52 protein-coding genes and 1 pseudogene (2 of these 53 cut by a window edge) are annotated in these 57,174 nt (G+C 63.4%); 19 read left to right on the forward strand and 34 right to left on the reverse strand.

What is annotated here, in order from left to right:
* On the forward strand, positions 1–502 hold the 3' portion of the coding sequence (locus VDQ28_RS19005) for a metal ABC transporter solute-binding protein, Zn/Mn family (RefSeq protein ID WP_323037419.1). It extends 140 nt beyond the left edge of the window; 502 of the gene's 642 nt are visible here — the last part of the coding sequence; its start codon lies beyond the left edge, outside the window; the stop codon is at positions 500–502.
* Positions 447–770, forward strand: coding sequence for a metal ABC transporter solute-binding protein, Zn/Mn family (locus VDQ28_RS19010; RefSeq protein WP_323037420.1), 324 nt, complete (start codon positions 447–449; stop codon positions 768–770). Before VDQ28_RS19005 ends, VDQ28_RS19010 begins: the two co-directional genes overlap by 56 nt.
* An 81-nt stretch (positions 771–851) precedes the next feature.
* On the opposite strand, the pseudogene ade reads toward VDQ28_RS19010, so the two are convergent.
* Positions 852–2,548 (reverse strand): annotated as a pseudogene (gene ade / locus VDQ28_RS19015) (adenine deaminase).
* On the reverse strand, positions 2,535–3,416 hold the full coding sequence (locus tag VDQ28_RS19020; protein WP_323037421.1) for an NAD(P)-dependent oxidoreductase: 882 nt from the start codon (positions 3,414–3,416) through the stop codon (positions 2,535–2,537). The pseudogene ade and the gene VDQ28_RS19020 overlap by 14 nt, the downstream one beginning before the upstream one ends.
* A gap of 101 nt (positions 3,417–3,517) precedes the next feature.
* Here VDQ28_RS19020 and VDQ28_RS19025 point away from each other — a divergent pair, with 101 nt between their 5' ends.
* From VDQ28_RS19025 to metA, 3 genes are read left to right on the forward strand one after another with little or no spacing between them, the layout of a single operon-like run.
* On the forward strand, positions 3,518–6,007 hold the full coding sequence (locus VDQ28_RS19025) for a penicillin acylase family protein (protein WP_323037422.1): 2,490 nt from the start codon (positions 3,518–3,520) through the stop codon (positions 6,005–6,007).
* A gap of 43 nt (positions 6,008–6,050) precedes the next feature.
* The gene (locus VDQ28_RS19030) at positions 6,051–6,923 is read left to right on the forward strand and encodes an ATPase (protein ID WP_323037423.1); all 873 of its coding nucleotides are present in this window, start codon (positions 6,051–6,053) and stop codon (positions 6,921–6,923) included.
* Positions 6,924–6,964: 41 nt separating this feature from the next.
* A complete protein-coding gene (gene metA, locus VDQ28_RS19035) occupies positions 6,965–7,894 on the forward strand; it encodes a homoserine O-acetyltransferase MetA (RefSeq protein ID WP_323037424.1) in 930 nt (309 codons plus the stop codon).
* 9 nt (positions 7,895–7,903) lie between these two features.
* On the opposite strand, the gene VDQ28_RS19040 is transcribed toward metA, so the two are convergent.
* On the reverse strand, positions 7,904–10,693 hold the full coding sequence (locus VDQ28_RS19040; RefSeq protein ID WP_323037425.1) for a glutamine-synthetase adenylyltransferase: 2,790 nt from the start codon (positions 10,691–10,693) through the stop codon (positions 7,904–7,906).
* Positions 10,694–10,831: 138 nt separating this feature from the next.
* On the opposite strand from VDQ28_RS19040, the gene VDQ28_RS19045 reads away from it, so the two are divergent.
* The 4 genes from VDQ28_RS19045 (at position 10,832) to VDQ28_RS19060 (ending at position 13,142) form a co-directional block, all read left to right on the forward strand.
* Positions 10,832–12,052, forward strand: coding sequence for a serine hydrolase (locus tag VDQ28_RS19045; RefSeq protein ID WP_323037426.1), 1,221 nt, complete (start codon positions 10,832–10,834; stop codon positions 12,050–12,052).
* Positions 12,049–12,291, forward strand: coding sequence for a CDGSH iron-sulfur domain-containing protein (locus tag VDQ28_RS19050; protein WP_323037427.1), 243 nt, complete (start codon positions 12,049–12,051; stop codon positions 12,289–12,291). The genes VDQ28_RS19045 and VDQ28_RS19050 overlap by 4 nt, the downstream gene beginning before the upstream one ends.
* A 9-nt stretch (positions 12,292–12,300) precedes the next feature.
* Positions 12,301–12,684, forward strand: a complete 384-nt coding sequence (locus tag VDQ28_RS19055; RefSeq protein WP_323037428.1) for a DUF2237 domain-containing protein — start codon at positions 12,301–12,303, stop codon at positions 12,682–12,684.
* 62 nt (positions 12,685–12,746) lie between these two features.
* Positions 12,747–13,142: a group III truncated hemoglobin gene (locus VDQ28_RS19060; RefSeq protein WP_323037429.1), complete on the forward strand. Its 396-nt coding sequence runs from the start codon at positions 12,747–12,749 to the stop codon at positions 13,140–13,142.
* 177 nt (positions 13,143–13,319) lie between these two features.
* Here VDQ28_RS19060 and VDQ28_RS19065 read toward each other — a convergent pair whose 3' ends face one another.
* The 7 genes from VDQ28_RS19065 to rpsA all read right to left on the reverse strand — a co-directional run bounded on the left by VDQ28_RS19065 (position 13,320) and on the right by rpsA (position 19,044).
* Positions 13,320–13,640 (reverse strand): hypothetical protein, encoded by a 321-nt coding sequence (locus VDQ28_RS19065; RefSeq protein WP_323037430.1) that lies wholly within the window; start codon positions 13,638–13,640, stop codon positions 13,320–13,322.
* 373 nt (positions 13,641–14,013) lie between these two features.
* Entirely contained in the window at positions 14,014–15,246 is a 1,233-nt protein-coding gene (gene trpB, locus VDQ28_RS19070) for a tryptophan synthase subunit beta (protein ID WP_323037431.1), read from the reverse strand.
* A 13-nt stretch (positions 15,247–15,259) separates the two neighbouring features.
* Positions 15,260–15,709 carry a GNAT family N-acetyltransferase gene (locus tag VDQ28_RS19075; RefSeq protein ID WP_323037432.1) on the reverse strand — a complete coding sequence of 150 codons (450 nt, stop codon included), beginning with the start codon at positions 15,707–15,709 and terminating at the stop codon, positions 15,260–15,262.
* Entirely contained in the window at positions 15,706–16,353 is a 648-nt protein-coding gene (locus tag VDQ28_RS19080; protein ID WP_323037433.1) for a phosphoribosylanthranilate isomerase, read from the reverse strand. Before VDQ28_RS19080 ends, VDQ28_RS19075 begins: the two co-directional genes overlap by 4 nt.
* A complete protein-coding gene (locus VDQ28_RS19085) occupies positions 16,350–16,721 on the reverse strand; it encodes a LapA family protein (RefSeq protein ID WP_323037434.1) in 372 nt (123 codons plus the stop codon). Before VDQ28_RS19085 ends, VDQ28_RS19080 begins: the two co-directional genes overlap by 4 nt.
* A 9-nt stretch (positions 16,722–16,730) precedes the next feature.
* Positions 16,731–17,018: an integration host factor subunit beta gene (gene ihfB / locus VDQ28_RS19090; RefSeq protein WP_323037435.1), complete on the reverse strand. Its 288-nt coding sequence runs from the start codon at positions 17,016–17,018 to the stop codon at positions 16,731–16,733.
* Positions 17,019–17,295: 277 nt separating this feature from the next.
* On the reverse strand, positions 17,296–19,044 hold the full coding sequence (gene rpsA, locus VDQ28_RS19095) for a 30S ribosomal protein S1 (RefSeq protein WP_323037436.1): 1,749 nt from the start codon (positions 19,042–19,044) through the stop codon (positions 17,296–17,298).
* 221 nt (positions 19,045–19,265) lie between these two features.
* Between rpsA and VDQ28_RS19100 the strand changes: the two genes are divergently transcribed.
* The gene (locus VDQ28_RS19100) at positions 19,266–20,816 is read left to right on the forward strand and encodes an AMP-binding protein (protein ID WP_323037437.1); all 1,551 of its coding nucleotides are present in this window, start codon (positions 19,266–19,268) and stop codon (positions 20,814–20,816) included.
* A gap of 2 nt (positions 20,817–20,818) precedes the next feature.
* Here the strand turns inward: VDQ28_RS19100 and VDQ28_RS19105 are convergent, their stop codons facing one another.
* The 7 genes from VDQ28_RS19105 to VDQ28_RS19135 all read right to left on the reverse strand — a co-directional run bounded on the left by VDQ28_RS19105 (position 20,819) and on the right by VDQ28_RS19135 (position 28,128).
* Positions 20,819–21,817 (reverse strand): aldo/keto reductase, encoded by a 999-nt coding sequence (locus VDQ28_RS19105; RefSeq protein ID WP_323037438.1) that lies wholly within the window; start codon positions 21,815–21,817, stop codon positions 20,819–20,821.
* A 198-nt stretch (positions 21,818–22,015) separates the two neighbouring features.
* Entirely contained in the window at positions 22,016–22,756 is a 741-nt protein-coding gene (locus tag VDQ28_RS19110; protein ID WP_323037439.1) for a YebC/PmpR family DNA-binding transcriptional regulator, read from the reverse strand.
* Positions 22,757–22,948: 192 nt separating this feature from the next.
* Positions 22,949–23,458 (reverse strand): CarD family transcriptional regulator, encoded by a 510-nt coding sequence (locus VDQ28_RS19115; protein ID WP_323037440.1) that lies wholly within the window; start codon positions 23,456–23,458, stop codon positions 22,949–22,951.
* Between the two features lie 258 nt (positions 23,459–23,716).
* Positions 23,717–24,055 (reverse strand): ferredoxin FdxA, encoded by a 339-nt coding sequence (gene fdxA, locus VDQ28_RS19120; protein WP_323037441.1) that lies wholly within the window; start codon positions 24,053–24,055, stop codon positions 23,717–23,719.
* A gap of 56 nt (positions 24,056–24,111) precedes the next feature.
* Positions 24,112–24,504 carry an RNA-binding S4 domain-containing protein gene (locus VDQ28_RS19125; RefSeq protein ID WP_323037442.1) on the reverse strand — a complete coding sequence of 131 codons (393 nt, stop codon included), beginning with the start codon at positions 24,502–24,504 and terminating at the stop codon, positions 24,112–24,114.
* A gap of 79 nt (positions 24,505–24,583) precedes the next feature.
* Complete coding sequence (locus VDQ28_RS19130; protein WP_323037443.1) at positions 24,584–27,577, reverse strand: helicase-related protein; 2,994 nt, start codon at positions 27,575–27,577, stop codon at positions 24,584–24,586.
* Positions 27,578–27,624: 47 nt separating this feature from the next.
* Complete coding sequence (locus VDQ28_RS19135) at positions 27,625–28,128, reverse strand: tetratricopeptide repeat protein (RefSeq protein ID WP_323037444.1); 504 nt, start codon at positions 28,126–28,128, stop codon at positions 27,625–27,627.
* A gap of 165 nt (positions 28,129–28,293) precedes the next feature.
* Here VDQ28_RS19135 and VDQ28_RS19140 point away from each other — a divergent pair, with 165 nt between their 5' ends.
* Positions 28,294–28,581: an SCP2 sterol-binding domain-containing protein gene (locus VDQ28_RS19140; protein ID WP_323037445.1), complete on the forward strand. Its 288-nt coding sequence runs from the start codon at positions 28,294–28,296 to the stop codon at positions 28,579–28,581.
* A gap of 1 nt (position 28,582) precedes the next feature.
* Positions 28,583–29,509, forward strand: a complete 927-nt coding sequence (locus VDQ28_RS19145) for an alpha/beta hydrolase (protein WP_323037446.1) — start codon at positions 28,583–28,585, stop codon at positions 29,507–29,509.
* 138 nt (positions 29,510–29,647) lie between these two features.
* Here the strand turns inward: VDQ28_RS19145 and serS are convergent, their stop codons facing one another.
* The 4 genes from serS to VDQ28_RS19165 all read right to left on the reverse strand — a co-directional run bounded on the left by serS (position 29,648) and on the right by VDQ28_RS19165 (position 36,256).
* Positions 29,648–30,940, reverse strand: a complete 1,293-nt coding sequence (serS, locus tag VDQ28_RS19150; RefSeq protein ID WP_323037447.1) for a serine--tRNA ligase — start codon at positions 30,938–30,940, stop codon at positions 29,648–29,650.
* A gap of 172 nt (positions 30,941–31,112) precedes the next feature.
* On the reverse strand, positions 31,113–31,616 hold the full coding sequence (locus VDQ28_RS19155; RefSeq protein ID WP_323037448.1) for a hypothetical protein: 504 nt from the start codon (positions 31,614–31,616) through the stop codon (positions 31,113–31,115).
* Between the two features lie 252 nt (positions 31,617–31,868).
* Positions 31,869–34,961 carry an efflux RND transporter permease subunit gene (locus VDQ28_RS19160; RefSeq protein WP_323037449.1) on the reverse strand — a complete coding sequence of 1,031 codons (3,093 nt, stop codon included), beginning with the start codon at positions 34,959–34,961 and terminating at the stop codon, positions 31,869–31,871.
* Positions 34,958–36,256 (reverse strand): hypothetical protein, encoded by a 1,299-nt coding sequence (locus VDQ28_RS19165; protein WP_323037450.1) that lies wholly within the window; start codon positions 36,254–36,256, stop codon positions 34,958–34,960. Before VDQ28_RS19165 ends, VDQ28_RS19160 begins: the two co-directional genes overlap by 4 nt.
* 136 nt (positions 36,257–36,392) lie before the next feature.
* Between VDQ28_RS19165 and gatC the strand changes: the two genes are divergently transcribed.
* From gatC to VDQ28_RS19185, 4 genes are read left to right on the forward strand one after another with little or no spacing between them, the layout of a single operon-like run.
* Entirely contained in the window at positions 36,393–36,683 is a 291-nt protein-coding gene (gatC, locus tag VDQ28_RS19170) for an Asp-tRNA(Asn)/Glu-tRNA(Gln) amidotransferase subunit GatC (protein WP_323037451.1), read from the forward strand.
* Entirely contained in the window at positions 36,680–38,158 is a 1,479-nt protein-coding gene (gene gatA, locus VDQ28_RS19175) for an Asp-tRNA(Asn)/Glu-tRNA(Gln) amidotransferase subunit GatA (RefSeq protein WP_323037452.1), read from the forward strand. Before gatC ends, gatA begins: the two co-directional genes overlap by 4 nt.
* Positions 38,159–38,194: 36 nt before the next feature.
* The gene (locus VDQ28_RS19180; RefSeq protein WP_323037453.1) at positions 38,195–39,106 is read left to right on the forward strand and encodes a hypothetical protein; all 912 of its coding nucleotides are present in this window, start codon (positions 38,195–38,197) and stop codon (positions 39,104–39,106) included.
* Between the two features lie 3 nt (positions 39,107–39,109).
* Positions 39,110–39,769, forward strand: coding sequence for an N-acetylmuramoyl-L-alanine amidase (locus VDQ28_RS19185; RefSeq protein WP_323037454.1), 660 nt, complete (start codon positions 39,110–39,112; stop codon positions 39,767–39,769).
* A gap of 198 nt (positions 39,770–39,967) precedes the next feature.
* Here the strand turns inward: VDQ28_RS19185 and VDQ28_RS19190 are convergent, their stop codons facing one another.
* The 3 genes from VDQ28_RS19190 to VDQ28_RS19200 form a co-directional block, all read right to left on the reverse strand.
* A complete protein-coding gene (locus VDQ28_RS19190) occupies positions 39,968–41,266 on the reverse strand; it encodes a DUF3422 domain-containing protein (protein ID WP_323037455.1) in 1,299 nt (432 codons plus the stop codon).
* Between the two features lie 140 nt (positions 41,267–41,406).
* The gene (locus VDQ28_RS19195; protein ID WP_323037456.1) at positions 41,407–42,375 is read right to left on the reverse strand and encodes a TIGR01620 family protein; all 969 of its coding nucleotides are present in this window, start codon (positions 42,373–42,375) and stop codon (positions 41,407–41,409) included.
* Positions 42,372–43,781: a YcjX family protein gene (locus VDQ28_RS19200; RefSeq protein WP_323037457.1), complete on the reverse strand. Its 1,410-nt coding sequence runs from the start codon at positions 43,779–43,781 to the stop codon at positions 42,372–42,374. The genes VDQ28_RS19195 and VDQ28_RS19200 overlap by 4 nt, the downstream gene beginning before the upstream one ends.
* A gap of 101 nt (positions 43,782–43,882) precedes the next feature.
* On the opposite strand from VDQ28_RS19200, the gene VDQ28_RS19205 reads away from it, so the two are divergent.
* Both VDQ28_RS19205 and truA read left to right on the forward strand, forming a co-directional pair.
* A complete protein-coding gene (locus tag VDQ28_RS19205; protein WP_416349405.1) occupies positions 43,883–44,701 on the forward strand; it encodes an SDR family NAD(P)-dependent oxidoreductase in 819 nt (272 codons plus the stop codon).
* A gap of 60 nt (positions 44,702–44,761) precedes the next feature.
* A complete protein-coding gene (gene truA, locus VDQ28_RS19210) occupies positions 44,762–45,535 on the forward strand; it encodes a tRNA pseudouridine(38-40) synthase TruA (protein ID WP_323037458.1) in 774 nt (257 codons plus the stop codon).
* Here the strand turns inward: truA and VDQ28_RS19215 are convergent.
* Positions 45,532–46,065, reverse strand: coding sequence for a dihydrofolate reductase family protein (locus VDQ28_RS19215; RefSeq protein ID WP_323037459.1), 534 nt, complete (start codon positions 46,063–46,065; stop codon positions 45,532–45,534). The genes truA and VDQ28_RS19215 overlap by 4 nt on opposite strands.
* Positions 46,066–46,256: 191 nt before the next feature.
* Entirely contained in the window at positions 46,257–46,961 is a 705-nt protein-coding gene (locus VDQ28_RS19220) for a B12-binding domain-containing protein (protein WP_323037460.1), read from the reverse strand.
* A gap of 156 nt (positions 46,962–47,117) precedes the next feature.
* Between VDQ28_RS19220 and VDQ28_RS19225 the strand changes: the two genes are divergently transcribed.
* On the forward strand, positions 47,118–48,215 hold the full coding sequence (locus tag VDQ28_RS19225; protein ID WP_323037461.1) for a PA0069 family radical SAM protein: 1,098 nt from the start codon (positions 47,118–47,120) through the stop codon (positions 48,213–48,215).
* A gap of 105 nt (positions 48,216–48,320) precedes the next feature.
* Here VDQ28_RS19225 and VDQ28_RS19230 read toward each other — a convergent pair whose 3' ends face one another.
* From VDQ28_RS19230 to VDQ28_RS19265, 8 genes are all read right to left on the reverse strand, one after another.
* Positions 48,321–48,590 (reverse strand): glycine zipper 2TM domain-containing protein, encoded by a 270-nt coding sequence (locus tag VDQ28_RS19230; protein ID WP_323037462.1) that lies wholly within the window; start codon positions 48,588–48,590, stop codon positions 48,321–48,323.
* Positions 48,591–48,722: 132 nt separating this feature from the next.
* On the reverse strand, positions 48,723–49,388 hold the full coding sequence (scpB, locus tag VDQ28_RS19235) for an SMC-Scp complex subunit ScpB (protein ID WP_323037463.1): 666 nt from the start codon (positions 49,386–49,388) through the stop codon (positions 48,723–48,725).
* Entirely contained in the window at positions 49,385–50,194 is an 810-nt protein-coding gene (locus VDQ28_RS19240; protein WP_323037464.1) for a ScpA family protein, read from the reverse strand. The genes scpB and VDQ28_RS19240 overlap by 4 nt, the downstream gene beginning before the upstream one ends.
* A 6-nt stretch (positions 50,195–50,200) precedes the next feature.
* Positions 50,201–51,184 carry a glycoside hydrolase family 3 N-terminal domain-containing protein gene (locus VDQ28_RS19245; RefSeq protein ID WP_323037465.1) on the reverse strand — a complete coding sequence of 328 codons (984 nt, stop codon included), beginning with the start codon at positions 51,182–51,184 and terminating at the stop codon, positions 50,201–50,203.
* Between the two features lie 7 nt (positions 51,185–51,191).
* A complete protein-coding gene (locus VDQ28_RS19250; RefSeq protein ID WP_323037466.1) occupies positions 51,192–52,217 on the reverse strand; it encodes an SPOR domain-containing protein in 1,026 nt (341 codons plus the stop codon).
* Positions 52,218–52,318: 101 nt separating this feature from the next.
* The gene (gene argS / locus VDQ28_RS19255; RefSeq protein WP_323037467.1) at positions 52,319–54,061 is read right to left on the reverse strand and encodes an arginine--tRNA ligase; all 1,743 of its coding nucleotides are present in this window, start codon (positions 54,059–54,061) and stop codon (positions 52,319–52,321) included.
* 75 nt (positions 54,062–54,136) lie between these two features.
* Positions 54,137–56,089, reverse strand: coding sequence for a sodium:proton antiporter (locus VDQ28_RS19260; protein WP_323037468.1), 1,953 nt, complete (start codon positions 56,087–56,089; stop codon positions 54,137–54,139).
* Positions 56,062–57,174, reverse strand: partial view of a deoxyguanosinetriphosphate triphosphohydrolase gene (locus VDQ28_RS19265; protein WP_323037469.1) — the 3' portion only. The gene runs 90 nt beyond the window's last position; 1,113 of the gene's 1,203 nt are visible here — the last part of the coding sequence; its start codon lies beyond the right edge, outside the window; its stop codon occupies positions 56,062–56,064. Before VDQ28_RS19265 ends, VDQ28_RS19260 begins: the two co-directional genes overlap by 28 nt.

Raw genomic sequence — 57,174 nt, forward strand, 5'->3', positions numbered from 1 at the left:
CCTGATCGGCGCCGGGCTGGACCCGCATCTGTATCAAGCGCGTCCGTCGGACATTCGCCGGTTGCGGGCCGCGGATCGGATCATGGCGCTGGGTCTGAGCCTGGAAGGGCGATTGGCCGAAATCCTGGCGCGGGTCGGGGCCGCGATCATCGGTGACGCCATCCCGGCCGATCAATTGCTGATGCACAACGCCGCTCCGGATCCGCATTTGTGGATGGACCCCGCCCTGTGGGCCGAGACATTCCCGGCGATGGCCGAGGCGCTGACGGCCCTTGCGCCCGACTGTGCCGATGACATTCAACAGGCCTTGCTCCGTGAGGTTGCGCGCGCATTGGCGCTGGATGCCTGGGCGCGCGAAAGCCTGGCCTCGATCCCTGAAGCGCAGCGGGTCTTGTTAACGGCGCATGATGCCTTTACCTATTTTAGCCGGGCCTATGCCCTTGAGAATGAAGCGATTCAAGGGATTTCCACGGCATCAGAGCCGTCGATTTCGGGATATTGACCAGACCGCGCAACTGGCCGCGGAACGGCGGGTTCCGGCGGCCTTTGTTGAGACCACGCTGAACCCGCGCGCGGTTCAGGCGCTGATCGAGGCGACGCATGCGCGCGGGCATGACCTGGTGATCGGCGGGGCGTTGTATTCGGATGCACTGGGCGAGCCGGGATCGGGGGCCGACACCTGGCCGGGGATGATCGTATCAAATGTGCGCACGATCACCGAGGCACTGGGTGGCACCGTGGCACCGCTGCCGGACGGGCTTTTGCCATAGGCTTGGCGTTCCTCCGCTGTTGAAAAACAGAGGAGTATTTAGAGCAAGATGATGTCGCAGGGCGCGAGTCGCGGGGCGGGTTCAGGGCATGACTTCGAACCTGTCCACATCGACCATGCCAAGATCGGTGATTTTCAGATGCGGGATCACCGGAAGCGCCAGAAACGCCAGTTGCAAGAAGGGTTCCTCGAGGGTGACGCCCAGCGACCTGGCCGCGGCGCGCAGGTCAACCAAGGCGTCGCGCACGGTCTCGAAGGGTTCCAGCGACATGAGCCCCGCCACAGGGAGGGCCAGTTCGGCCAGGACCTTGCCGCCCTGCACCACGACGAACCCGCCTTCGATTTCGCCCAGGTGTTGAGCGGCCAGCGCCATGTCGGCGTAATCCATGCCGACCACGGCGATATTGTGGTGGTCGTGGCAGACGGTGGAGGCGATCGCGCCGGATTTGATCTGGAACCCACGCACGAAGCCGTTGGCAATATTGCCGTTCTTGCCGTGGCGCTCGATCACCGTGATGCGGGCGAGATCCCGCGCCGGGTCGGGGCGTTTGTCGCCATCGGTCGCCGGAATGGAGTCGCGCAGGTGCTCGGTCAGGATCTTGCCGGGCCAGATGCCGATCACCGAGGTATCAGCGTTGTTCCCGGCGTAGCGGAAGCTGGCGGCGGTCAGGGGGGGGGGACGTGAACCGAAGCGCGCGCGACAGCGTCGATTTTATTGCGGGCGTCAAAGGCTGCATCATTCGCCAGAACGCCGCCGCAGAACACCATTTCAGCCCGGCACTCGGTTGGATTGTCCAGCACCACGATATCCGCGCGTTTGCCCGGTGCGATCTGGCCACGGTCCTTGAGGCCAAACGCCTCGGCCGCGGACAGGGACGCAGCACGGTAGACCGACAGCGGGTCGCGGCCTTTTTCGATCAGGCGGCGAATCATGTAGTCCAGATGCCCGTGTTCGGCGATATCCAGCGGGTTGCGATCATCGGTGCACAGGCACAGATAGGCCGAGGTCGTGGGGGTCAGAACCTCGGCCAGCGCCTCGAGGTCTTTGGACACCGAGCCTTCACGGATCAGCACCCGCATGCCTTTTTGCAGCTTTTCCGTGGCCTCGGCGGCGCTGGTTGCCTCGTGTTCGGTGCGGATTCCGGCGCTGATATAGGCGTTCAGATCGCGGCCCGACAGCAAGGGGGCATGGCCGTCGATATGCCGCCCCTCGAAGGCGCGCAGCTTGTCCATGCAGCCCGGATCGCGGTGGATCACGCCGGGGTAGTTCATGAATTCGGCCAGCCCGATGACGCGTGGATGATCGGCCAGAGGGGCCAGATCGGCGGCGCTGAGGGTGGCACCTGCGGTTTCCATATGCGTCGAGGGCACGCAGGAGGACAGGTTCACGCGGATATCCATGACGGTGCGGGTGCTGGCGTCGAGGAAATAGCGGATGCCCGCAAGCCCGGCGACATTGGCGATCTCATGCGGGTCGCAGATCGCTGTGGTCACGCCGCGAGGCGCGACGCAGCGGTCAAATTCGAAGGGCGTGATGCAGGAGGATTCGATGTGCAGATGGGTGTCGATGAAGCCCGGCACCAGCAGTTTGCCGGTGACATCTATTTCGTGTTTTCCCGAATAATCGGCGCCGATCCCGACGATCCGGTCGCCACAAATTGCCACGTCGCCGGGGATTTTCGCGCCGGTGACCATGCACCAGACCGTGCCGCCCTTGAGGACCAGATCGGCCGGTTCATCCCCCCGGCCTTGTGCAATGCGCGCCTCAAGCATCGCCATCCACCCGGCGCAAACGCTGGATCAGCGACGAGGTATCCCAGCGCCCGCCGCCCATGTTCTGCACGTCCTTGTAAAACTGGTCGATCAGCGCCGTGATCGGCAGGGGCGCGCCGATTTCATCGGCGGTTTGCAGGCAGATCGCCAGATCCTTGCGCATCCAGTCCACCGCAAAGCCATGGTCGAACTTGCCGTCGAGCATCGTGGCGTGGCGGTTGACCATTTGCCACGAGCCCGCCGCACCGCCTTGGATAACCTCGACCACGGCCTTGCCATCCATCCCGGCCTTTTCGCCAAAGCGCAGCGCCTCGGACAGGCCCTGCACCAGACCCGCGATGCAAATCTGGTTCATCATCTTGGCAATCTGGCCCGCGCCGACCTCGCCCAGACGTTTGCAGATCTTGGCATAGGCATCGACCACCGGGGCGGCGCGGTCGTAATCTTCCGCATCGCCGCCGCACATCACCGACAACATGCCGTTCTCGGCCCCGGCCTGCCCGCCGGAAACGGGGGCATCGACGAACCCGATTCCCGCCGCCAAAGCCTCAGCGGCCAGGTCGCGGGTAATTTTGGCGGAAACCGTGGTGTGATCGACGAACACGGACCCCTTGGTCATGCCTGCGAAGGCCCCATCCGCGCCCCGGCACACCGAGGCCAGATCGTCATCATTGCCCACACAGGCCATCACGAATTCGGCACCCATTGCCGCCGCGCTCGGGGTTTGCGCGGCCGCGCCACCATGCTCGGCGGTCCATCTTTGCGCCTTGGCGAAGGTGCGGTTGTAGACCGTGACCTCATGCCCTGCCTTTGCAAGATGGCCCGCCATGGGATAGCCCATCACTCCAAGCCCCAAAAACGCCACCTTGGCCATGCTTCGCCCCTTTTGCTGTCGATGGTTTGAATTGCGCTCGCGCGCGACAGCCCATAGGAAACGAAGCACGTTCCAAGGTCAACATGACGAGGCCAATCCTGATGGTTACTCTGCTCCGCTGGTTGCTGCGAATTGCCACCGCCTCGGTGGTCCTGACGCTGGCGACGGTGGCGGGCGTCTATTATTTCGTGTCGCGCTCGGTGCCGGATTACGATCACACATGGCGGGTGCGCGGAATTTCGGACACCGTCGAGATCGCCCGCAACACCCATGCGGTGCCGCATATCTTTGGCCAGTCGGATGCGGATGTGTTCTTTGGCCTTGGCTTTGCCCATGCGCAGGACCGGTTGTGGCAGATGACCTTCATGCGCCGCGCCATTCAGGGCCGCCTGAGCGAAGTGTTCGGTGAACGCACCCTGCGTACCGATGAATTGATGCGCCGGCTTGACCTCTATGACCTCGCGCAACGGTCGGTTTCCGCGCAGGATGATGACACGATGGCCGCGCTGGAAGCCTATGCGCGCGGGGTGAACGCCTGGATCAATCAGGTCAATGACAGCGCCCTTGGCCGTGGTGCGCCCGAGTATTTCCTGTTCCCCGGAGAGGTTGGCCTGTGGCAGCCCGCCGATTCCATCGCGTTGATCAAGCTGATGGCCGTACAAATGGCCGGACATCTGGAAAACGAGGTGCAACGTGCGCGCTTGTCGGCGCTGTTGGGCGCGGAACGCACGAATGACTTGATGCCGATCGACACCAGTGAGGGCCTGAGCGCGCTGCCCGATTTCGCCAGCCTCTTTCCCGGCTTGACCGAGACGCAACTGGCCACCGCGTATCAGATGCCCGGCGACCTGCCCGGCGGGGATTTCTCGCCGTTCAACGCCTTCGAAATGGCAGGGGCGTCGAATGCCTGGGCGGCGGGGCCGTTGCGCTCGGCAAATGGTGGGACATTGCTGGCCAATGACCCGCATTTGGGCTTCACGGCTCCGGCGATCTGGTATCTGGCCCGCCTGAACCTGAGCACGGGTGCCGTGACGGGTGGCACGATTCCCGGCATCCCGGCGATCCTGGTCGGGCGATCCGAAAGCCTGGCCTGGGCGCTGACCTCGTCTTACCTGGATGATCAGGACGTGTTCCTTGAGGAACTCGACAGCGAAAACAACCAACGGTATCGCACGCCGACCGGCTGGGCCGAGTTCGAGACCCGGCGCTCGATCATTCAAGTCGCCGATTCCGATCCGGTGACAATCACCCTGCGCTGGTCCGAGAATGGTCCGATCCTGCCCGGTAGCCATTATTCCCTGGGCTCGGTGACGCCGCCCGGCCATGTCGCCGCGCTGTCCTGGACGGCCTTGTCCGCGTCTGACACCTCGATGACCGCCGCCATCGGTCTGATGCGCGCGCATTCGGTGGATCAGGCGCTGGCCGCCGCCGAAGCCTTTGTCGCGCCGTCGCAAAACCTGATGGTGATCGACCACGCGCATATCGCGATGCAGGTCATGGGCCAGATGCCACGCCGCGACAGCGCCCATCCGACCCAAGGCCGGATGCCGGCCCCCGGTTATGACCCCGATGCGCGCTGGCAGGGGATGCTGCCCTATTCCTCGAATCCGCGGTTCATTGATCCGCAAACCGGGCTGCTGGGCAACACCAACAACAAACCCCTCAACCGCCCGTTCCCGCTGCATGTCAGCTTTGACTGGGGCGACCGGGTGCGCATTCAGCGCTGGGTACGCCTGATGCGCCAGCGCAGCGTCCACACGCGCGAGAGCTTCATCGAGGCACAACTCGACACCGTCAGCCAGGCCGCGCGCACGCTGTTGCCGCTGGTCGGTGCCGAATTGTGGTTCCAGGACGAACCCGCCACCCCCGGCAGCGTCGAGGCGCAGCGCCAGATCGCGTTGCAACTGCTGGCCGACTGGAACGGCGAGATGAACGAGCACCTGCCCGAGCCGCTGATCTATGCGGCGTGGATGCGCGACCTGCAATTTCGCCTGATCCGGGATGAGTTGGGGCCACAGGTGGATATGTTCACGCACATGCAACCCGCCTTCATCGAGCGGGTGTTCCTGAACACCGATGGCGCCTCGCAATGGTGCGATGTCATCCAGTCGGCGGTGATCGAGACCTGCGTCGATATTGCGCGCACCGCGCTGGATGAGGCCATCGCGCAGCTGACGCGCAGCTTTGGCCCGGCGATTGAAAGCTGGCGCTGGGGCGAGGCGCATCAGGCGACCCATGATCACCCGGTTTTGGGCGACGTCGCGATTCTGCGATTGTTCGTGAACATCCGCCAATCGACCAGCGGCGGCGACAACACGCTGATGCGTGGCCTGACGCGCGGCGGCCCTCCGGGCGCGGCGGAACCGTTTCTTAACGTTCATGGCGCAGGATACCGTGGGGTCTATGATATGGCAGACCCGGAATCGAGCGTGTTCATCATCTCGACGGGGCAATCGGGCCACCCGTTGAGCCGCCATTATGATGATCTGGGCGTTCTCTGGCGACGCGGAGAGTATATCCCGATGACTCTGGACCCGGACCTCGCCCGCGCGGGAGGCGTTGGAATCACACGCCTTGAACCCCGCCCCTGAGCAGCGCATATTCAAGCGAACGACGAAAAGTGCGAGTACCGCGATGATTTATGAAACCGCCGCTGAATGGATGAGTGCGCCGCAGAAAAGCGTGCTGTTGTTTGGCATGTCCGGCCTTGGCAAGACGCGCACCTCCTCGCTGTTGCGCGAAAAGGGGTGGTTTCACTATTCCGTCGATTACCGCATCGGCACCCGTTACATGGGCGAGGCGATTGCCGACAATTTCAAACGCGAGGCGATGAAAGTCCCCTTGCTGCGCGATCTGTTGCTGTCGGATTCGGTGTGCATTTCGTCCAACATCACCTTTGACAACCTGTCGCCATTGTCGACCTATCTGGGCAAGCCGGGCGATCCGGCCAAGGGCGGGCTGCCGATCGAGGAATATCGCCACCGCCAGGCCCAGCACCGCGAGGCCGAGATTGCCGCCCTGCTGGACACGCCGCGGTTCATCGACCGTGCGCGTGAACTTTATGGCTACAAGAACTTCGTGTGCGACACCAGCGGCTCGATCTGCGAGGTGGTGAACCCCGATTACCCGGTCGATCCGGTGCTCAGCGTCCTGTCGCGCCATGTGTTGCTGGTCTGGATCGAAGGCTCCGAGGATCACACAGCCGAGTTGGTGCGCCGCTTTGATCGCGCGCCCAAGCCCATGTATTATCGTCCGGAATTCTTGTTGGATGCGTGGAACACCTATCTCGCGGAAAGTGGCCGAATGCCAGGAGCCGTCGATCCTGATGCCTTTGTGCGCTGGACCTATGCCCGCGCCTTGGCCCACCGCCAACCGCGCTATGCGTCAATGGCGGCCAATTGGGGGATGAAAGTGTCGGCCGATGATATGGCCCGCGTTCACACCCCGGAAGATTTCAACGCACTGATTGCCGATGGTCTGACCCGGCGCGCCGAAGCGGCGGCCTGACCCCCGCAAACGGCCAGTGACGGATCTGTCAAGGACGACCCATGCCCATCACGCTTCCTGCGAACCTGCCTGCTTTTGACGTTCTCTCCCGCGAAGGGGTGAACGTGATGGCCGATACCCGCGCCGCCGTGCAGGATATCCGGCCGCTGAAAATCGGGCTGCTGAACCTGATGCCCAAGAAGATCCAGACCGAGAACCAGTTCGCGCGGTTAATCGGCGCCACGCCGCTGCAAATCGATTTCCGGCTGATCCGCATGAGCGAGCACCAGACCCGCAACACCGCCGCCGAACATATGGCCGAGTTTTATCGCCCCTTCCAAGAGGTCAAGGACGAGAAATTCGACGGGTTGATCATCACCGGCGCCCCTATCGAGCATCTGCCCTTCGACGAAGTGACCTATTGGGACGAAATGCGCGAGGTCTTTGACTGGACGCAAACCCATGTGCAATCGACGCTGGGCGTCTGTTGGGGCGGCATGGCGATGATGCACCACTTCCACGGGCTGCCCAAACACATCCTTGATCACAAGGCGTTCGGCTGTTTCCGGCATCAGAACCTGAGCCCGGCCTCACCCTATCTGCGGGGGTTCTCGGATGATGTCCTGATCCCGGTCAGCCGCTGGACCGAAATGCGCCAGGCCGAGGTTGACGCGGCAGACGGGCTGGTCACCTTGCTGGGCTCCGCCGATGTGGGGCCATGTCTGGTCGAAGACGCCGCCCACCGCGCGCTCTATATCTTCAACCATTTCGAGTATGACTCGGGCACGCTGAAGGAAGAATATGACCGCGACGCCGAAGCGGGCAAAGCCATCACCGTGCCGGTCAATTACTATCCGGACGATGATCCGAAACGCAAGCCGACCAACCGCTGGCGCAGCCACGCGCATCTGCTCTATGGCAACTGGATCAACGAGATTTACCAATCCACGCCCTTCGACGCCTCGTTGATCGGGACCGGCAGCACAGGATAATCGCGGACCTCAGGGCGCGGCGGCGGGTGGCAAGACGGTATCAATCACCTGCGCCGCCGCCTGTGTCACCTGGTCCAGACGCGTGGCCAGCGCCGCCATGCTCTCCATGCCGGTCTCGCGCAGCACGAAGTTGCGTGCACCGTCCCCCATCGCGTCGGCGTCGGTCACGCGGTCGGCCAGCAAACGCTGCGCAATTTGCACCCGCCACAGCAAACGGTAGGCGGTCAGCAGAGTGGTTTCCTGCGCCGCATCAATCCGCCCGGCGCGGCGCCCGGAAAGGATCTGAGTCTCGGGCCGCCGGGTTGTCGCGGCGGTCTGCAAGGCAAACATTTGCCCAATCAACTCAATGTCTTGCAAGCGCCCCGCCCCGTCCTTGGCATCCAGCGCGCCCTGCCCCGGCTTGGCCGCCCGCAACCGCGCGCGCATGTCCGAGACATCCTGCGGAATGCTGTCGCCCTGCGACTTCTCGGCCAGCAGTTGCTGCCGGAAGGCGTCGATTTCCGCTACCAATTCAACGGCCCCGGCAATGGGTCTGGCACGGGTCAGCGCCAGATGTTCCCAGGTCCAGGCCTCGTCACGCTGATAGGTGCTGAACGCTTCCAGCGAGGTCGCCACCGGCCCCTGCCGCCCTGAGGGGCGCAACCGCATATCAACCTCATAGAGCCGCCCTTGTGACATCGGCGCCGACACCGCCGTCACCAAGGCCTGCGTGAGGCGCGCGAAATAGGGGCGCGCGGCCAAGGGGCGCGGGCCGTCGGATGACTCCTGGCCCGCGGCGTCATAGATCACGATCAGATCAAGGTCGGACCCGGCATTCAACCGCCCCGCCCCCAGCGATCCCATGCCCAGAACCGCGGCCCCACGACCGGGTGCTGGCCCATGTTTGCGGGCGAATTCCTCGACCACCAAAGGCCAGAGCCCCATCAAGACGACATCGGCCAGCTTGGCATATTGCGTCCCGGCCTCGAACCCGTCGATCAGCCCGCGCAAATGATGCACGCCAATGCGAAAATGCCATTCCTTGTGCCAGACCCGCGCCGCGTCCAGGCGGCTCTCATAGTCGTCCAGGGCCACCAGACGCGCATCGAGATCGGCGATCAACGCCCCCGGCGCGGGCCAGGCGGCGAAAAAGTCGCCGCCGATCACCGCATCGAACACCCCGGCGTTCCGGGCCAGATACTCGCCAAGGACCGGTGCCGTGGTCAGAATGTCGATCAAAAGATCAACCAGCGTCGGGTTGGCCTCGAACAGGGAAAACACCTGCACGCCTGCCGGAAGCCCCGACAGGAACCGATCAAAGGCCACGATGGCATCATCCGGCAACGGGGCCGCCAACAACCGCGACAACAGATCCGGTTGAAAACGCGTGAAAATATCCTGCGCCCGCTGCGATCGCAAAGACGGATAGGCGCGCCAGCCCCTGACAATGCTGCGTTGCTGGTCGCTCAGGGTGGGCATGGCAATCGCATCCGAGGGGGCGAAGAAATCCTCGGTCAATCCGGCCACCGCGTTCAGGCGGTCCAGCAGATCGCGCCGCCAGATTTCCGTGTCGCCCTCGCCCATGAAGCGCGCCAGCCGGTCGAACCCCTCTGGCGAGGTCGGCAGCAACTGCGTTTGCGCGTCGTTGATCATCTGCAACCGGTGCTCGACCTCGCGGTGCGCGCGGTAATGTTCGGTCAGGGTTTTCGCCGTGCTGTCGGGCACCCAATCCTTTTGCGCCAAGGCGGCCAATCCGCCCACGGTGTCACGGTGGCGCAAGTCCGGGTCGCGCCCGCCCGAGATCAATTGCCGAGTCTGGGTGAAAAATTCGATCTCGCGAATGCCACCGCGCCCCAGCTTCATGTTGTGTCCCTCCAGCACCAAGGCGCCGCCCAAACCCTTGTGCTCGCGAATGCGCAGCCGCATGTCATGCGCGTCCTGAATGGCCGCGTAATCCAGATGCCGCCGCCACACGAAAGGCCGCAACGTGTCAAGGAATTGCGCGCCCGCCACCAGATCACCGGCACAGGGGCGCGCCTTGATCCAGACGGCGCGCTCCCATGTCCGGCCAAGGCTTTCATAGTAGCGCTCGGCGGCGTCCATCGACATGCAGACCGGCGTCACCGAGGCATCGGGGCGCAGCCGCAGATCGGTGCGAAACACATACCCCTCTCCGGTGTGGTCGTTCAGCATCGCAGCGGCTTTGCGGGTTGCACGGATGAAGGATTGTCGTGCGTCGTGGCGTTCATCGTCGTCGAATTGCGTTTCGTCGAACAGGCAGATCAGGTCGATGTCCGAGGAATAATTCAGCTCATGCGCGCCCATCTTGCCCATGGCAAAGGCCACCATGCCCGCGCCGGTTTCCTCGTCGCCGGGCTGCGCGCCGGGCAGCTTTCCACGGCGGATTTCCTCGGCCAGATGGGTGGCCAGCGCGCGCTGCACGGCGGTGTCGGCCAGCCGGGTCAGCGCGGCGGTGACGGTTTCCAGCGGCCAGACGCCGCCAAGATCGGCCAGCGCGGCCAGCAGCGCAATCCGGCGTTTCGCGCGCCGCAGCGCAGAGCCGGTTACGGCGGGCGTATCGGGCACCAACGAGTCCAGCTCGGCGTCGAGCGCGGCTTCGGGCGACTGCGCCAGAGCCTCGCGCAGCCAAGGCTCTTCGCGCTCCATGATCCCCTTCAGAAACGGGCTGCACCCGGCCGTTCCCGCCAGAACCTCACGCAGTTCGGGCGCGAGATCGGCAAAACGAGCCTGCGAATCGGCACCCGCCTCCGGATCAAAGGCAAGAGGCGAGCGGGTGAGTCGGCGCGTGAAATCTGTCATGCGGCGATTGTCACACGCCCAGCGCAAAGGTCAACGCGATAGGACGCCGACCGCACGCCCTGACCACACGGCAGTCGCCAAATTCGCCACTTGCGTTTGCGCGAGGCCGTGACACACTGCGGCACGGAGGATTTTGACATGCGCAAATGGCTGAAACGACTTGGGTTTGTGGTGCTGGGGCTGGTGGTTCTTGTGGCTGCCGTGGCAATCTGGAAACGCGATGACCTGTCTCGGCTGATGGCGGTCAACAGCCTGTTTGCCGAGGACCGGATCGTTGGCAATTTCTCGTCGATGCGCAGCATGTTCCACAGTGTCGATATGGACGGCGGCGACCCGACGCCGCTGCCTGAGGGTGTGCCGCTGGCCCTGTCGGACGCGGCCCTGCCGCTCGACTTCGATACCTGGATTCAAGAGCGGCACATCACCGGCATGGTGGTTCTGAGCGGCGGTGCCATCGTGGCGGAAGGCTATTATCTGGGCACCGAGCAAGACGACCTGCGCGTGTCCTGGTCGGTTGCCAAAAGCGTCTTGTCACTGCTGGTCGGCCAGTTGCACGACGAGGGCGTGATCCCGGATCTGGATGCACAGGTCACGCAATTCGCCCCTGAGTTGCGGGGCTCGGCCTATGACGGGGCGACAATCCGCAATGTGTTGCGCATGGCCTCCGGCGTTGCCTTCAACGAGGATTATTTCGACTTCTGGTCCGATATCAACCGCATGGGTCGGGTTCTGGCGCTGGGCGGGTCGATGGATGGATTCGCGGCTGGACAATCGGCACGACGTGGCGCACCGGGGGCGGATTGGCAATATGTCTCGATCGACACGCATGTGTTGGGCATGGTGATCCGCGGTGCCACCGGGCGGTCCATCGCCGACCTGGTGCAGGAGCGTCTGTTCCGCCCTCTGGGTCTGGACCGTGATCCCTATTATATCACGGACGGCAGAGGCGTGGCCTTCGTGCTGGGCGGGCTGAACCTGACGACCCGCGACTATGCGCGGATCGGGCAATTGGTGGCCCAGAACGGCGAATGGCAAGGGCAGCAGATCGTCTCGGCGGACTGGATCGCGGAATCGACGGCGGCCAGCGCGCCGGGCGGGGTCGGCTATGGGTATCAATGGTGGCTGCCCGACGATGCCACCCCGGGCGAGGTCTATGCGCGCGGCGTATACGGTCAGTTCATCTGGATTGACCGCGCGCGCGACGTGGTGATCGCCGTCAACAGCGCCGACCGGGCATTCCGTGCCGAGGGCGTGCTGGACAGCAACATCGCCATGTTCCGCGCGATTGCACGTCTGGCCGAAAACACGCAAGACACGCCGCAAGTTCAACAACCTCAAGCAACGGAGCAAACCCCATGACTGACGCCCCGATCATCGCCCAGAAGGCCCCCTATGCGATCGAATGCGAAGCCGGAAAATCCTATTTCTGGTGCGCCTGCGGGAAATCGCAAAAACAGCCGTTCTGCGACGGCTCGCACAAGGGAAGCAGCTTTACACCGGTGAAATACGACGCGACGGAAAGCAAACGTGTGTTCTTTTGTGGCTGTAAACACTCGGCGAAATCCCCGCTCTGCGATGGATCTCACAAGACGCTGTAAGGAAACGCCATGCCTCCGAACCTCCAGCCAGAACCGTCGGTCAATGTCTTGGGCGAAGCGTTGCAAAGCTGCTCGACTGAGCCCATGACCGGGTTCTTTCGCAACGGCTGCTGTGACACCAACGCCGCGGATCATGGGGTGCACACGGTCTGCGCCATCATGACCGCCGAGTTTCTGGCGATGTCCAAATATCTGGGCAACGATCTGAGCACGCCACGCCCGGAATATGGCTTTGAAGGCCTGATGCCGGGCGATCAATGGTGCCTGTGCGCGGAACGGTTCCGGCAGGCCCATGATGAAGGCGCGGCACCTTTTGTACGGCTGGATGCGACGCATCGCAAAACGTTGGAAATCGTATCGCTTGAGGTCTTGCGCCAATATGCCGTAGATTAAGGGGCAAGGGCGCGGCAAAACGCCCACTTGCCTTTGCCCGATTTCGGACGAACTTTGCGCTTATGCTAGAACCTCGATTCCCCATCACCGCCGAACAGATCGACACAGTTGTGGCGGATTTTTACGCCAATATTCGCGTGCATCCGACGCTTGGTCCGGTGTTTGCCGCCCATGTCACCGATTGGCCCGAGCATGAGGCCAAGATCGCCCGGTTCTGGCGCAACGCGATCCTGTTCGAGCGGTCTTACAACGGCAACCCGATGGCGGCGCATCATGCGGCGGGCAACGTGCGCCCCGGCATGTTCGAACCGTGGCTGGCCTTGTTCGACACGGTTTTGCGTCGGAATTTGCCAGCGCAAACCGCAGCGTCTTGGTCCGCTCTTGTGCACAGGATCGGCTTTGCGCTGCGCTCGGGCCTGGTGGACAGTTCGACCAAGGGCCCACCGAGGCTGGTCTGACCGGTTTCGGTCACGCGGTCACCCCCTCACCTTGGCAAGGTCCCGGGGTGAAACCTGGGAAAGACAAGGCATGGAAAAACGGACCAAAGGAAACCCTTGGTCCGTCTTGGTCTTTACCGGCGGTTCAGGCGCAGCGGCTTTTTCGCAATGCCGCGCCGTGCCCGCTTTAAGTGTTGTTTAGTCCGTGCTCATCACGCCCTCATCACCCATGACGGTCTGGGCCTGCTCAGGGTTCATCGCGGTTTGGAACGCTGCCGAGCAGTCCAACGAGTCCTGGATCGACACGACGTTGTTGGAGGCGGAACGCTGGTTCTCGCCCGCGCTGATGTCAACCCGGCTTTCAAGGCAGGCGTGAAATTCAGCCGTCGAGGCTTCGATCAAGGCGTTTTGCTCGACGCGAATGTTCTGGCCGTGCGATTCTGCCAGAGCGCCAGTTGCAGGAACCAGTGACATGGAAGCGGCAACGACGGCGGCGGCGGTCATACGATTGAAGGTCATAGCGGGTAGTCCTCTCAGATATTCAACAGACACCAATTAGGTCTTCGATGTCGTGGAACGCGGTATTGCGTTCCTCTGATAAGACAACGGGAGGATTTCCGATTAGTTCCATTTAGGATGTATATTTTACGGTCGCCAATCGTCGGCGCGCCTTACAATGGCTGAATTAATCCTTCCATTTCAACACCTTGAAACGTTGTTCGAAAATGGCTTTCTTGCCAGCCCGAAACCCAGCCCAAACCACAATAACGCCACGCAAACCGGGCTTGCCCCTGAACGGTGACGTCTTGAACCGCGTTTTGTGGCACACCATGCGCCGCAATACAGTGATCGCGGCGACATGCGAAGGCCAGGTCCGGGACGCGAGATGCCCTCAGGTCTTGATGTCAAACCCGAGGTGCTTGGCGACGGTGAAGATATCCTTGTCGCCGCGTCCACACATGTTCATCACGATGATATGGTCGCGCGGCAGATCGGGCGCGATTTTCATCACATGGGCCAGGGCGTGGCTGGGCTCCAGCGCGGGAATGATCCCTTCCAGATGGCAGCTCAGTTGGAACGCCTCCAGCGCCTCCGAGTCGGTGATGCTGACATATTTGGCACGGCCAATATCATTGAGCCACGAATGCTCCGGCCCGATGCCCGGATAATCGAGGCCCGCCGAAATCGAGTGCCCTTCGAGGATCTGGCCATCGTCGTCTTGCAGCAAATAAGTGCGGTTGCCGTGCAGCACGCCGGGGCGACCGCCGGTCAGCGAGGCGCAATGCTCCATGCGTTCATCCACACCGCGCCCACCCGCCTCGACGCCGATGATGTTCACACTGGGATCGTCGAGGAACGGATAGAACAGCCCCATCGCATTCGAGCCGCCGCCAATCGCCGCGATGATGGTGTCAGGCAAACGCCCCTCGCCCTCTTGCTCGGCCAGTTGCCAGCGGGTTTCCTTGCCGATGATCGACTGAAAATCGCGCACCATTGCCGGATAGGGGTGCGGACCTGCCACCGTACCGATGCAATAAAACGTGTCGCGCACATTGGTCACCCAATCGCGCAGCGCGTCGTTCATCGCGTCTTTCAACGTGCCACGGCCTGAGGTCACCGGCACCACCTCGGCACCCAGCAGGCGCATGCGGAACACGTTGGGTGCCTGACGCTCCACGTCGGTGGCCCCCATGTAGACCACGCATTTCATCCCGAATTTGGCGCAGACCGTGGCAGTCGCTACGCCATGCTGCCCGGCGCCGGTTTCGGCGATGATCCGGGTCTTGCCCATGCGCCGCGCCAGGATGATCTGGCCCAGCACGTTGTTGATCTTGTGCGCGCCAGTGTGGTTCAACTCGTCGCGCTTGAGATAGATTTTCGCGCCGCCCAGATGCTCGGTCAGCCGGGCCGCGTGATACAATGGCGACGGACGGCCGACATAGTGCTTCCACAGGTCGTCCATCTCGGCCCAGAAACTGTCGTCGGTCTTGGCGAATTCGTATTGCGCCTCAAGATCGAGGATCAGCGGCATCAGCGTTTCAGACACGAAACGCCCGCCAAAAATGCCAAAGCGCCCGTTTTCGTCCGGACCGCTCTTGAAGGAATTGATCAGATCGTCGGGCATTTCGGCCTCCTTTTCAGTCCAGACTGCGTTTATAGCCAACATGCGACGCGGTAAAGCCAAGCGCTTCGTAAAACGCCTGCGCGCGGTCACGGGTCTTGTTGGTGGTCAGTTGCAACAACCCGCAGCCCGCCACACGCGCGCGAACCTCGGCATCGGCAAAGAGCGCCGCGCCCAGCCCCTGCCCGCGATAGGGTTGGGCAATGCGCACCGCCTCGATCTGGGCGCGACGCGTCGCATTCAGCGACAGGCCGGACAGGAACGACAGTTGATAGGTGCCGACGATCTGCCCGGCGACGTCCGCAACGATCAGATGGTTGTCGGTCTCGGCCTGCATCGCGTCGAAAGCCGCGAAATAGCGCTCCATGTCATCCGATTCGCGCCCTGCCCCCAAAATATCATCCCGCAACAAGGCGGCAATCGCGGGAACCTCGTCACGCGTTGCGGCGCGAAAGAGTGCGGTCATGATGTTGCGGCGGTCACGAAGGCGCGGATCAGGTCCGGATCCTTGACGCCCGGCGCGCTTTCAACACCCGAGGAAACATCAACCTGCGACGCGCCCGTCAAGGCGACCGCCTCGGCGACATTCCCCGGCGTCAAGCCCCCCGCCAGCATCCACGGCACCGGCCAGCGACGCCCAGCGATCACGCGCCAGTCAAAGGTCAGCCCGTTGCCGCCCGGCAGCACCGCGTCCTTGGGCGGTTTGGCATCGACCAACAACATATCGGCGACCCGGCCATACTCGGCCAGGGCGGGCAAATCCTCGGCACCGGCGACACCAACCGCCTTGATCAGCGGCAAGCCGTAGCGGGCGCGCAAATCCGCCAGACGTTCGGGGGTTTCCTTGCCGTGAAGCTGCAATATGTCTAACGGAACTTCGGCCAGAACCGCGTCAAACAACGCATCATCGGCGTTCACGAACAGCCCGACACGCGCCAGACCGACCGGAGCCGCCAAGGCGATGGCGCGGGCCTGTTCGGGGCTGACCGCGCGCGGGGATTTCGCGAAAAACACCAAGCCGGCATAGGCCGCGCCAGCATCGGCCACGACCTGCATGTCCTGCGGCTTGGTGAGGCCGCAGATCTTCACGCGCACGGGCTTTTGCGTCATCGCGGAGAATCCGCCTCGTCGAGGATCGCCAGAACTTGATCCTTGGGCTTTTCTGGCTTTGTGACCGCTGTCGTTGGGGTGGTTGTCGTTGCGGCACGCAATTGCGCAACCTCACGGCGCAGTGCCGCCGTCTCGACACGTTGGCCGTGCTCGCGCAGCCATTCCCAGATCAGGCCGATAACCAGACCGAGACCTGCCGCGCCACCGACTATGACGAACAACGGCAGCGTCACCGAGTACCCAAACCCGAGAAACGCGCTCATCGTGTCTGGCCAGACCGCCAAGGTCACCGACCCACGATTGGCCAGGGCCAACATGACGCAAAGCAACAGGATGACGGCCAAAAAAGCGTAGTGGATGTATTTCATAACGTCAGATCAAGGTTCCAAGCCGTTCAACCGATCACGCAGCAACTTGCCGGTTTTGAAGAACGGGACACATTTTTCTTCGACTTCGACGGTTTCGCCGGTTCGAGGGTTCCGCCCGGTTCTGGCATCCCGGCTCTTGATCGAGAATGCGCCAAAACCGCGCAACTCCACGCGCTCACCGCGAGAGAGCGCCTCGATGATCTCTTCGAAGAACGTATTGACGATACGCTCAACGTCACGCTGGTAGAGATGCGGATTGTCTTCGGCAAGTTTTTGGATCAGTTCCGATCGGATCATGACCTCCCCCCCAGGTGGCACAGTTGTGGAAAGAAGCGCCTTCTGTGGGCGCTGATGTTATGGTTTGACTATAGGCCTTCTTTTCCGGCGCACAATAAAAACCGCACGATTCTGAATGTTTGCGGGCACATGGCCGCTATTCGCGCGGGTGATTGGCGGGCTTTTCGCGCAAGACGTGTCACAAATCTGACATCCGCCCGTCGGACCCCGAATCACTTGACCGATGAAAAAGGCCCCGCAAACGCGGGGCCTTGTCTCAACTCAAGAGCTGCGGAGTTCAGTCCTTGTCGCGCAGTGCGGCACCCAGGATGTCGCCCAGCGAGGCGCCGGCATCCGACGAACCATACTGTTCCACGGCTTCTTTCTCTTCGGCGATTTCACGCGCCTTGATCGACAGACCCAGTTTGCGGGTCTTGCTATCAACCGAGGTCACCCGCACGTCAACCTTGTCACCCACGCCAAAGCGCTCTGGGCGCTGGTCGGCGCGGTCGCGGGCCAGATCCGAACGACGGATGAACGACTTCATGCCGTTGTATTCGACCTCGATACCGCCGTCTTCGATCGCAGTGACCGACACGGTGATGATCGAGCCGCGCTTCACGCCGTCGATCGCCTCGGAGAAGGTATCCGCACCAAGCGCTTTGACCGACAACGAAATCCGCTCGCGCTCGACGTCGACTTCCAGCACAGCCGCCTGAACGATGTCGCCCTTGCGGTAGTTCTGGATGGCTTCCTCGCCGCGGGTATCCCACGACAGATCCGAGAGGTGGACCATGCCGTCGATGTCGCCTTCGAGGCCGACGAACAGACCGAATTCGGTGATGTTCTTGACTTCGCCTTCGATGGTTGCACCAGCCGGGAACGATTCTGCGAACACTTCCCATGGGTTGCGCTGCGTCTGCTTGAGACCCAGGGAAACGCGACGCTTGGCGCTGTCGATTTCCAGAACCATGACTTCGACTTCTTGCGAGGTCGAGACGATCTTGCCGGGGTGCACGTTCTTCTTGGTCCAGCTCATTTCCGAGACGTGGACCAGACCCTCGACACCGGCTTCCAGCTCAACGAATGCGCCGTAGTCGGTGATGTTGGTCACGCGGCCTTTGTGGACCGACAACAAGGGATAATTGGCCTCGACCGCATCCCATGGATCGGCCTGCAACTGCTTGATGCCGAGGCTGATACGGTGGGTTTCCTTGTTGATCTTGATGACCTGAACCTTGAGGGTTTCGCCAATCGAGAGCACTTCGGAGGGGTGGTTGATGCGACGCCAGGCCATATCGGTGACGTGCAACAGACCGTCAACACCGCCCAAGTCAACAAATGCACCGTATTCGGTGATATTCTTGACCACACCATCCAGCACCTGACCTTCGGCCAGTTTGCCGATGACTTCGGCGCGCTGCTCGGCGCGGCTTTCTTCGAGGATCGCGCGACGCGACACCACGATATTGCCACGACGGCGATCCATTTTCAGGATCTGGAACGGCTGCTTGAGACCCATCAACGGGCCGGCATCGCGCACCGGGCGCACATCGACCTGGCTGCCGGGCAGGAACGCAACTGCGCCGCCCAGATCAACCGTAAAGCCGCCTTTGACACGGCCAAAGATCGCGCCATCGACGCGCAATTCGTCTTCGTAGGCCTTTTCCAGACGATCCCAGGCAGCTTCGCGGCGGGCTTTTTCACGGCTCACAACAGCTTCGCCGCGGGCGTTCTCGACGCGCTCAAGGTAGACTTCCACCTCGTCGCCGACTGCCACTTCGGGGGTCTCGCCAGGGTTGGCGAATTCTTTCAGATCAACGCGGCCTTCCATCTTGTAGCCGACGTCGATGATCGCTTGGCCCGCCTCGATGGCGATGACCTTGCCTTTGACGACACTGCCCTCTTGCGGGGTGTCGATTTCCAGAGACTCCTGAAGCAGGGCCTCGAATTCTTCCATAGTCGCGTTAGCGCTCATGCTGTTCAGTTCCTTCGGTTTCTGTTTTTCTGGCCTTGCGGTTGGTTCCGCCGGTCTTTCGCTGCCCATTTGACACAAGCCACATCACCACGGAGAATCCCCCATGCCCAGTGCAGCCATGCCTTGGGATGCGCGGCCTATAGCCTCTATCGGTCCGGCAAGCAAGCGTTCCCGCCTTATTCCCTTGAGGATTCGTCGGCGTTCGCGGCGTTTCTGGTGGCTTCCCTCGAAAATCGTCGCAGAATGCAAAGCCTGTGCTAACCTTGCCCATCGTCAATGGAGATCCGGCCTTGATTGTCACCAGCCCATATCCCGATGTTGCCCTGTCTGACCGCACCATTACAGAGCGCGTTTTTGCCGGCATCGATCCCGAGGCGACGATCCTGATCGACGGGCTGAGCGGACGCAGCCTGACCGGCGCACAGTTCATGGCGTCCGTCAAATCCTTGGCGGGTGGGCTGACGGAACGCGGCTATGCCCCCGGTGGATGCGTGGCGCTGATGGCCCCCAACATGCCGGAGTTTTGCGTGGCATTTCATGGCGCGGTCTGGGCCGGCGGAACCGTGACGACCATCAACCCCACCTATCCCGCGCCCGAGGTCAACCATCAGTTGCGGGATGCAGGTGCCGACCTCTTGATCACCGTCGCACCCTTGGCCGACATCGCCAAAGCGGCGATCAAGGGCACCCGGGTGCGCGATATCGTCATCATCGGCGACGCCCCCGACGGGACGATCCCGCTGTCGGATATGATGGGCACCCCCCTTGCAGCACAAGCCCCGGTTGACGTCGCCAATCATGTCGCGGTCCTGCCCTATTCCTCGGGCACCACGGGTCTGCCCAAGGGCGTGATGCTGACGCATCGGAATCTGGTGGTGAACATCGACCAAGTGCTGGCCGCCTCCCAACCCGACCCCGGCGAAGCCACAGTGTCGTTCTTGCCGTTCTTCCATATCTACGGGTTGCAGATCTTGATGAATGTCAATCTGGCGGCATCGGGTTGCACGATCACCATGCCGCGCTTTGACCTCGAACAATACCTGACGCTGTGCTGCCGTTACAAAACGCCCCGTCTGTGGATCGTGCCGCCCGTGGCGCTGGCGCTGGCCAAACATCCGCTGGTGGACCGCTTTGATCTGTCGTTCCTCACGCAAGTCAACTCCGCCGCCGCCCCGCTTGGCGCGGATGTCGCGCAGGCTCTGGCTGCGCGTCTTGGCACGGCCGTGACCCAGGGCTATGGCATGACGGAACTCTCGCCCGGAAGTCACATCTCGCGACCACCATTTGCCGTTGCCGGGGCGTCTGGCCGCACAGCGCCCAACACCCAATGCCGGATCGTCGATCCAGAGACGGGCAAGGACCTGCCAAAGGGTCAAGACGGCGAATTGTGGGTCAAGGGCCCACAGGTGATGAAAGGCTATCTGAACAACCCCAAGGCCACCGCCGAAACCATCGTCGAGGACGGCTGGCTGCGCACCGGGGATATCGCGCATTTCGATGACAATGGCTACCTGTTCGTCACCGACCGACTGAAAGAGCTGATCAAAGTCAAGGGCTTCCAGGTCGCACCAGCCGAACTCGAGGCGCTGCTGCTGACCCATCCTGACATCACCGACGTGGCCGTGATCGGTGTATCGGACCCCGAGTCCGGCGAAATCCCGATGGCGTTCATCGTTTCGCGAACACCGCCTGACCTGCACGATATCCGCACATTTCTGGAACCACAGATCGCGCCGTACAAACACATCCAGCGGCTGGAAATCGTCGCCGAGATTCCCAAATCCGCCTCTGGAAAAATCCTGCGCCGACTGCTGCGCGATCAGATCAAAGCCAGCGGCTGAGCTCAGCAATACCGCTCCGGCCCGATCCATTGCACCGCGTCATAGCGATCACCATGCGCCCAGCCGATAGGCAGCACCGCCGCGATCCGCGCCAGATCCTCGGCATCCAGCGTCAACTGCGCCCCCCGAATGGCCTCGCGAAAATGCGCGACATGCCGCGTGCCGGGGATCGGCAACACATGCTCCCCCTGCGCCAACAGCCACGCAATCGCCACCGCCGCGGCGGGCTCTCCCATCTCCGCCGCCAAGGCGCGAAACCCATCCGAGATCGTCAGATTGGCCTCATGATTCCCCGGCAAGAACCGCGGATTGCCCTTCAGGAAGGGAATCTGATCCAACCCACCCGGCCGCAACGGCCGATCCGTCAGAATTGACCGCCCCACCGGCGAAAACGCCACCAAAGCCGTGCCCAAGTCCGCACAGGCCTGCACCAGGCCCAACTCGGGCGACCGGGTTTGCAGACTGTATTCCGACTGCACCGCATCAATATGATGTACTGCCTCGGCCCGCCGCAACGACGCAGGCGCAATCTCGGAAAACCCGATGGCGCGCGTCTTGCCCTTGGCCTGCAAAAGGGCCAGGGTTTCAACAACCTCCTCGATGGGCCGCTGCGCCTCGCGCCGATGCACATAGAACAGATCGACATGATCCACGCCCAATCGCGCCAGGCTCTTGTCCAACTCACCCTCAAGATGCGCCGCAGAGTTGTCCAGCCTGCGCTTGCCATCAGCCCCCTTGGAAATCCCCGCCTTGGTGGCAATCACCAACCGATCCCGCGCCTCGGGCCGCGTCTTCAGATAGCTGCCGATCCACGCCTCTGAGCGACCGTTGCCATACACATTCGACGTATCCAGATGCGAGACCCCGGCCTCCAACATCAGATCCAGAATCGCATGCGACGCGGATTCACTTGTCGGGCCATAAAAATCCGAAAACGACATCGCCCCATACCCAAGAGCCGAAACCTCCGGACCCGATTTCCCAAGCCTGCGTGTTTTCATCCTGCGCCTCCAAAACGTTCACACAAACTGTGAAAGGCGCCCGACCAAAGGTCAATCCTGTCCCCACCGTCTTTGTTCCCGAAGTATCCTGGGGGGTGAATTGCCGAAGGCAAGAGGGGGGCAAAGCCCCCCTTCCCCGCGCCGTCAGGCGCTCAAATGTCTTGCGTTTGCAAAACGCTCCATGCGGTCACAGGGCGCTTACAGCTGCTCCATCACGGCATCCGACGCCTCGAAATTCGCCGTCACCGTTTGCACATCATCGTCGTCTTCCAAGGCGTCGATCAGCTTCATCAGCTTCTGCATCCCCTCGAGGTCCAACTCGGTGGTTGTCTGCGGTCGCCAGATCAGCTTGGCAGTCTCTGACTCGCCCAAGGTCGTCTCCAGCGCCGTCGAGACATCGTTCAGATCCTCGAACGCACACCAGATGACATGCCCGTCCTCGCCGCTTTCGACATCCTGGGCACCCGCCTCGATCGCCGCCTCCATCACGGTATCATCGTCGCCCACGCTCGCCGGATAGGCGATTTGCCCCATCCGCTCGAACATGAACCCGACCGAGCCCGTCTCGCCCAGGTTGCCGCCATATTTTGTGAACACGGCGCGCACGTTCGATGCGGTGCGGTTGCGGTTGTCGGTCATCGCCTCGACGATCACCGCCACACCGCCCGGGCCATAGCCCTCATAGCGGATTTCATCGTAATTCTCGGCGTCGCCGCCCATGGATTTCTTGATGGCGCGGTCGATCACGTCCTTGGGGACGGACACCGATTTGGCCTCTTTCACTGCCAGACGCAGGCGCGGATTCTTGTCCGGGTCCGGGTCACCCATCTTGGCGGCGACGGTGATCTCTTTCGCAAGTTTTGAAAACAGCTTCGAACGGGCAGCATCTTGCCGCCCCTTGCGATGCTGGATATTGGCCCATTTTGAGTGGCCTGCCATGGTGTTCTCCGAATGTCGTGGTCGCAAATCCTATAGTGCACCGCGGGGCGGACTGTCCAGTGTGCGCCGGTTTCGGGTCACATGTCGCGGCGTTTCCGCCGGCCATCGGCCTGCCGGACACCCCGCCACGCCGTTCAAGAAAAACGGCGCACCCCAAAGGATACGCCGCCTAACTGGATGAATTTTCAGCGCTTATGCCGCGCGGGCGACCAGAACATCACCAACTTGCTTTTGCGCATTGGCTTCATCGACACCCGATACGGCGGCCACTTCGCGCGTCAGGCGCTCCAGTGCGGCCTCATAAAGCTGGCGCTCAGAGTAGCTTTGCTCACGCTGATCATCGGTGCGGTGCAGGTCGCGCACCACTTCGGCAATCGACAACAGATCGCCCGAATTGATCTTTTGCTCGTATTCCTGCGCGCGGCGCGACCACATGGCCCGCTTCACCCGCGCCTTGCCCTTGAGCGTGGCCAGAGCCCGCGTCACCGTGTCAGGCGATGACAGACCGCGCATCCCCACCGATGTGGCTTTGTCGGTCGGCACCCGCAGCGTCATCTTGTCCTTCTCGAACGAGATCACAAACAGCTCAAGCTCAATACCGGCGATTTCGCGATCTTCGATCGAGACAATCTTGCCAACGCCATGTGCGGGATACACAACAAAATCATTGGGGCGAAACTCGGCTTTACGGGCTTTGCTCATGCGGCACGTCCTTCTCTGAAGGCCCGAATTCCAGCAACAGTGGCCCTGCGGAGAACGCCGGGTTCCCGCATATCCATGTCTCAGTCGCTAAAAAAACATCCCACAGGCGAGCAGCGCTGCGGATGCTGGGCAGTTATATGTTGTAATACAGTATGTAACATAAAAAAGGCCCGAATCAAAGCTCAGAATCACGCCATACGCTGCACGGCAGCGTGAATCACGGGCACGGCGCGGCCCTGATCAGCCCAAGTCGGTGGCTCAGTCGCCCTCGCCCGGCGCTTCCGAGAAGTACTTGGTCAGCTTGTCGGTTTCACCGTCCCGCTCGGTGGCCTCGGGCAACGGCTCTTTGCGCAGTGTGATCACAGGCCAGATCTCGGCATATTTCCGGTTCAGCTCTACCCAGGCTTCCATCGATGCCTCTGTATCCGGTCGAATTGCATCGGCAGGACACTCTGGCTCGCACACACCGCAGTCGATGCATTCATCCGGGTGAATCACCAGCATGTTTTCACCCTCGTAGAAGCAATCCACGGGGCATACCTCGACGCAGTCGGTGTATTTGCAGGCGATACAATTGTCGATCACGACATAGGTCATGGCATTGCTCGAGACTGTTGACTTGAAGCCGGACTTAACCCCGTTGGCCCCATCATTCAAGTCGCAGAGTCGTCAATGCGCGCACGCGCCGCATCAAAGTCACGCCGGGCCTTGCCGGTCGGACGACCACCCTTGCGCATCTCCGGTGTACCGGGCTCGATTTCCGGGCGTTCTGGCTGAAGGTCGCGGTACAGAGTCTGCGCCTCGGTCGCCGGTCCGCGACGGGTGCCAGGCGCCAAAATCTCGATGACCCGAACGCGGTCGCCCTGCGCAAAGGTCACCACATCACCCGCGCGCACGGAGTGCGACGGCTTGGCACCCGGTTGACCATTCAGCCGGATCGGCCCCTTCACCGCCGCGGCGGCGAGGCTGCGCGACTTGAAGAATCGCGCATACCACAGCCATTTGTCCAGCCGAATGCTTGAGATCGGCGCGTCCGGGGTGGTCATGCGGCCCCCGCCAGGCGTCCGGCGCACGCGCACGCGGTCAAGGGGCCGGCAAAGGCCCCTGTCTTCCGCGGCGCAGGCATCAGTCCTTTTTCCCGGCGTCCTTCAAGCCCATCAGCGCGGCTGCGAAGGGGTTATCGGGGTCGATCCGGTCGCGCTTGCGATCCGGGCTGGCGCTGAAGCTCCGGGGCTGAGGCTCACGACGGGCACCCTCACGGATGCCCGGCTTGCCGCCCTTGCCCTTGCGGTCGCCCTGCGGTTTGCGGTCACCTTGCGGCTTGCGGTCACCCTGACGCTTTGGCGCACCTGCCTCACCATCGCGACGCGGGCGCTGCGCGTCACCACGCGGCTTGCGCTCGCCTTGGGGCTGACCCTCGGCTGGTGCCGGGCGATCCGCCTGTGTCTGGCTCGCGTCGCGACGCGGTCCACGACGGGCGTGGTCGGCCCGAGGACGGGGGCGCGGCGCCCAGCGGAAGGTGTAATAGACCTCGAGTTCTTCCGCTGGCACCGCGGCGGTTGCAACGGCATCCGCATCACCCGCGGCCGCCGCAGCATCCGGCACTGCCCCTTCGGGATCGCCAGCCTCGGCTGGCGCTGCCTCCACCGTGTCATCGACGATGACGCGCTTGCTTTCAGCCTCGGCCTCGGCCTTGGCGGCAATCTCTTCGGCGGTGGCTTCCCTGGATGGTGCCGGGCGCGCCTTGGGCCGCTCGCCGCGTTCGCCCGCATAGCCAAGACCCTGCATCAGATCAGCAAATTGCTCCAACGTCATGCCGGTTATCGACAACATATCCGGCGTTGCCTCAAATCCGGCGCGCGTATCTTTGGTGCGCAACAGATCTGCCAGACGCTCCAGCATATCAATCCGAATGGCGCGCGACCCGGCAGGGCGGTAGCCTGACAGCGTATAGTGCTGCATCGGCACATCGGCCAGATTGGGGATCGTCACCAGACCGGGCGGCGGGCTTTCGGGGAAGGTGTCGAGCGCGTTCATCAGCGACCACAACACCAGCCGCAACCGGGTTGGCGCGGGTTTGAGCAGCGCTGGCAGGAAGATCGTGAACTGACCAAACCGCACCCCATGCTTGCGCAGCAAGCCGCGTGCCTCCTGATCCAGCGTCTTGACATCCTCGGCCACGCCATCGCGCGGCAGAATGCCCAGCGCCTCGACCAATTGAAACGCAAAGCCGCGCGCCAGACCGGTCAGGGTCTCATCGCGTTGCAGGTTCAAGAGTGGCTCGAATTGCGCGGCGACCCGACGGTCGATGAAATGCTGCAACCGGCGGCGCACCTTTTCGGCAACCTCTGGCCCGGCTTCGTCATCGACGAACGCCACGGCTTGTGGGCGCAATGCATCGGGGCCCGCCACCAGCTTGCCCAGCGCCTCGGTGCCCCACATCAGCCCACCCTGCTCGGTGAACTCCATTTCCGTATCGGGCGCGTTATAGAATTTGTCGGCGCGCAAATGGAACGCCGGTGCCAGCGCCGCAACCGCAGCCTGACGCAGGGTGCGGGCCTCTTCGGTCGAGGCAGTCTGGTCCTGACGGAACCGGAACCCTTCAAGACGGCCGATGAATTCACCTTCAACCGTCACTTCGCCCTTGTCATTAACCTCGGCCACAAGGCTCTCCTTCTGGTTTAACCGCCGCAGCAACACACTGGTGCGCCGGTCAACAAATGCAGCAGTCAGGCGTTCGTGCAACGCATCTGACAGGCGGTCTTCTACAGCGCGCGTTTCCCCGCGCCAATGGCTTTCGTCATCCACCCAACCGGTCCTCTGCGCCACATACGTCCATGTGCGGATAAAGGCCAGCCTGCGGGACAAAGTATCAATGTCACCAAGCGGCCGGTCAATGCGGGCAATATTGCGCGCCAGCCAGTCGGCGGGGACGCGCCCATCACGGTGCAAAAAGCCGAACAATTGCGCCAGAAGGCTGGCGTGCTCGGTCGGCGAAATATCGCGAAAGTCCGGGACGCGGCAAACGTCCCACAACAGACGCACGTCGCGCGCATCACGGATCCGGTCGGTGATTTCGGGCATCGCCGTCAGGGTTTTCAGCGCAATCAGGTCATCGGACTCGCGCACCCGGGTCAACCATTCATCCTTGGTTTGTTGCTCCAGACTGGCAATCAGCCGCTCGGCACTGCCGAATTCCAGGCGCGCATTGCGCCAATGCAGTTTGCGCACCGGCAGAAACTGGTGGTTCTCAATCGCATCAATCACCTCGCTGGGCAGGGGTCGCGCCTCACCGGTCACGCCAAAAGTGCCCGAGGTCGTATGCCGCCCCGCGCGCCCCGCGATCTGCGCCAGTTCGTCGGCGTTCAACATCCGCATCCGGCGCCCATCGAATTTCGCCGTGCCGGCAAAGGCAATGTGTTTGATATCGAGGTTCAGCCCCATGCCAATCGCATCGGTCGCCACCAGATAATCAACGTCGCCATTTTGATACAATTCGACCTGAGCATTCCGCGTGCGCGGGCTCAACGCCCCCATCACAATTGCACAGCCGCCTTTCTGGCGGCGGATCAGTTCGGCAATGGCATACACATTCTGCACCGAAAACGCGACGATGGCGGACCGCGCCGGCATCCGCGCGATTTTCTTGGACCCGGCATAGGTCAGCTCTGACAAGCGCTCCTTGCGCAGAAACTGCACCTTTGGCACCAAGGCCGCAATCGCACCGCGCATGGTATCCGATCCAAGGAACAGCGTCTCGTTCAGGCCGCGCGCGTGCAGCAGGCGTTCGGTGAACACATGCCCGCGATCCGGGTCGGCGCACAATTGGATTTCATCAATCGCCACGAAATCTGCGCCAATTTCCAACGGCATCGCCTCGGTGGTGCAGACCCAGTACTGCGTGCGCTCAGGCACAATGCGTTCCTCGCCGGTGACCAGCGCCACAACCGAGGGTCCGCGCAACGCGACCACCCGGTCATAGACCTCGCGCGCCAGCAACCGCAGCGGCAGGCCGATCACCCCGGTCCGATGGCACAGCATTTGCTGGATCGCATAATGCGTCTTGCCCGTGTTGGTTGGCCCCAGAACCGCCGTAACCCGCGCATTCCTGTTGAACATACTTGCCTGCTTGATTGTGCCTTGCGGTCGCTGCTTGGGCGCAAGGCCTACAACGCCGCACCCGCGGTTGCCAGATCAAGCCGCGCAAGCGCGTCGATGACCGCTTGTTGATGCGGATGAATCGCGAAAGACGCCGCAAAGGCGGCGCGCGCCTCGACCGGGCGCTCCAATTGCTCCAAAATCATCCCCAACCCGGCGAGCGCGCCGAAATGCCGCGGATTGCGGATCAGCACCTGCTCGATATCGGACAATGATTGCCCCAACCGATTCGCCAGAAAATACGCCGTGGCGCGTCCGTTCCAGGCCTCGGCAAAGTCGGGATCATGGTCGATGACGGCGCTGAAATGCGCAATGGCATCTTGCGCCTGACCGCTTTGCAGCGCCTCTTGCCCGCGATGAAACAGATAATCGATCGCCGCCGACCCGGATCGCGACCACTCCCGCATGATTTGTCGCTCAATGCGAACCCAACGGTCCTGATCCGGCTGCGCCAGGTCGTGCAACAAAGTCTCGACATCGGTGCCGGAGGCCTGACCTTGCGCCCAAGCCACAGGCGCCGCCACAAACGACGGCGCTACGACCAAACTTGCCGCAACGAGAGCATTGAGGATCGGATGCGCCTGCTTCATAGTCTCCACAATAGCGCGCCGAACCGGAATTGCGAGAGGGCAAAGCGCGTGGCCCGTAAACTCTAGATCACGATCAGGACAAAACACATGAACGACGTTATCAAACAAGCCTTGACCGCCCTGGCCCCCAAAGTTGCCGGCGGCATTGATGGCACCGCCAAATTCGTCATCGAGGGCGAAGGCTCGATCATCATCGACGGCGACAGCGTGCGCGAAGGCGACGACGACACCGACGTCACCCTGACCGCCTCGGCCGAAACCTTCGAGGGCATGATGAATGGTGACGTGAACCCAACCATGGCGTTCATGTCCGGCAAGCTGAAAATCGACGGCTCGATGAGTGCGGCGATGAAGCTGGCATCGGTTCTCGGCTGACGTGACCGATCCCGTCGCGCCACTGGCAGATTGCGGCGCGCCCGACACCGGGCGCGCCATCTGGCTGACCGCGGCCGACGGCACCCGCCTGCGGATGGCGCATTGGCCAGGCACGCGCCATGTGATGATCCTGCCGGGGCGCACGGAATACATCGAGAAATACGGGCTGGTGGTGCGCGATTTTGTCGCCGCAGGCTGGGGTGCCTTTGTCCTCGACTGGCGCGGTCAGGGCCTCTCCGACCGCCTCTTGTCCGACCCGCTGATCGGCCATGTGGCGCGGTTCTTCGATTATCAACGAGACCTTGACGCCGCCCTGCAGGCCGCCGACCGCCTCGCCCCCGGCCCCAAACCCTGGCTCGTGCATTCGATGGGCGGCGGCATTGCCCTGCGCGGCCTGATGCGCGGCAAGCGCCCGCCCGCCGTCGCCTTCAGCGCACCGATGCTGGGCCTCCATCAATCGCACATGCTGACCAAGGCCCTGCGCGGCCTCTCCGCCTTACTCGGCCCGCTCGGCCTCGACACCGGCTACGCACCGACAACGGGGCCGGGCTACGGCCTGCCCAGCATGACCTTCGACGACAACAACCTGACCACCGACCGCGTGCAATTCGACCGGATGAAGGCGCAGATCACCCAGACACCCGCCCTGTCACTCGGCGGGCCAAGCCTGCACTGGATGGGCGAAGCCGCCCGCGAGATCGCCAGCCTCAACGCTCTACCATCCCCCGATCTCCCCGCGCTGTTCGGGCTTGGCGGCGATGAATCCATCGTATCGCCCCAAGCCATCCGTGCCCGCGTGGCAACCTGGCCGAAGGCCCGTTTGCACGACTTCCCCGGTGCGAAACACGAATTGATGATGGAACGCGACGCGGTGCGCCGCGCCTTCCTGCACGAGGCCTTGGCCCTGTTTGACCGCACAGTGCCCTGACCCTACCCACGTCTTTGTTCTAAAAATATCCCGGGGTGAAGGCCGCAGGCCGAGGGGCAGCGCCCCTCACACTGTTCAAAAAAGCAACACGCGCGCCACCCCGTGGCGCGCGTTCCGTTTCACAAGATCAAGCGCAGGTCAGACCAAACGGCCATCCGCCGCGATCTGCGTCTTGCCACCCAGCCATGGATGCAAGGCCGCGGGCAACCGGACCGAGCCATCCTCCTGCTGGCCGTTCTCCAGCACCGCGATCAGCGTGCGCCCGACCGCCAGCCCGGAGCCGTTCAACGTCGCCAGAAACTCGGGCTTGCCGCCGCCCTCGGGCCGGAACCGCCCGTTCATGCGCCGCGCCTGAAACGTGCCGCAGGTCGAGCAGCTTGAAATCTCGCGATAGGTCGCCTGCCCCGGCACCCAGACTTCGATATCATGCGTCTTCTGGCTCCCGAACCCCATGTCGCCGGTGCACAGCACCACCGTGCGATAGGGCAGCTCCAGCTTTTGCAGGATCGCCTCGGCACAGGCGGTCATGCGGTCATGCTCGGCCAGCGCGTCCTCTGGCTTGCACAGCGTCACCATCTCGACCTTTTCGAACTGGTGCTGGCGCAGGATGCCGGTAGTGTCCTTGCCCGCCGACCCGGCCTCGGAGCGGAAGCAATGCGTGTGCGCGGTCATCCGCACCGGCAGCTCCGCACCCTCCAAAATCTCACCCGCCGCGAAATTGGTCAGCGTGACCTCCGAGGTCGGGATCAACCACCAGCCATTCGTCGTCTGATAGCTGTCCTCGGCAAACTTCGGCAGGTTGCCCGTGCCGTACATCGCCTCGTCCTTGACCAGAACCGGCGTCCAGCATTCGGTCAACCCGTGCTCGGTGGTGTGCGTGTCGATCATGAACTGCGCCAGCGCCCGATGAACGCGCGCCACGGCACCCTTGAGCACCATGAACCGCGAGCCCGACAGCTTCGCCGCCAGCGCCAGATCGAGGCCCGGTTTCACGCCCTCGATGTCGAAATGTTCCTTGGGGGCAAAGCCAAAGTCCCGGGGCGCACCCCAGCGGCGGATTTCGACATTGTCGGCCTCATCCTTGCCCGAGGGCACTTCGTCCAGCGGCAGGTTCGGGATTTCCGCCAGCGCCGCGCGCAGCTTTTCGTCCTCGGCCAAGGCGTCGGTGTTCAACTGTGCGACCTCGGCCTTTTTCTCGGCGACCAGCGCGCGCAAGCGCTCGAATTCCGCGTCATCGCCGCGTGCCTTGGCGGCGCCCACCTCTTTGGAGGCGCGGTTCTGATCCGCCTGCGCCGTCTCGGACGCCAGAATCGTGGCGCGGCGTTTCTCGTCCATCGCCAGCAAGTGCGCCGACAGTGGCGCAAGGCCGCGCCGCGCAAGGGCGCTGTCAAAGGCTTCGGGGTTGTCGCGAATGGCGCGGATATCGTGCATGGTCGTCCTCGGATCAAGTCGGATCCGGTATGCACCACTTGACCTCCAAGCCGCAAGGCCCGTGCGCAATGCGACTTGCCGTTCCGAAGAAGAAGAATATTGGGAAGAATAATTAGCGTCCCGCCGAAGAGTTTACTCAGCGGCGGGAATATAAAAAGCGGGTGGAATAAAGTCAGTTCATTTGCTGAACAACGATCACATCAAAATTGGCCCTGCACCATTGCGTGCCGCCCATATGCCTGATTTGCCCGCGGATCGTCACCGGATCCGCTGTCGTTTCACTTACGGTCCGAGGCCACATCGCCAAAATCCGGATATCGGCATGATTGTCGTCCCCTTGCAGAATCCACCACGGCCGCGAAAAGTTCCCGCCGTGTTCCGCAGCCTGCCATATGCCCGAGAACGAGCCGCCGTACACCGTTGTTCCGATCGAATTCGTCTGTGTATTCAGAACAATGGACTCCCAATCCCCGTTAGAGCCAACACCATTCGGGTGAAACCTTGCACTGACTTGAAAACCCTGCTCGCGCCAACCAACGTTTATGCAAGCTGGCGTGAAGCCATACATCACACCGCCGCCATTGAATTGTCCGGTCCCGGTCTGAGCCAGAGATTGTGTTGCAAGCGCTGCCGTTAATACTGCAGCGGAGCCAAGCATACGCGTAAATCGTTTCATGGTATTCCCCCTCCAATAAACCTGCTATTGCCCTCAAGGAAGACAACGCACCTCGCCAAGAAACCCACGATATCACGATTTCGCTATCTTTAATAGATAGATAATCGGAACCTATAATCCATTTAACTCTCGTTTTTATTACGGGACTTAAATGCCATTTATCGCAAGAAAGAGAATGGGATAGCCATTCCAATGAATGACCTTTGCGCTGCTATTCACCACGCAAGACCGAGTTTTGGTCAGCCAAACGCCCTATGCGCGATTCGACTTTCGCGCCAAACCCAGATCATCGAGAATCGCGTAGAACGCGGGCAGAACCAGCAGGACCAGCAGCGTCGAGGCCAGCATCCCGAACACCAGCGCCACGACCAGCGGTTTCAACACCTGCGCCTGAAGCGAGGCCTCGGTCAGCAGCGGGACCATGCCGATCACGGTGGTGCTGACGGTGATCAGGATCGGCCGGAACCGCGCCCGCACGGCCTCGCCGGCGGCATGGGCCAACAGCAGCCCCTCGGCGCGGCGTGCCTTGATCACCTCGACCAGCAGAATGGCGTTGTTCACCACAATCCCCGCCAGCGACGCCGCGCCCATCATTGATGGCATGGAGATGTCATAGCCCATCAACCAATGCCCCCAGACGACGCCGATCAGCGCCAGCGGAATGGTCAGCATGACGATCACCGGCTCGGTGTAACTGCGAAACTGGAAGGACAGCACCAGATAGATGCCGAGCAAGCCGATGGCGAACCCCCTGAGGATCGAGCCCGAGGTTTCCGCCAGATTGGCGGCTTGCCCCTCGACATGCACTTGCAGACCCGGCACGCGCCCGATCAGCGATGGCAGGAAGCCGGCGCGCAGATCGGCGGTGATGGCGTCGGCGTTGCCCAGTCTCGGATCGACATCGGCCTCGATGGTGACACTGCGCAACCCGTCCACATGCGTGATCGTGCCCCAGCCCCGCGCCTCGGAGATGCGCAGCACCGTGTCCAGCGGCACCGTGCGTCCATCCGCCAGAAGAAAGGTGAAGTCGGACAGATCCGCGCGTTGATCGCGGTCCTCCAGCGTCAGGATCAATTCGATGTCATGCGCGATGGCCCCGGTGCGCACCTCGGTCAGGGACGCCCCCAGAAACGCCGCGCGCAACTGATTGGCCACCTCGGCCGAGGTCAGGCCCAGCGCCGGGGCACCCTCGGTCAGGGTCAGGCGCAATTCCGGTTTGCCGGGGCGCAGGTTGATCGAGGCGTTGCGCACCCCGCGATAGGTTTGCAACTCGTGCAACAACAGGCTGGCGTTTTGCTGCAGCACATCCAGATCGCGGTGGGTCATGCGCAACTCCAGCGCCACGCCCTGCGGCCCCAACCCCGGTTCGGTGATGATCAAGGATGCCGCACCGGGCAGCGCGCCGATGGCCTCGCGCCAGGCGGTTGTGAAACCGTCCAGCGTTGTCGCGCGGGTCTCGGCGCCCAGCAGGTCCACCGAAATGGTTGCCACATGCGCGCCGGTTTCCCCGGCGGACAGGTTGCGGTTGAAGCGCGTGATGCGCCGAATGACCAAGGATTGCGCGTCAGGCTGGTCCGGGGTGAAGGCCGCGTTGACCTCGGCCAGCGCCGCCTCGACCTGCGCGACGGCGATCTCGGTGCGGGCCAAGGGCGTGCCCTGCGGCATCATGATCCGCGCCTCGACCACGTCACCGTCGATATCGGGGAAAGCCTCGCGCTTGACGATCCCCGAGGCCAGACCGCCCACCGTCAGCACCAAACCCGCAATCGCCAATCCGGTCGTCAGATAGCGCGCCTTGATGGATTGGTCCGCCAGCCAACCCATGCCGTCGCGCAGCTTTTCAAACCCGCCATCAAACGTGCGGCGGAAAAATCCGGGCGGTTTGGGGAGGCGGTCGGCCTCGTGGCGCAGGTGATGCGGCAGAATCAGAAATGCCTCGATCAGACTGGCGGCAAGGGCGGCAATCAGCACAATCGGCAGGACTTCCAGCACCTTGCCCATGGTCCCCGACAGGAATGACAGCGGGCCGAACACCGCCACCGTGGTCATGAACGAGGCCGACACCCCCGGCACCACGGCCAGCGCACCACGCACCACCGCATCAACGCCGTGCCCACCCTTGGCGGCCTCGACGGCGATGGAATCCGACAAGACGATGGAATCGTCCATCACGATGCCTATCGCCATCAACAGCGCGGTCATGGTGATCATGTTCAACGTCAGGCCCGTCACGGCCATCCACGCCAGCGCCCCCGCCATCGCCACCGGCAGACCCATCGCCGCCCAAAGCGCCAATCCGGGGCGGAAAAACAGGCTCATCACAATCACCACCAGCACCAGCCCCATGGCCCCGTTGCGCACCAGCATGGCCAGACGGTCACGCACAATCGAGGTGGTGTCCTGCACCACCAGCACTTGCAGGCTGGCGGGCGCGGCTTCGGATTCGCGGGTGATCACGCCGCGCAGGACTTCCAGTGCGCGCAGGGCATCGGTGCCGCGCGGCTTGTGGATTTCCAGCAGAATGGCGGGCACCCCGTCGAGATAGGCGCGCTCCTCGGCGGGCAGATGCGTTTCGGTGATTGTCGCGACATCGCCCAGCACCAAGCGTGCGCCATTGTCCAGCACCAGCACCGGCAGGTCCGCCAGTTCCGCGATGCTGCGCCGCTCCTCGGTCAGGCGCAGGCGCAGGTCGCTGCCCGGCGTCTCCAGCGTGCCGACCGGCTGATCCAGGCTCTGCGCGCCCAGCACAGCCGCCAGACCGGCCACCGTCAGCCCATGCTGCGCCAGCACCGCGCGCGAGGCCTCGATGCGGAATTGCCGTGTGCCCAGCCCCGAGCGATTGACCAGCGCGATCTCGGGCAGCGCGGCGATCCGGTCGGCCAGACCGTCGGCGAACAGGTCCAGATCATGCAACGGCATCGCGCCGGACACCGCGACCGAGGCGACGACATCGGTGCGAAACAACTCGCGCACCAAGGCCGGGTCGGCGCGGTCGGGGAAACTGTCAATCGCGCCAACTTCGGTGCGGATCGCGTTCACAAAACGGATCACATCGCCACCGCTGGCCATCACCGCCACGGCGCGGGCCAGGTTGTCTTGCGCGCGGCAGGTCAGTTCCTTCAGCGATTCCACGCCTTGCACGGAATCCCACAACGGGCGGCAGATCGCGTCCTCGACCTCGCCCGCCGTCGCCCCGCGATAGGCTACGGTAATCTCGACCTCGGTGTCGCGAAAATCGGGAAAGGTTTCGCGCACCAGAGTTGGCAGGGTCATCGCCCCCACCGCCAGAAACAGCAGCAACAGCAGATTGGCCGCCGTCGGGTGTTTTGCGAACCAACGGATCATGGCGTGACGGGCAGCAGTTGCAGACCGGGAATGGCGGGCGCGATATCATCGAGGATCACCCGGTCGCCGACCTCAAGCCCCGAGGCGACAACCACCACTCCACCCTGCCGGAACGCCATCTCGACCGGCCGCAGCTCAAGCTGATCGTTGCCGTCCGCGACATAAACCATGCCGCCATGCAGCGCCGAGGCCGGGATGGTGATCACGTCACGCAACTGCGGCCCGACCATCGTCACCTCGACTTGCAGGTTCGACACCAACGGGATGCGTTCAGGCGGGCGGGCCCCGGAATAGGGGTCATCAACCTCGATCACCACCTGCACGGTGCGAGCGCGGGCATCCAAGGCGGGCTCAAGCCGGGACACGCGGCCTTGCCAGATCTGCTCGGGGCTGGCGACCGGGGCAACCGTGACGCCCAGCGCGATCATCTGCGCGTCGCGCATGTTGTCCAGAACACCGCCTTGCAGATCGGCACTGGAAAGCAAGCGCTGAAAGGCAGAGATGGGCACTTGCGCCAGGATTTCAGCGCGGTCCAACCCCTCGCCCGCCGCAAGTTGCTGGCCAATCGTGACGTATTGAAACTGCTGCACGGGCGCCTGTGTGATCCGCACGTCAAACGGCACAGTGATCACGGTATGGCTGAGGTCGCGACGCGCCCGTGACAGGGCGGCCTGTGTGCGCGCGACCTGCGCTGCGTTGCGGCTTTGGCGCGAGGGGATCAGCGCCAGCACGTTTTGCAACTCCACGACCACGCGCCGCGCGGCCAGAACGCCACGTTCGGCTTCATCCGCCCGCGAAGGTGCCGCGCTGCCCTGGGCGACCAACTCGCGCACGCGGGCGGCATCGGACTCGCTCAGCGCCAAGCGGGCTTCCTCCAGCGCCATCACGCGACGGGTGTTCAGCGCTTCGGCTTCGATTTGCGCGGCCTCGGCGGTCAACACATCCAGATCCGCCTCGGCCTGTGCAATCGCCAATTCGTAATCCGCCGGGTCAATGCGCATCACCACCGTTCCGGCCGACAGGATCTGCCCGGTTTGCAGCGCGTCATGGTGCCAGATCACGCTGCCCCGCACCTCGGACACGGCCGTCCAGGTCTCGGCGGCGCGCACATTGCCCCAGCCGCGCGCGGTGGGCGCAAGCGACACCCGCTCAACCGGCGCGACGCGAACCGCCATTCCGGTCATCGTCGAGGCCACGCGCACCGGGCCGGGGGCCTGTGCGACCAGACGCGAGGTCACCATTGCGGCCAGGGCAATGGGAAGAACGAAGATCAACAGGGCTAAAAGTCGCCTCACATTCCACTCCTTGCATGATTTTTGACCGTATCGCCCTGACCTTTCAAACGCAAGCAACGTTCAACGCATGGCATCGCGCCTTGCACAGGCCCGCGCGCGCGGCTAAACCGCAACGCGGTCCTTGCCGGAGAAAGCCATGTCCACGATTGATCTTGAAACTGCGCGGCGTGTGGCGAAACTCGCCCGCATTCGTGTGCCCGATGAGAACCTGCCGGTCTTGGCAGAGCAACTCTCGGGCATCCTGACCTTTATGGAGCAGTTGAACGAAGTGGATATCGAGGGCATCGAGCCGATGACCTCGGTCACGCCGATGCGCCTGAAACGTCGCGAGGATGTGGTGACCGACGGTGATATTCAGGACAAGATCCTTTCAAACGCCCCCGATGCCCGCGAGGGTTTCTTTGCAGTGCCGAAGGTGGTCGAATGACGTTGAATTCCCTGACAATCGCCCAAGCCCGCGATGCGTTGCGCAAAGGTGACGTGACCTCGGTTGACCTGACACAGGCCTGCCTGACCGCAATTGACGGCGCCGACGCGCTGAACGCCTTTGTGCACAAAACGCCCGAGCTGGCGCTGGAGCGCGCCCGCGCGGCGGACGCCCGCCTCCAGGCCGGCGACGCGCCCGCGATGTGCGGCATTCCCTTGGGCATCAAGGACCTGTTCTGCACCGAAGGCGTGGCCTCACAGGCCGCCTCGAATATCCTCAAGGGCTTCAAACCCAACTACGAATCCACCGTGTCGGCCAAGCTGCGCGATGCGGGTTCGGTAATGCTGGGCAAGTTGAACATGGACGAATTCGCCATGGGCTCGTCCAACGAGACCTCGTGCTATGGCAATGCCGTCAACCCGTGGAAGATCGACGACCGACAGTTGACGCCGGGCGGCTCATCGGGTGGGTCGGCCTCGGCGGTGGCGGCGGACCTGTGTCTGGGGGCAACCGGCACCGACACCGGCGGCTCGATCCGCCAGCCCGCGGCCTTCACCGGCATTGTCGGCATCAAGCCAACCTATGGGCGCTGTTCGCGCTGGGGCGTCGTGGCGTTTGCCTCGTCGCTGGATCAGGCCGGGCCAATGACCCGCACCGTGCGCGATGCGGCGATCATGCTGGGCGCGATGTGCGGCCATGACCCCAAGGATTCCACCAGCGCCGATCTGGCCGTCCCCGACTTCGAGGCTGCCCTGACCGGCGACATCAAAGGTCGGAAAATTGGCATTCCGCGCGAGTATCGCATGGATGGAATGCCCTCGGAGATTGAAAAATTATGGTCCGAGGGCGCGGCCATGCTCAAGGATGCCGGTGCCGAGATCGTCGATATCTCGCTGCCGCATACCAAATACGCGCTGCCCGCCTATTACGTCATTGCCCCGGCCGAGGCATCCTCGAACCTCGCGCGCTATGATGGTGTGCGCTATGGTCACCGCGCCAAACTCGACGCGGGCGACGGCATCACCGAGATGTACGAGAAAACCCGCGCCGAAGGGTTCGGCTCCGAGGTGCAGCGCCGCGTGATGATCGGCACCTATGTGCTCTCGGCCGGGTTTTATGACGCCTATTACAACCGCGCCCGCAAGGTCCGCGCCCTGATCAAACGCGATTTTGACGAGGTATACGCCAGCGGGATCGACGCGATCCTGACCCCGGCAACCCCCTCCGCGGCCTTTGGATTGGGGGAAATGGCCAATGCCGACCCGATCCAGATGTACCTCAACGACGTGTTTACCGTCACCGTAAACCTCGCTGGACTGCCCGGGATTGCGCTGCCGACGGGCCTTGATGGCAAAGGGCTGCCGCTGGGCCTGCAGCTGATCGGACGCCCCTGGGCCGAGGCCGATTTGCTCAACACCGCCTATGTTTTGGAAAAAGCAGCAGGATTTGTTTCCAAACCGCAAAAATGGTGGTAATCTGCCGAAAAAACAAGAATACGAGCAGAGGCAGATATGCGCATTTCGGCAGTTGCGGGAGCACTGACCCTATTGGGGTTGGCGGCCTGTTCGGCAGGACCTGAGTCCTATGCCACCATGACCACCGGGGTCGGGTTTGGCGATTATCAACGCTATCTTCAGGAACGAGAGGCCTCGCGCTCTGCGTCCGGCGCGCCCTATTCCGTGCCGCCAGAGGTTCGCTCTGCGACAGCACTTGTGCCACCGACCACCATGCCGCCTGCGCCATCGACGCTTGCGGCCGTGCCGGTTCGATACGCAGCCGCACCCGTTGCACCACCGGTCACCGCCCCTCTTGCGGCGCCGATGGCGACCGCCGCGCCGCAGTCACCGATTGCCATGCACCCGCTCGCCGCGCCTCAGCAACAGCCCCCCGCCCAAGCCGCGGTGCAGCACCCTGCGCAAACGGCTCCCCGCCCGGTTGCGACAGCCTCGACGGGTACCATGCGCACGGTCCAGGCGGACGCCGCCTTTGGCACGACTCCCAGCTTTGACGCAGGCCCCAGCCTTCGTCCGCAAATATCGGATGAGCAAGATTTTCAGGCCGTCTCGGCCCGCGAGAGCATTGAAAGCGACCGCGACCGCATTGCCAGCCAACGTGCACAATATCAGGTGATCGAGGTCACTTCGGTCCCCGGGCATTCGGTCAGCGGCGGCCCGAACATCGTCGCCTATGCGCTTGGCACAAACCACGCGCCCGGCACAGAAGTTTACCGCCGTATCAATCCGTTACGCTGGTCTCGCTGGGAAAACGCCTGTCTTCAGTACCGCAATCAGGACGCCGCGCAAGAAGCCTTTCTGGAGAATGGCGGGCCCGAGCGCGACTCTGGGCACCTTGACCCCGACGGCGACGGATACGCTTGCTGGTGGGACCCCACGCCCTTGCGTCAGGCGATGGCCTCGCGCTGACCTGTGGCGGTGATCTGGCACCCGTCGCCCAACTTCGGCCCTCGGCGCAACGGGGAAACTCCCAGCCTTGTCGTCTTGCATTTCACGGAAATGACCTCGGCCAAGGCGGCGTTGGACAGGTTGTGTTCACCCGCTGCCGAGGTCTCCGCTCACTATCTGATCGGTCGCGACGGAACTGTCTGGAAGCTGGTCGACGAGGAACGCCGCGCGTGGCATGCGGGAGCCGGGGTCTGGCGCGGGCAAGACGACGTCAACTCGCGTTCGATCGGCATTGAGCTCGACAATGACGGGGCAAGCCCGTTTGCAGCACCCTTGATGCGCGCGTTGGAGGCGCTGCTTGGCGACATTCGGACGCGCTGGGCCATCCCCGCAACAGGCGTCATCGCGCATTCCGACATGGCACCCGACCGCAAGATCGACCCCGGCGCGCGGTTTGACTGGCGTCGCCTGGCACGATTGGGCCATGCGATATGGCCCGCGCAATCCGGCGACGGCACGCGACCCTTGCAAGCCTCGCTGGACAAGATCGGCTACCCCGAAGCGCCGGCACAGGCCCGGCTTCGGGCCTTCCGGCTCAGGTTCCAGACCGGGTCGGACGGGCCGGAAACAGCGCATGACAGAGCCGTGGCTGATGCGCTCACCCAGATGTATGACATTGGATAAGTGAACTGATGCGCCTCGTTCGGCGCGTTTTTACATCACCAATGTTGTAAATATGAAACCCGACACAACGTCTTGATTTGTGCTCCGCGTGGATCATCCGGATCGGGGCGCAGCCCCGCGCGGCCGCAGGCTGCGCAAACCGGACGTGGGGTTGCGCGGGGCCTCGTGCCCCGTGCACCCCCACGTCAATCTCTCGGATCAATGCAGCCGGGCGCGGATCCGCTTCAGCGCCAGCCAGACCCCGCCAATCACCAAGGGGGTCAGCAGCGCCATCACACCGGTTTTCTCCAGACCAAACGGCTCGGCAAAGGGCAGCACCAGATTGGCCAGCAGCCCGACTGCATAATAACTGATCGCGACGACCGACAGGCCTTCGACCGTATGCTGCAACCGCAGCTGCAAATCGGCACGACCATCCATGCTCTTCAGCAGCGCCTGATTCTGCGCCGAGCGCGCGACCTCGACCTGGGTGCTCAGCAACCGCCCCGCGCGCATGGCGCGCTCTGACAGGCCCGACAACCGCGCTTCTGCCGCCTTGACCGTGCGCATCGCCGGATCGTAGCGGCGGCGCATGAATTCCGCAAAGGTCTGCCGCCCCTCGAACCGCTGCTCTCGCAGCACGCTGATCCGGTCGTGCACGATCGCCTCATAGGCCCGTGTCGCACCAAATCGAAACGACGCCGCCATCTCCAGCCGCTCAAGCTGTGCCGATACTGTCATCAACGCCTCCAGCGCACCCTCGGCATGGCTTGCCCCTTTGGCCATCTCGTCCATCAGATTGGCCAAACGCTGATCCAATGCGCCCATCTCATGCGAGACCTCGCGCGCTCTGGCCAGCCCCAGCATGGACATGGATTTATACATTTCGATTTCGCTCAGCCGTTGAACGATCCGGCCAACGCGCCGCAATCCCATTGTGGGATGGGCAAAGATCGCCATGCGGGTATGCCCTGCCGGATCAATCCGAAAGTCCGAGGCAACAATCGCCGCGCCATCCAGCACCGAAACCGCCGCGAGACTTTCGGCGACAAACCAGTCGTCAAGCCGCGCGTGCAATGCCATGGAATCGGGCGCGCCGTTTGACAAAGGCATGACATCTATATGAAAAACAATCGAGGATACACGCACGCCGGTCATGGTTTCGAGCCATGCCTCGGGGAACACATCGAAGGCCGACGGGTCGAAGGCGCGCTCGCCCAGACCCTCTTTATACGCCACCCAGGTGGTGAATTCGGTGTGGTTTTCCCATTTGAACCCGTGCCGCCCCAAACTGCAGCCGTGATGCGTGGCGTCCGGTGCGGGGTGCGGCGCGCCGAAGCGGTCGAGCAACGCAAGCAACTGCCGGCGATCCTGAGTGCGGTCCCGTGCTGCGGCATCCTGGGCGGGCTTGAGCGCCAGGAACACCGCCGTTGACGGCACCGAGATCACCGGGGCCGGGCGCGCGTGCAATTCATTGGTCAGCGCATAGCGCAACGGATGGTCTTTGATCGGTGACATGGTCATTCCAAGGGTTTTCGGCATTAAAGGCTGCAAGCGCGCTCAGGAAAAGCCACGCCAGCGCGCAAACCCCTGAAACCCGCAGTGTGCAACGGTATCCTTGCAATTGTGCAACGCGTCAGTCGCCGGGCCGCGCGGGATCAGCCGCGCTGAAACAAGCCCCTGAGGGCCGTTGCGGTCAACACCGTCACGCCCGGCCTGCGCCCCATGCGAAACGGCAGCGGTCGGCACAGGTCCATTGCCGCCACGCCAACCCGCACGGTCAGCGCGCCGTTCACCACGCCTTCGCCGAAGCGACGCGAGAGTTTCGACAGCAGCCCACCGCCCGCCACCGAACCGATCAAATCATCCCCCACCGCCACCATGCCCGTGGCCATCAGGTGAACGGCGACCGATTTCGCCAGCCGCCAGTTGCCAAACGTGCCGGGTCTGCCGCCGTAGAGTTCGGCGATGCGGCGGATCATGCGCAGGTTCGTGGCCAGTGCCACCGCCACATCGGCCAAGGCCAGCGGCACCAAGGCGGTGGCCAGCGCAACTTGCCGGGCGGCGGCTTCTATTTCGGCCTCGACACGGGCATCCAGTGCGATCAGCAAGGTTGCCTCGGCGGTTTCGAGGGCGGCTTCGGCGTCCAGGGAGTCATGCGGATCGTGACCGTGGACGCCGTAAAGCGTATTCAGGGCCGTGGCGACCGCGCGCGCTTCGGGCAGGTCATGCGCCGCGAGCGCCGCCTCGGCGCGGTGCCGCAGGGCATCGAGACGCCGCAAGCGGCGGATCCCCAGCGCCTCGCGCAGCGCCCAAGCCAGCAGCGCCACAACCAGCACCGCCGACAAAACCGCCGCCAGCCAGCCGAGCACCGGACTTCGGGCCAACAAACCTGTGGCAAAGTCCCAGGCGGCGACGCCCAGCACCAAGGACACCAGCGCCGAGGCCGTGAGCGCGATCCACCCCCCTGCGCCGCGCCGCGCGGGCTGTGCCAGGTGCGCGATCGCGGCTTGCATGGCGCGCCCTTCGGGGTCGTCGATCTCGGGCTCGGCGGCGTAATCCGGCAGGGGTTCATCAAGCTCGATCAGCACGGGGCCTCGGTCAGACGGGCGTGGATTTTCGGTCATATCAAACGATCCCCCAGCAAGAATTCCGCCGCCGCATCCAGACGGATATGCGGCAGCCCCTGCCCCGGTGTCCGGGTCAGGGTTGGCGGCGCGAAATGCATCACGCCGTAATCGCCTTGCAGCCAACGCGCTGCGCCGTCTCGCGCCGGGGCCAGCAAGCGTGCGGGGTCCTCGGGCAACTCGCCCGCATTCACCGCGACTTGGCGACCATCGGTCAACTGCCCTCGCACAAGGTCAACTTCGCGGCCCTGATGGGTGCGGCTTTCCTCGACGGTGGCGCGCAGGGCGGCAATCGACAGGGCCTTGGTTTCCGCGCCCGAGAAATGCGCCCGATCGCGGGCCTCACGCAGCATGGCCTCAGCCAAGGCGGTCAGTTTGGCGTGTTGCGAATGGTGCAGATGGTCGGCTTTGGTGGCGGCAAAGAGGATCTTTTCCACCCGCTTCCCGCGCAAGAGCGCACTGAAAAACCCGTTTGCACCGGGGCGGAACGCGGCCAGCACCTCGGCCATTGCGCGGCGCTGATCTTCAAGGGCGGCGGGGCCGCGGTGCACCGCCTCCAGCACGTCGATCAACACGACCTGCCGATCCAGACGCGCGAAATGGGTTTCAAAGAACGGGCGGATAACCTTGGATTTATACGCCTCGAAGCGGCGCGCATTCTCGCGCCACAGGCTGCCGCGCGTGCCCTCAGCGCCGGGCAAAGGCGCAAAGGTCAACACCGGAGATCCCGCCAGATCGCCGGGCAACAAGAAGCGACCGGGCGTGCAATCGGACCAACCGGCCGCGCGCGCCTCGGTCAGATAGCCGGTAAAGGCCCGTGCCAGGCGTTGCGCGGTGGCCTCGTCATGTTTGGACTGCGGCTCAACGCCCTCAAGCGCCGCAAGATAGGCCGTCGCCTGCGGACGTTTGGGCAAGCGCGTGAGCACCTCGGCGGACCACTCGGCATAAGACTTGCCCATCAGGCCCAGATCCAGGATCCACTCGCCGGGGTAGTCCACGATGTCGATGTGCAGTTTTCGCGGCCCGGTCAGGCTGCCAAACAACCCGGTTGGCGCAAGCCGAAACGACAGCCGCAATTCGCTGACCGCGCGCGTGCCATCGGGCCAACGCGGCGTGTCACCGGTCAGCGCCGCAAGGTGGTTTTCATAGTCAAAGCGCGGCAAGGTCATGTCGGGCTGCGGCTGCAAATAGACACCCTTGATGGTGCCCATTTGCACCGCCTTCATGCGCTGCATGCGCCCCGGTTCCATCAGATTGTGCACAAGCGCCGTGATGAACACGGTTTTGCCCGCACGGCTCAGGCCGGTGACGCCCACGCGCAGCACCGGCTCAAAGAAGGCCTCGGACACGGTGTCGCCGACAGATTCGAGCGATTGGGCGATAAACCCGGTTATGCTGCTGATCAAAGGGCCACTCCGGTTGGCGTTTCTAACAGAATAGGCACGATGCCGAGGGTTTTGAAGGCCAGAGGGCTTGCCCATTCACGCAACCGCCGCATATTGGCCCCATGATGCAAACACTTCTCTCCATTGGGCACGGGTTTTCCGGTCAGGCCACCGAACGCGCGCTGGGGCCGACGTGGCAGGTGCTGGGCACCTCACGCACCAAAGGGGACGCCGCGGTGCACTGGCCTGATGGCGTGGCCGGGGCTTTGGCCCGTGCCACGCACCTCATTTCATGGGTGCCGCCCGGTGATGACGGCGACCCGGTGTTGCCCGTGCTGCAGGGGCACGTCGCACCGAACCTGCGCTGGATTGGCTATGCCTCGGCCAGCAGCGTCTACGGCGATACAGGAGGCGCATGGATCGACGACAGCGCGCCCGACGCACCAGAAACCGCGCGCGGGCGCAAACGTTTGACCGCCGAGGCCGCGTGGCAGGCCCATGCCGATCACTTGGGCGTGCCCTTGGCCCGGTTCCGCATCGCCGGGATCTATGGTCCGGGGCGCTCGGTGTTTGACGCGCTGCGCGCCGGGCGGGCGCAACGGGTGATGAAACCGGGTCAGGTGTTCAACCGCATCCATGTGGACGACCTTGGCACCATCATTGCCGCCGCCGCCAAGGGCCGGCTGGAGGGCGCGCTGATCGTTTCGGATGATGCGCCCGCGCCGATGGCCGATGTCACCGCTTATGGCGCCGAATTGCTGGGCTTGCCCTGCCCACCCGCCGTGGCGTTTGACAGCGCCGACCTCAGCCCGATGGCGCGGAGCTTTTATGCCGAGAACAAGCGTCTGAGCGCGCGCCGCGTGGCCGAGGAGCTGGGCGTGACCCTGGCCTATCCCGACTACCGCAGCGGATTGGCGGCGATCCTCAGGGCGGGCGGCTGACGGGGTTGCCGTGCGCGCCTCGTCGCCGTATTCAGACGCGCGCCCAACCTCGGACCAGCCATGCCCCGCTTCGCGTTTCGCATCGAATACAACGGCAGCCCGTTCTGCGGCTGGCAACGACAACAGAGCCTGCCCTCGGTGCAAGAGGCGCTGGAAACGCGGCTTGCGTTGCTGAACCCCACCGAACCGCGACTGGCAACCGCGGGCCGCACCGACACGGGCGTCCATGCGACGGGACAGGTGGCGCATGTCGATCTGGCGCGCGCCTGGGACCCCAATCGCCTGATGCAAGCCCTCAACCAGCATCTCAAACCCCTGCCCATTGCAATCACCGCCTGCGCCGCGGTGCCCGACGATTTCCACGCCCGGTTCAGCGCGATCGAGCGCCGCTATACGTTCCGGCTGGTGGCACGGCGCGCCCCTGTGGTGCTGGAGCCGGATCTGGTCTGGCATGTACGCGGTGCGCTTGATCTGGGTGCGATGCAGCAAGCGGCCGCGCATCTGATCGGGCACCATGATTTCACCACCTTCCGCGCCAGCCAATGCCAGGCGAAATCACCGCTGAAAACCATGGACGAAATCCGCATCGACGAATTGCCCTATGCGGCAGGGTCCGAGTTCCGCTTTCATCTGCGGTCGCGGTCGTTCCTGCACAATCAGGTGCGCTCGATCATCGGCACGCTGGAGCGGGTCGGCGCGGGCAAATGGCATCCTGACCGCATGGCCGAGGCGCTTGCCGCGCGCGACCGCACCGCCTGCGGCCCGGTCAGCCCGCCGCAGGGGCTCTATCTGGCTGGCGTTGGCTACGCACAGGACCCGTTCGAAGGCCGCTAGGTCAGCAGCTTGAACCGCTGATAGATGACACCGCGCTCATGGATGGTCTGCGCCAACGGGTGCATCGGCACCGGCCGATCATGGCCGCCAAACAGCCGCACGCCTGAACCCAACAGGATCGGCGCGCGTTTCAGGCGCAGTTCCTGGATCTGCCCCTGCACCAGCAAACTGCCCGCCAAGGCACCCCCACCGCACAGGTAAATCGGCGCATGCATTTCGCGCCTCAGCCGCGTCAGGCGCGCGATCACATCATCGCGCACCGTTTCGACCGCGGCATCTGCAGGCAGATCAAGGCTGGCGGACACCACCAGCGCCTGCATATGTGGGTAGGGGTTGGCACCGGGTTTGAGCCCGCAGGCATAGCCGAATTCATAGGTCCGCCGCCCCATCACGACCGCACCATAGGTCGCCAGCCGCGCGCGATACTCTTCGACCACGGCCCCTTCATGGGGGAAGCCGGACACATCGCCATCGGCGCCACAAATGAAGCCGTCCACCGAAACGGCCACGTCATAGATCACATCTTGCATGAGAATTCTCCTGCATATCAACACGTTCAGGCCGCGCACGGCCAGTCGGAAACGAGGTGTTGATTACAGGGTCATTGTCAGGGCACTCCTGTGTGTCCGGACAGTCTCTCACAGGTCCGCATGGTTTTCAAACACGGGAACCCCCGGCGCGGTGCCGAGGGTTCACGTCCGTTCCACCATTCGCCCTCAGGTCAGACGCGCGCGGTGCCTTGGTTGTGCTTGCGCGAAACCAGCATCTTGGCGGTTTCCACGGCAACCGCCGCGTCGCGACAATAGGCGTCCGCGCCAATCGCCTTGCCGAATTCTTCATTCAGCGGCGCGCCCCCCACCATGACGATAAAGTCGTCGCGGGTGCCTTTTTCCTTCAGCGTGTCGATGACCACCTTCATGTACGGCATCGTCGTGGTCAGAAGCGCCGACATGCCCAGAATATCCGCGCCCTCACGCTCAAGCGCCTCGATGTATTTCTCGACCGGGTTGTTGATACCGAGATCGACAACCTCGAAGCCCGCGCCTTCCATCATCATCCCGACAAGGTTCTTGCCGATATCGTGGATGTCGCCCTTGACGGTGCCGATCACCATCTTGCCCATGCGCGGCGCGCCGGTTTCCACCAGCAGCGGCTTGAGGATGAACATCCCCGCCTTCATCGCGTTGGCGGCCAGCAGAACCTCGGGCACGAACAGGATCCCGTCGCGAAAGTCGTGGCCGACAATCGTCATGCCCGCAACCAACGCCTTGGTCAGGACGTCATAAGGCGTCCACTTGCGCTCCAGCAGGATATTGACGCCGTCCTCGATTTCTTCCTTGAGGCCGTCATACAGGTCGTCCATCATCTGCTGGACAAGCTCTTCGTCGTTCAAATCCGACAGGATGATGTCGTCGTCCTCGGCCATGGCGCGATTCCTTGAAACTGTTGCTCACTCGTGGATGCGGCAGAACCGCACAGTCCGGTGGTCCATTCCCGACATGCCCAATATGAAAGGCGACAGCAAGCCTTTGTTTGCGCGAACCGCTTGAAATTTGTTCCCTGTTCGTTCATATTTTGACGCATGTCAAATGCCCGCCCGCCCCTTCCTGCCGTTGATCCGACCCTGCGCGCGCGGGCACGCGGCACAACCGCGCAGCCCGCACCACGCTTTGAGCGGCACACACGCGAGTGGATGGATGACGGCTGGGACCACACAGACGAGGAACGACAGGTGCAACGCGATGTCAGCCTTGAGACGCCGCGCAGCGTGATCGCGTGGAACCAATCGCCGGATCTGGGGTTTGATCGCGCCGTGAACCCGTATCGCGGCTGCGAACATGGCTGCATTTATTGTTACGCCCGCCCGTCCCACGCCTATCTGGGCCTGTCGCCGGGCCTGGATTTCGAGACCCGGTTGGTGGCGCGCCCCGATGCCGCCAAAGTGCTGGAACGCGAGCTGGCGCGCAAATCCTACCGCGTGGCACCGCTCTGCCTTGGCTCGAACACCGACCCCTGGCAGCCCATCGAGGCCACGCATCGCATAACCCGGTCGTTGCTCGACGTGTTGCGCGACTGGCGCCACCCGGTGACGATCACCACACGCGGCGCGTTGATTGAACGCGACATCGACATTTTGCGCGACATGGCGGCCTTGAACCTTGTGCAAGTGGGGATCAGCGTGACGACACTTGACGCCAAACTGGCCCGCGCGATGGAGCCCCGCGCCCCCGCTCCGACCCGGCGTCTGGGCATGATCAAAGCGCTGTCCGAGGCCGGGATTCCGACGCGCCTGATGATGGGGCCGATCATCCCCGGCCTCTCGGATCACGAGATCGAGCCCATCATGCAAGCCGCCCGCGACGCCGGTGCGCGGGTCGCATGGTGGAGCCTGCTGCGACTCCCGCGAGAGGTCAGCCCCCTGTTTCAGGACTGGCTTGAACACCATCGCCCCGGCCACGCCGCCAAGGTGATGACGCGGCTGCGCGAGATGCGCGCGGGCCAAGACAATGACAGCGCCTTTCACAGCCGTTTTCGGGGCCAGGGCGCGATGGCGGATTTGCTGGCGCAACGGGTCAAAATGGCGCGAAAACGCTTGAAATATGAGGATCGACTGCCAGATCTGGCGCGCGATCTTTTCAGGGCGCCGCCAAAAACCGGGGATCAACTGTGCCTGTTCTGATCGACAGGCGGGCCACCGGCGTGGCCGCTCGTAGGGTGCGTGCTTGCACGCACCGTCACAAATTGGACGCGGGGCACGATATTTTGTGCCCCGCGTCAGAAAATCTTAGCGACAACGCTGGGTTACATACCCCCCACGGCCATCCGCATAGGCGCATTCATTGGTCTGCGCGTTGCGGGCAACCAAGGCACCCGCCGCTGCGCCGCCCAGCGTCGCGAGGATGGTCCAGTTGGGATTCGCGCCAAACGCGTTTGCCAGAACCAAGCCACCGGCTGCGCCTGCCAGACCGCCAACCGCCGTGCGTTCGTTCGTCGACATGGTGCAAGCCGACAGGCCAAACGACCCGACAAGGGCCACGATAAGTAGGGATTTCATAAAAAGTCTCCTGTGAGTGAACTTGGCACTACTGTAGCGCTGCAATTTCCACCGAACAGAAGGAATACACATCTGAGCGTGATTCCGCTTGGCGGAAATGCGCCCGATAACTGCACTGTGATGGAACCCGCATCAATCCTCGAACAACTCGCTTTGGCCGGTCAGATCTTCGCCCTCGTCATCGTCGCCCGGGTTGCTCAACCCGCCTGGCAGACCCCGGCTATCCAGCAACCCCGCATCGCGCAATTCCTTGAGGCCCGGCAGATCACGCGGGCTTTCCAAGCCAAAATGGTCCAGGAATCCGTCGGTCACGACAAAGGTCAGCGGGCGTCCCGGCGTCATCCGGCGACGCCCGAACCGGATCCAGTCGAGCTCCATCAACTGATCTATCGTGCCACGCGACAGCGAGACGCCGCGGATCTCCTCGATCTCGGCGCGCGTCACCGGCTGATGATAGGCGATGATCGCCAGCGTTTCGGTGGCCGCGCGACTCAAGCGGCGGGTCTCGACCGTCTCGGTGCGCATCAGCCAGCCCAGATCGGGCGCGGTGCGCATGGCCCAAAGGTCGCCGACCTTGACCACATGCACGCCTCGGCCCGCATAGCGCGAGCGCAGATGCGACACCGCCTCGGCGGCATCGCAGCCCTCGGGCAGGCGTTTGTTCAACTCGGCAATGCTGACCGGCTCGGCCGAGGCAAACAGGATCGCCTCGACCATGCGCTCTTGCTCGGCCATGGGTGGCACGGGAAACAGACCCGGCGATTTCGGATCGAAGGGCGCATCGGCAGACTCGGTCATGTTCGGTCCTCTGGGCGCGCGCGGAGGTGGATCGGGGCGAAGGTCTCGGATTGCCGGATCTCCAACTGCCCCTGTTTGGCCAATTCCAGCGAGGCCGCAAAAGTCGAGGCCAGCGCCGAGCGCCGGCGGCTGCCCGCCTTGCGCCAACCGGGCGGCAGGAAGCCGGCCAGATCGGCCCAATCCGGCGTGAGCCCGATGATGCCACGCAACCGGTCCAGCGCGGTTTCCAGCGGGTAAACATCTTTGCGATCATAGGCATAGGGGCGGAATTCGTCCTTGGTCCGGATCCGCGCATAGGCCTGCACCAGTTCCAGCAAGGTTGCTGTGTGCTGCGTGCGTTTCTCGATCGACATGGTTTCGGGCATACCGCGCGCGAAGAATTCGCGGCCCAGCCGGTCGCGCCCCATCAACCGACCCGACGCCTCGCGCATCGCTTCCAGACGCTCAAGCTGAAAGGCCAGATGCGCGGCGAGATCCTCGGCGCTGGGGCCGTCCTCGGTGGGGTCCGGTGGCAGCAACAGCCGCGATTTGAGGAACGCCAGCCAGGCCGCCATGACCAGATAATCCGCCGCCAACTCGATACGCAACACGCGCGCAGCCTCGACAAAGCGCAGATATTGCTCGGCCAGTTGCAACACCGAGATCCGCCGCAGATCGACCTTTTGGCGGCGCGACAGGGTCAACAGCAGATCAAGCGGCCCCTCGTAGCCCTCGACATCGACGATCAGCGCCTCATCTTCGAGCCGTGCCGCGACATCCAGGTCCGCGCGATTGGGGTTTGCCCCCGTCGTCTCGACGTCGCTCATCGCGGATCAGGCCTTTGGGTTGGTCAAAGCGTCAAATTCTGCGGCAATCGCTGCAATGTCAATGTTGCCGGGGTATCGGCGCGCCTTGAGGGCCAAGTCGCCGCGCGCCAATGCCGCCCCCTGCAGGCGGCCTGCGGCATCCACCACCGCGTGCATCTCGTCCAGATCCCCCGAACAATGCAGCACCAGATCGCAACCCGCCGCAACCGCCTTGGCGCTGCGCTCTGCCATGGTGCCGCGCAGGGCGTTCATGCCGATATCGTCGGTCATCAGCAGCCCGGAAAACCCCAAGGTCTCGCGCAGATAGCGCAGAACAACGGCGGACTCCGTCGCCGGAAAGCCGGGGTCCAAGGCGTCATACACGACATGCGAGGTCATCCCCAGCGGCAGGTCATGCAAGGCGCGCACCGGAATGAAATCATGGGCCTCAAGGGCCGCCAGCGACGCGGTGCAGCGCGGCAGATCGTGGTGGCTGTCGGCGTTCGCGGCGCCGTGTCCGGGCAGATGTTTGACCACCGGCAACACGCCGCCCGCCAGCAACCCCGCGGCCGCTGCGCGGGCGAGTTTGGCGGTCTGGTGCGGATCGGCGGACCAGATTCGGCGTTGCAGGAACGGGTGAGTCTGTGGCCCGGCCACGTCGATCACCGGCGCGCAATTGCCATCGACACCCATCGCGCGCAGCTCCGCCGCCATCAGATGATGCCTCAGGAACACGGCCCGCGCACCGCCGGACTGAACGCTGGCATCGGCCCAATTGCGTGCCAGAGGCGGGCGCAAACGTTGCACGGTACCGCCCTCTTGATCCATGAAGATCGGCGCATCGCGGCCCACCGCGTCACGAAGCGCCTGTGTGAGGGTGCGCAATTGCGCGGCATCGCCGACATTGCGCTTGAACAGGATAAAACCCCAAGGCTGCGCGTCACGGAAAAACACCGCTTCGCCCTTGCTCAGGCAAAGCCCGGCGCAGCCCAGAATGGTGGCCCCGATCATCGCCGGGTCAGCGGATCAGGACGGGGATGCAATCGGCATTATCGGCCAGAAACACCGAGCAGAAGCGACGTGCCTCGGGTTCGTCGCTGAACCCATGCGCGCGCAACCGATAGAAGGTGCGCCCCCCAGCCGAGGCGGATTCGATGATCCGACCGCGGTTTTCCAGATACGCCGGGAAACGCGCGGCCAGATTGTCCCACGCGGCGCGCGCGTCCAGGTCGCTGTCATATGCGCCCAATTGCACAAGGCGCGTTCCGGGGGCCAGCGTGTCGGGGTCGATGTCAGTCACCTGCGACGGGGCCAGGCGTGTTACCAGCTCTTGCAACAGTGCCTCGGCTTGCGCGTCGGTTCCGGCTGGGGCGTTTTGCGCGAATGTGTCTGCCGAGGGTGCTGCGGCAACGGCCGTGAGTTGCGTACCGCCGCCCGGACGAGCACGCGGGAACCGCGAACGCGAGATGCCGGGCAGTGACGCGGGCACCAGATCGAGCGCCACGGCTTGCGGCGCCTCGGCACCGGGCACCGCGATCAGCGCCTGTTGCGGCGGTGTCGTCACGGGTGCCAGACTACTGGGCGCCGCAATGGGCTGTGACGTCGAGGCAACCAAGGCGGCAACCGCGCGGTCTTCGGCGCTCAGTTGCACGGGCGGCGGTGCCAGCGCAATGGTCTGCGCGGCGTCTGCCGCGTTGCCCTCGGCGGCGACGTTATTGACCGCAAGCCCTTGATACGAGGCCTGCAATCCACCGGGATCGTCCGGCGTGACACGGTATGGCCCGGCCAGAGCGCGGATCACCGGAACGCCCGAGACATCGCGCACCATCAAGCGATACGACCAGATACCAACACCCGTGACCAGCGCCATCGAGACCAGCGCCCCGACCAGATTGACGAACCGCCCGACACGCGGAGGGGCGGCGACGGGCGCTTGCGCATACTCGGAGTTCTGCTGGTATGGGTAAGTCTGCGACCCCGCAGGATGCTGCGGAGTCCCCGAGTGCTGCGGGGCGCGATACGCCTCGTAGTGCAATTGTGCCATGCTCGCCTCACAAACCCGCCGGATTTTTCCGGTCTTGGCTTACTAAAAATACTGCGCCCGGCGGTACCGGACACAGACCTCCCAAGGGCGCTGGCCTGAATTCAGCGCATTTCCTCGACAGGACTGACCCCTAGGATAGCAAGACCTGCGAAAATAACAACGCCCACGGCACGCGCCAGCGCAATTTTCGACTGGGTGAGGCCCGGATCGTCCTGCAGGAAGCGCAATTCAGGGGCATCATTGCCGCGATTCCAGTGGCCGTGCAGGTCTGCGGCCAATTCCGACAGGAAACCGGCGATGCGATGGGGCTCTTGCGCGCGGGCGGCGGCCTCGACCTGACGCGGCCAATCGGCCAGTTTCCGGATCAGCGCCAGCTCTGCGGGATGACCCAATGCCGAGAAATCGGCCTGCGCCAAGGCGGCGTCGGACACATCGACGCCGGCTTCAGCGGCCTTGCGCACCACCGAGGCCACGCGGGCGTTGGCGTATTGCACATACCAGACCGGGTTGTCGCGCGATTGCTCCAGCACCTTGTCGAAATCAAAGTCGAGAGCTGCATCATTCTTGCGGGTCAGCATGACAAAGCGGGTCACGTCGGGGCCGACCATATCCACCACGTCGCGCAGCGTCACAAACGTGCCCGCGCGTTTGGACATCTTGAACGGCTCGCCGTTCTTGTACAGCTTGACCAGTTGCACCAGCTTGATGTCCAGCGGCACGCGCCCCTGCGAGAGGGCCGCAACCGCCGCCTTCATGCGCTTGACATAGCCGCCGTGGTCAGCGCCCAGAATGTCGATCAACAGGTCAAACCCGCGTTGCACCTTGTCATAATGATAGGCGATATCGGGGGCGAAATAGGTCCATGTGCCGTCCGATTTCTTCACCGGGCGATCCACATCGTCACCATGCGCGGTCGAGCGGAACAGGGTCTGTTCGCGCGGCTCCCAATCCTCGGGCATACGGCCCTTTGGTGGCTCCAGCACGCCTTCATAGATCAGCCCCTGATCGCGCAGGGTCTGCAGCGCAGCTTCGATCTTGCCGGTGCCATAGAGCGCCTTTTCCGAGGAATACACATCCATTTCAACGCCCAACGCGGCCAGATCGCTGCGGATCATGGCCATCATCGCCTCGGTCGCGAGCGGGCGCAACGTGTCGAGCCAGACGGATTCGGGCTTGTTGAGGAACGTGTCGCCGAACTGTTCTTTCAGCGCCTGCCCGACCTCGATCAGGTAATCGCCGGGGTACAGCCCCTCGGCGATTTCCGGGTTCATGCCATGCGCCTCGCGGTAGCGTTCATAAACCGAGCGCGCCAGCACATCGACCTGCCCGCCGCCGTCGTTGATGTAATATTCGCGCGTCACATCATAGCCCGCAAAATCGAGCAGGCTGGCCAGCGCATCGCCCACCACGGCGCCGCGTGTATGGCCGACATGCATCGGGCCGGTCGGGTTGGCGCTGACGAATTCAACGTTCACCTTCAGCCCCTGCCCCAAGGTGGCGCGGCCGAAATCATTGCCCGCCCGCAACGCCGCCGGGATCACCTGTTGCCAGACCTCAGGCACCAACCGCAGGTTCAAAAAGCCAGGCCCCGCGACCTCTGCCGCCTCGATCCGTGGATCCTGGATCAAGCGCGCCGCCAGGGCCTCGGCGATATCGCGGGGTTTCAGCCCAGCCGGTTTGGCCAGCACCATCGCCGCATTCGTTGCCATATCGCCGTGCGCTGCATCACGCGGCGGCTCGACGGTCACGTTCGATGTGTCCAGCCCCTCAGGCAGATCGCCGTCACGGACCATGTTTTCAAGGCAGTCGAGCACCAGTGCGCGGATATCGGTGAACAGGTTCATAGAGCGTTTCCTTTGCTGTCCTTGCACTATCACGGCGGCGCGCAAGGTCAATCGGCTTGCCGTATTCTGCGCGGGCTAGCCTGGCAATCCAGCCTTGTTTTCGGGTTGGTTTGCGGTGGATTCCAGAGTTTTCTCGGGCTGACCCTCGGGGCCGGGTTCAGGTGGGATCAACGCGATCAGGCGCGTGCCCGGGTTGACCTTTGCCGCCATTCGGGTTGCGGTTTTTTCCGACATGGTCGCCAGAAACTTGGTGCCGCGCTCTGTCAGACCGCGCACCTCGACCAGATCGCCGGTAATCGACACCTCGCCTTGCGGCGAAATCCGTGCCAACAGCACGGCATTCGGCCGTTTCGCGCGCCAATCCTCAAACCCGTATTCCTCGGTTATGCGTGTGAGGCGAAAGCTGTATCCGTCAATCAACAACTGGTCCAGGGTCTCATAGGACAACCCGCCGGCAAAGGTCCGCGCGCCCAGGCCAGCCGGCAAGGCATGGCGGGGGTTCTCGGATTTCGTGCGGGTCAGTTGGAACACGTTGTCGCGCCCGAATTCCGGCGCGAGGTCGGTGGCCACCAAGGTGTTGTAGGCGTCGTTATCGGTGGCGGCCAGGATGGTGCCGTAGCCCATCAATTCGACCGATTGTTCGGCGGCCTCGGACAGGATGTCGCCGTAGAACACCGGAATCCCCTCGCGGCGTGGGCGGCGCAGGCGTCCGATGTTGGTGTCGGTCACCAGGACCGGAACCTCGGCCTTGATGAAGGCCTGCGCGAAGCCGGTCGCAAAGCGCGAACCACCGACCAGCAAAACGCCCGGTGTTTCCGCTGCCACAAGGCCCAGTGCACGCGCCAGGGGTTTCAGGCCAAAGCCATTGAGCACCACCGTCACCGCCACCAAGACGAACGCCAACGCGCCGATTTGCGCGCCATCCGCGACGCCGATCCCAATCAACCGCTCGCCGAACAGTCCCGCCACCGCAACCAGCACCACGCCGCGCGGCCCGGTCAATGCGACCAGGATACGCTCGCGCCAGGGAACCGGGCTGAAGGCCAGCGCCAGCAGAACCGTGACCGGGCGCGCGATGAACACGACCACCAGCACAAAGAGCACCGCGTGCCAGTCAAGGGTCATCACGGTCGCGACATCAAGCCCCGCCGCCAGCAGGATGAACACCCCGGACACCAGCAAGACCGTGGCTTGCTCCTTGAAGCGGCGCAGTTCGTGGTAGCTGGGCAGATCCGCATTGGCGATCACCAGCCCCATCACCGTGACGGCCAACAAGCCGCTCTCGTGCAGCAGCCTGTCGGCCAGCGCGAACACCGCCAAGACGGCCACGAACAACACCGGCACCTTCATGTATTCGGGCACCGCACTGCGCCGGAAGGCAACCGCGATCAGGCGTCCGCCGGCATAGCCCAGGATCACCGCCACGAGGATTCCGACAACCATATGCAGGGCCGCGCCCGGCCCGTCGTCGGCGGCAGAGCGCACGACGACCACCACTTCGAACGCCAAGACGGCGGCAAGCGCGCCGATCGGGTCGTTGACGATTGCCTCCCATTGCAGCAACGCCGCCGGGCGTCGCGCCAGCCGCGCCTGACGCAAGAGGGGCGCAATGACCGTGGGTCCGGTGACGATCATGATGCCGCCGAATACGGCCGATGTCTCCCAGCTCAGGCCCGCCGCATAGTGCAGCGCCAGAGCCGAGGCCAGCCAGCCGACCGGCGCGCCGATGACAACCAGACGTTTCACCCCCACCGCCGCGTCGCGCAACTTGTGAAGGTTCAGCGACAATCCGCCCTCGAACAGGATGATTGCCACGGCCAGCGAAACCAGCGGCCCGGTCAGCACACCAATGTCGCGCGCCGGGTCGAACAGGCTCAAGCCGGGGCCAACGATCAGGCCCGCGACCAACATCAGCACAATCGCCGGAAGTTGCAGACGGAACGCCAGCCATTGCGCGCCGACCCCCAGAACCCCGACCAAGGCGATCGCTTCAACGGGGCTTAGCCCCGATACGGCTCCTGCGGCCATGCTTTACTTCCTTCAATGAGACGCACATGTTCTTGCAGTGCAAAACGGTCTGTCATGCCCGCGACATAATCGGCAACGATCCGCGCCAAGGCGTGTGTGTCGGCAGCCTTGGCGACATCCTCGTGCCATTCTTCGGGCAGAAGCGAGGGATCATCGAGGAACAAGGCAAAAAGATCCTGCACCACCTGCGTGACCTCGGTGCGCATCGCCACGACACTGGGCGCGCGGTACATGCGGTGGAACAGAAATTGCCGGATCACCTTGAGTTCGCGGAACATGCGGTCGGAAAAGCGGATGATCGTCATGCCGAGGTGCCGGATTTCATCGGCGTCCTTGGGCTGCGCGGCACCAAGCCGATGCTCGGCGACGGCGATCACATCCTCGACCATGACGCCGAACACCCGGCGCAGGGCCTCGTGACGGCGGCGCATCTTTTCCAAGTTGGGATAGAGCGCGTCCACCTCGGCAAAAGCCGGGCCGGTGATCGGCAGTTCCATCAGGTCCTCTTCGCTGAACAGACCCGAGCGCAACCCGTCGTGCAGATCATGGTGGTTATAGGCCACGTCATCGGCAATCGCGGCGACCTGCGCCTCGGCGCTGGCATGGGTGTGCAACCAAAGATCGTGTTGCGCGTTGTATTCGGCCAAGGCCACCGGCAACTCCCCCTTGAGCGGCACGCCAGCCGCATCCAGTATCGGGCCGTTGTGTTTGGCGATCCCTTCCAACGTCTCCCAACTCAGGTTCAGCCCGTCGAAATCAGCATAGTGACGCTCCAGCGAGGTGACGATCCGCAGCGCCTGCGCGTTGTGGTCGAACCCGCCGTACGGTTCCATCAGCCGCGACAACGCATCCTCGCCGGTATGGCCAAACGGGGTGTGGCCCAGGTCATGCGCCAGCGCGATGGCTTCAGCCAAATCGGTATTCAGCCCCAGCGCCCCAGCCAATGTGCGCGCCACCTGCGCCACCTCGATGGAATGGGTCAGGCGCGTGCGATAATAATCGCCCTCATGCTCGATGAACACCTGCGTCTTGTGCTTGAGCCGCCGAAACGCCGAGGAATGGATGATCCGGTCGCGGTCGCGTTG

The organism is Pararhodobacter sp., from assembly GCF_034676545.1.
In the GTDB taxonomy this organism is placed as follows: domain Bacteria; phylum Pseudomonadota; class Alphaproteobacteria; order Rhodobacterales; family Rhodobacteraceae; genus Pararhodobacter.

Coding starts and splice junctions, on each gene's coding strand:
- VDQ28_RS19240 (WP_323037464.1), bottom strand. CDS start 50,194: ATGAGCGACGTCGAGACGACGGGGGCAAACCCCAATCGCGCGGACCTG.
- VDQ28_RS19030 (WP_323037423.1), top strand. CDS start 6,051: ATGATTTATGAAACCGCCGCTGAATGGATGAGTGCGCCGCAGAAAAGC.
- VDQ28_RS19065 (WP_323037430.1), bottom strand. CDS start 13,640: ATGACCTTCAATCGTATGACCGCCGCCGCCGTCGTTGCCGCTTCCATG.
- VDQ28_RS19180 (WP_323037453.1), top strand. CDS start 38,195: ATGCGCATTTCGGCAGTTGCGGGAGCACTGACCCTATTGGGGTTGGCG.
- VDQ28_RS19225 (WP_323037461.1), top strand. CDS start 47,118: ATGTCAAATGCCCGCCCGCCCCTTCCTGCCGTTGATCCGACCCTGCGC.
- gatC (WP_323037451.1), top strand. CDS start 36,393: ATGTCCACGATTGATCTTGAAACTGCGCGGCGTGTGGCGAAACTCGCC.
- VDQ28_RS19230 (WP_323037462.1), bottom strand. CDS start 48,590: ATGAAATCCCTACTTATCGTGGCCCTTGTCGGGTCGTTTGGCCTGTCG.
- VDQ28_RS19190 (WP_323037455.1), bottom strand. CDS start 41,266: ATGTCACCGATCAAAGACCATCCGTTGCGCTATGCGCTGACCAATGAA.
- VDQ28_RS19080 (WP_323037433.1), bottom strand. CDS start 16,353: ATGACGCAAAAGCCCGTGCGCGTGAAGATCTGCGGCCTCACCAAGCCG.
- VDQ28_RS19010 (WP_323037420.1), top strand. CDS start 447: ATGAAGCGATTCAAGGGATTTCCACGGCATCAGAGCCGTCGATTTCGG.
- VDQ28_RS19125 (WP_323037442.1), bottom strand. CDS start 24,504: ATGACCACCCCGGACGCGCCGATCTCAAGCATTCGGCTGGACAAATGG.
- truA (WP_323037458.1), top strand. CDS start 44,762: ATGCCCCGCTTCGCGTTTCGCATCGAATACAACGGCAGCCCGTTCTGC.
- VDQ28_RS19245 (WP_323037465.1), bottom strand. CDS start 51,184: ATGATCGGGGCCACCATTCTGGGCTGCGCCGGGCTTTGCCTGAGCAAG.
- argS (WP_323037467.1), bottom strand. CDS start 54,061: ATGAACCTGTTCACCGATATCCGCGCACTGGTGCTCGACTGCCTTGAA.
- VDQ28_RS19060 (WP_323037429.1), top strand. CDS start 12,747: ATGCTAGAACCTCGATTCCCCATCACCGCCGAACAGATCGACACAGTT.
- VDQ28_RS19250 (WP_323037466.1), bottom strand. CDS start 52,217: ATGGCACAATTGCACTACGAGGCGTATCGCGCCCCGCAGCACTCGGGG.
- VDQ28_RS19130 (WP_323037443.1), bottom strand. CDS start 27,577: ATGTTCAACAGGAATGCGCGGGTTACGGCGGTTCTGGGGCCAACCAAC.
- VDQ28_RS19045 (WP_323037426.1), top strand. CDS start 10,832: ATGCGCAAATGGCTGAAACGACTTGGGTTTGTGGTGCTGGGGCTGGTG.
- VDQ28_RS19040 (WP_323037425.1), bottom strand. CDS start 10,693: ATGACAGATTTCACGCGCCGACTCACCCGCTCGCCTCTTGCCTTTGAT.
- VDQ28_RS19085 (WP_323037434.1), bottom strand. CDS start 16,721: ATGAAATACATCCACTACGCTTTTTTGGCCGTCATCCTGTTGCTTTGC.
- gatA (WP_323037452.1), top strand. CDS start 36,680: ATGACGTTGAATTCCCTGACAATCGCCCAAGCCCGCGATGCGTTGCGC.
- VDQ28_RS19050 (WP_323037427.1), top strand. CDS start 12,049: ATGACTGACGCCCCGATCATCGCCCAGAAGGCCCCCTATGCGATCGAA.
- VDQ28_RS19205 (WP_416349405.1), top strand. CDS start 43,883: ATGATGCAAACACTTCTCTCCATTGGGCACGGGTTTTCCGGTCAGGCC.
- VDQ28_RS19260 (WP_323037468.1), bottom strand. CDS start 56,089: ATGGCCGCAGGAGCCGTATCGGGGCTAAGCCCCGTTGAAGCGATCGCC.
- ihfB (WP_323037435.1), bottom strand. CDS start 17,018: ATGATCCGATCGGAACTGATCCAAAAACTTGCCGAAGACAATCCGCAT.
- VDQ28_RS19160 (WP_323037449.1), bottom strand. CDS start 34,961: ATGATCCGTTGGTTCGCAAAACACCCGACGGCGGCCAATCTGCTGTTG.
- fdxA (WP_323037441.1), bottom strand. CDS start 24,055: ATGACCTATGTCGTGATCGACAATTGTATCGCCTGCAAATACACCGAC.
- VDQ28_RS19055 (WP_323037428.1), top strand. CDS start 12,301: ATGCCTCCGAACCTCCAGCCAGAACCGTCGGTCAATGTCTTGGGCGAA.
- VDQ28_RS19075 (WP_323037432.1), bottom strand. CDS start 15,709: ATGACCGCACTCTTTCGCGCCGCAACGCGTGACGAGGTTCCCGCGATT.
- VDQ28_RS19195 (WP_323037456.1), bottom strand. CDS start 42,375: ATGACCGAAAATCCACGCCCGTCTGACCGAGGCCCCGTGCTGATCGAG.
- trpB (WP_323037431.1), bottom strand. CDS start 15,246: ATGCCCGACGATCTGATCAATTCCTTCAAGAGCGGTCCGGACGAAAAC.
- VDQ28_RS19110 (WP_323037439.1), bottom strand. CDS start 22,756: ATGGCAGGCCACTCAAAATGGGCCAATATCCAGCATCGCAAGGGGCGG.
- VDQ28_RS19025 (WP_323037422.1), top strand. CDS start 3,518: ATGGTTACTCTGCTCCGCTGGTTGCTGCGAATTGCCACCGCCTCGGTG.
- serS (WP_323037447.1), bottom strand. CDS start 30,940: ATGCACGATATCCGCGCCATTCGCGACAACCCCGAAGCCTTTGACAGC.
- VDQ28_RS19115 (WP_323037440.1), bottom strand. CDS start 23,458: ATGAGCAAAGCCCGTAAAGCCGAGTTTCGCCCCAATGATTTTGTTGTG.
- rpsA (WP_323037436.1), bottom strand. CDS start 19,044: ATGGGCAGCGAAAGACCGGCGGAACCAACCGCAAGGCCAGAAAAACAG.
- VDQ28_RS19140 (WP_323037445.1), top strand. CDS start 28,294: ATGAACGACGTTATCAAACAAGCCTTGACCGCCCTGGCCCCCAAAGTT.
- VDQ28_RS19220 (WP_323037460.1), bottom strand. CDS start 46,961: ATGGCCGAGGACGACGACATCATCCTGTCGGATTTGAACGACGAAGAG.
- scpB (WP_323037463.1), bottom strand. CDS start 49,388: ATGACCGAGTCTGCCGATGCGCCCTTCGATCCGAAATCGCCGGGTCTG.
- VDQ28_RS19020 (WP_323037421.1), bottom strand. CDS start 3,416: ATGGCCAAGGTGGCGTTTTTGGGGCTTGGAGTGATGGGCTATCCCATG.
- VDQ28_RS19215 (WP_323037459.1), bottom strand. CDS start 46,065: ATGCAAGATGTGATCTATGACGTGGCCGTTTCGGTGGACGGCTTCATT.
- VDQ28_RS19105 (WP_323037438.1), bottom strand. CDS start 21,817: ATGAAAACACGCAGGCTTGGGAAATCGGGTCCGGAGGTTTCGGCTCTT.
- metA (WP_323037424.1), top strand. CDS start 6,965: ATGCCCATCACGCTTCCTGCGAACCTGCCTGCTTTTGACGTTCTCTCC.
- VDQ28_RS19155 (WP_323037448.1), bottom strand. CDS start 31,616: ATGAAACGATTTACGCGTATGCTTGGCTCCGCTGCAGTATTAACGGCA.